This window comes from Rhodovibrio salinarum DSM 9154, from assembly GCF_000515255.1.
In the GTDB taxonomy this organism is placed as follows: Bacteria; Pseudomonadota; Alphaproteobacteria; order Kiloniellales; family Rhodovibrionaceae; genus Rhodovibrio; species Rhodovibrio salinarum.
On record NZ_KI911559.1, the window covers coordinates 113,794 to 157,499 of the forward strand.

A 43,706-nucleotide genomic window follows, 5' to 3' on the forward strand; every position below is an offset into this window, starting at 1 on the left:
TGAAGGCGCAGTTCACGGATGTCGTCATGCTGGCGAAACGTCCGGCGATCGAGCGTCCTGTTGTCGGCCTGAAGACCGCGATTGTCCGCGCTGAAGCGCGATGCATTCCCGGTGACGAAGCGCGCCGAGTTACGCACCTTCCACGAGTCATTGAACTCGTGCTCCAGGAGGTAGCGCAGCCGTGTCTGGTCCGCCTCGTACTTCGAGAACCGTTCGCCGAAATAGCGGCTGTGCGGAACATCGGCAACGCGATCACCAACCGCGGTTAAGCCCCGGTCGAATTGGTTCTCCTGCTCCGCGTACTGCGCGCTCAACGTAAGCCGCGTATCCGGCGAAATGTCCCATGTGCCGATCGGGGCAACGAACACGCGCTCGGAATCAATGAAATAATCCCGGAAGCTGTCACTCCGCTGGTAGGCGCCGTTGACCCTGAATTTCAGGCTCTTGCTTGCATTCAGGGGGGTGGAGACATCCACCGTTGGACGCACGAACTCATAGCTACCGACCGTCACATCCGCAGCGTAACGCGGCTCATCCAGGGGCTTTTTGGTCACCAGGTTGACCAGACCGCCCGGCCCCCCCTGCCCATAAAGCACCGATGCCGGGCCCTTGAGAACCTCCACGCGCTCGACATTGGCAAGATCAAGGAAGATCTCGTCCCCGAAGAAGGGGTTACTGGTCATCCCGTCAGACGTGAAAGCAAACTGCTCGAACCCCCGTATCCGCAGCACCTCCGCGCGGTTGCCAAAGGTGCCGCCCGCTTGAACGTTACTGACGTTCTTGGCGACATCCGCCAGGCTGTTGGCCTTCTGATCCTCGATGACCTCACGTGGCACCACCTGGATGGCCTGAGGCACATCGATCAGTGGCGTGTCCGTCCGCGTCGCCGTTGCCGAGCGGGAGGCCTTGTAGCCGTCGACCGGCCCGTAAGCCGACTCGGTTGCCCCTTCCACCGTGATCGGCCCGAGCTGCAAAGGACCGGCACCGTCCTGCGTTCCTGGCTTTGTCAGCGTCACGGTATTCGCGTCGGAAAAGCGATACTGCAGTCCGGTACCAGCAAGCAGACGGCTCAGCGCCTCTTCAGGCGTGTACGAACCTTGCACGCCCTGGGTCTGGCGTTCGGCCGTCATCTCCGCCGGGTAGAGGAGTTGTAGGTCGACGGCCTGAGAGAAGGCCAGCAGCGCCGTCTGCAGGTCGCCTGCGGGAATGTCGAAGCGCTGGGCCTCAGCCGCCTGGGCGAGCTGGGCAGACCCTTGTGCGGTCTCGCGCACAGGCTGCGCCCCCTCGTCGGCCGAAGCCGGAATAGCGGCCAGCGCCAGCAGCGAGCCCCCTGTGAGCAAAGCCCCCATGCGATACCAAAGCGCTCGGTCCCGCGTGGCGGGCCTGCTGCTGCCCGTGTTCCCCCAGGTGTTCATCTAATCCACTCCCCCTCGTCGGTAACGCCGCTAAAGCGCAGGGCGGCAGACCGCCTGTGCGTCAATGTCACGGGTTAGACCGATCGGGGAGCCGGCCTCCTGACCCTCACCAACGAGAAAAATGCGCGGACATGGAAAAAAGTCGGGCCTCGGCCCGACCTGGGCCTCAGCCGTCGGCGCGCAGCAAGGTGAGCCAGGGGGTGACATGGATGACGTCGACCGGCAGCGTCGCCTCGATGGCGGCAAGCGCCCGGCCGGTATCGTCGAGCCGGAAGACCCCCGTGAAACGCGCCTCAGCGATCGCGGACTCGAGGAACAGGATAGCGCCAGGGCGATAGCGGTCGAGTTCGGCCACCACGTCACGCAGGCGCCGATCGGAAAAGACCAGCCGACCGTGGCGCCAAGCGGTCAGCGCCGCCACATCGGCGTGTCGCGTCTCGATGCCGCCCACAGGGCCGTAGCGCGCCACCTCGCCCGCCCCCAGCGTGACGCCGTCCGGGTCATCGCCTCCGGTTTGTCCACGGGCCACGCGGACCTGCCCCTCGACGACGCCCACGCGCACGGCCGCGTCCGCTTCACGCACGGCGAACGCCGTGCCAAGCGCTTGCGCCGTGCCGTCGCCCGCTGTCACCCGGAACGGTCGGTCCGGTTCGGACGCCACGGTAAAAAAGGCTTCGCCGCGCAGCAGCTCGACGCAGCGGCAGTCGTCGCCCAGGTCGACCGTGAGCGCCGTATCGGTGTTGAGGCGAACCACCGAGCCATCGGCCAAGGCCGCTTCCCGGGTTTCGCCAACAGCCGTGGCGTAGTCGGCCCGCAAGCTGTCCGTGCCGCCCAATGCCCACAGGCCAACGACCCCGGCGACCAAGATAGCTGCTGCCACCGGCCACACATGGCTTCGACGCCGAGGAGAACTCTCTTCTTTGTGCCGAGCACACTGATCGGATGGGGGACTCCCGGTCGCGGCGCCGGGCCGCGGATCGGGCAGGCCGCCAAGCTCGCCCCAGAGCGCCTGCGCATCTTCATACGCCGCGCGATGGGCGGGATCGCGATCGAGCCAGGCTTGGAAGGCACGGCGGTCCGCTTCGCTGACAGCATCGGAGGTCATGCGCACGAACCACGCGGTCGCTTCTTCGGCCAGCGCGTCGTTGTGCGGACCTGTATTCGCCGAGCGGCGCCTCGGTCGTGTCATGCCGTCCCGTTGCCAGCAGTCTCGCAAGCGACCCGCGCCGGCGGCGTCGCCCCAGACGGTCGCGCGCTTGGTTCACGATCTTGGACTGCCCGCGGGCAGCGCCTCCTGACTGGGAAGATGCAATTATTTCCCGGCGGCGTCGAGGCAACGACGGCAGTGCACCAGGGCGCGGATGATGTGCTTCTCCACCATGTTCCGGGAAATCCCCAGGCGGGCCGCGATCTCGCCGTTGGCGAGTCCGTCAAGCCGGCTCATCAGAAAGACCTCGCGGCAGCGCGGGGATAACGCGTCCACGGCTTCGGCCAGCAGCAGAAGGCGCTCCCGCGCGAGGGCGGCGGTTTCCGCATCCGGCTCGGAGCACGCCACCGCCTCGGGTACCGGGCTGCCGTCGACGACGCCCGCGTGCGTGCGCTCCCGCGCCATGCGGTCGCGGGCAGCATTCGCGGCCACCTGGAACAGATAGGCCCGGGGCTCCTCCACGGGCCGTCCTGGCGTGCGGCGAAGCAGACGCAGCCACGCCTCCTGAGACACCTCAGCCGCCGTCTCCTCGCAGCGCAGCATGCGCACGAGAAACCGGCGCAACGCCGTCTGATGCTGGCGGTATAGCGCCTCCACCGCAAGCTCCTGCGCCGAGGATCCCATGCTCCCGTCCCATCCGCGTCCCGGCCTCCCTACGGCGCGTCGCCATCCGCGCGCTCCTGCTTGAGGGCACCCTCGGGAATACCTGACTGTTTGAATCGGGATGGACGTTAGTGAGAATGCGAACCACTCGCAACAATGAATCGCCGCGCCAACAGGCAACGGCCACTCCCCCTCAGCCGTAACCTTCGGGGGTCGTTCGCGGGCGGCGCTCGCGGTAAGCGACGTAGACCGAGCTCACGAAGATCATGCTCCCGCCGACCCACGTGAACAGGTCCGGCACCTCGGCGAAGAACACAATCCCGAACAGGCTGGCCCAGACCAGCTTGAGGAAATCGAACGGCAACACGACGCTGGTGTCCGCCAGCGCAAAGGCCCGCGACAGGGACAGCTGTACCACGCTCCCCAAGGCCCCGATCCCAACCAGCCAGCCCCACTGGATCGGTGTCGGCCATTTCCAGACCAGTAACGCCGGCACCAGGGTGAAGAGCCCCACGAAGAAGGCCGCCCACACGGTGATGGATAGGGAGCTTTCCGTCTCCGTCAAACGCTTGATCACGATCATCGCGCCCGCCCAGACGACGCTGGCGCCCAAAGCCAACAAGGCGCCATCCCCAAGCAGTTCGCCGCCCGGGCGCAGGATCAGCAACGTGCTGGCAAAGCCAACAACGAGGGCTGACCAGCGGCGTGCGCCCACACGCTCGCCAAGGATCAGGATTGCCAGCAGCGTCGCGAAGAGCGGCGCGGTGAAGTTGATGGCGGAAACCGTCGCCAGAGGGGCTAGGCTCACGGCCCAGAAGAACGACAACATCCCGACAGCGTTGAGCGCGCCGCGCAACACGTGCAGCCAGGGGTGCGACGTGCGCACCACGGCTGCGCCCCCGGCGTGCCAGATCACCGGCAGCAGCATGATCAGGCCGATCAGGCAGCGGAAGAAGCTGATTTGCGCCGGATGAAGGTCGCTCGACAGCACCTTCACCGCCGACACCATAACGGTGTTGGTGAAACCGGAGAGCACCATGAAGCCGATACCGAGAAGCGCCGGCGCGCTCACCCCCTGCGGTAAGCGCAGACTCATCGGGCCGTGACGGGCGCCCCACCCCCGTGCAGGGCCACGGCCGAGGCGACGCCAAGCCTGCCCCACTCCAGGGAACGCGCGTCCCCTCCCCAGAGGGGGCTTATCGGGCAGCACCTTGGCGCGCCTGCATCCAAGCCCAGCATCCCGTTCAGATCGCCCGGCAAATGCGATTCGCGTCGAGCATCGCGGCGTGAACATCACGCGAGGACACAGCGTCGCCGATCCGGTAGAGCTCGAAGGTGTCTGCTGCCCCCTGCGCAACAGGTTGGGGGCGCGCCGCGGCCATTGCGGCGGGATCGATCGCGCCTGCGTTGCGCGACCGCGGCGCGAGTTCGAAGAACAGTTCGTCCAGCGGATACGTGCCGCGCTCGATGACCAGACGGTCCGCCTCGATCTCCGTCTCGGCACCCGTGTACTCGTTGACGAAACGCGCCGTGACACGGTTGCCACTGCGCCTGCAGGACACCAGGCGCAGATCGGGATGGATTGCGGTGCCGGCACGGTAGAGCGCCCGCTTAACATGCGGACGTTCAAGATAGCTCATCTCTTTGCCGAAAGAGTCGTCGGGGGTGACGAAGGTCATGTCCTGCCCAGACTCGGCCAGCATCTCGGCGACGCTCGCACCGGCCACGGTGCCGACGGCGTCGTAGAAAAGTAAATCGCCGCTCGGCGTCGGCAGGGTTTCGAGAAGTTCCCAGACCGAGCCGACAGGCGCGTCCTCTCCAAGAGTGTCTTCGAGCGTGTCAGGGAGCCCGCCGGTCGCAAGGATCACGACATCGGGCGCGAGCGCCTCAATGTCCTCGGCTTCGGCATAGGTGTTGTAGCGAATCTCGACCCCCAGGTGCCCCAGCTCGGCAACCCGCCAATCGACGATCCCAATGAGGTCGCGTCGGCGCGGCATCCGGGCCGCGAGCCGAAGCTGGCCGCCCGCCTCGGGTGCCGCTTCAAATACCGTCACATGGTGGCCGCGAACCGCAGCAACGCGCGCGGCTTCAAGCCCACCAGGCCCAGCGCCGACCACGACGACCCGCCGGGCCCGTTCGGCAGGTGCGATCTCGTGCGGCAGGGTCATCTCGTTGCCGACCGAGACGTTGTGGATGCAGCGCCGCTGCCAGGAACAGTAGGTCGCGCCGACGCACGGGCGGATGCGTTCCTCTTCATCTGCCTCGATCTTGGCGACGATCTCTGGGTCGGCGATGTGCGCGCGGGTCATCCCGACCATGTCCACGAGACCTTCGCTGATGGCGTGCCGCGCCGTGGCGAGGTCGTTGATCCGCGCGGCATGAAACACCGGCCGCGACAGGAAGGACTTGAACTTGCCCACCGCCGCGAGCTGCGGCGCGAGCGCGAGATGCATCCCGGGCATGTAGTTGGAGAGCCCGATCTCCGTGTCGATCCGCCCATGCGAAAGGTTGAAGAAATCCACGAGGCCGGAGGTATCGTGGAGCCGCGCGATCTCGGCATACTCCTCGTCCGGCAGAGCGGCCTGCTCGCCATCCCCCACAGCCATTCGAATCCCAACGAGCATGCCGTCGCCGGCCGCCTCGCGGACCGCCTCGAGCGCCATCAGGCCAAAACGGCAGCGCTTCTCCAGCGAACCGCCGAAGTCATCGGTCCGCTGGTTGACCTCGGGCGACCAGAACTGCCCGATCAAGTGACTGGTGACGTGCAGTTCCACCCCGTCGAGTCCAGCTTCGCGGCAGCGTCGCCCGGCCTCGCCAAAGTCCCGCACAACACGGTCGATATCGGCACGATCCATGGCACGCGCGAACCCGCGATGGCGCGGTTCGCGATAGCGTGACGGCGCAATGGTCGGCAACCAATTGTCAGCCCGCCAATGGCTACGCCCGCCCAGATGCGTGAGCTGGCACATGGCCGCCGCCCCGTGGCCATGGATGCGCTCAGCCATTTCGGCCAGATGGGGAACGACGGCATCGCTGTTCAGATCGATCTGGCCGAAGACCGAGCCCGAGTCAGGCGAAACGCTCGCGGAGCCGCCAAACATGGTGAGCGCGATACCCCCACGCGCCTTGGCCTCGTGATAGTCCTTGTAGCGGTCGTCCGGCATGGCCCCATTGACGAAGCCAAGCGCGTGACTCGTCGACATGACGCGGTTGCGCAGGACCAGCGGACCAATGGTCAGCGGCGTCAGCAGGGGATCATTTTTTCGCATCTTGATTAAGGCCATGTGCTGTCGGTTCGGGCGCGGCAGGCGCGCTCCAGACATCCTCGCATGACACGGCGATCCAATACGCAACGACCTAGCGCTTCGATCGCCGATCATGCCGTACGAGCGTAGGCGGGAACCGGAAGCAGGACCGGCTGCATTCGCCCCAAACCGGACAGAAACTGTGGCTGAGTTCCGGCATATCGGCACAATCTGTCGCGCGGTGTCCGCTAGACCCAGGCTAGCCTTTCACCTCGCGGAGACATCAATGGGGCTCACCTTCGACCCAGCCGACGTCACCCTCCCCGAGCTTGGCCACCGTATCGGCGGCCGCCCGCGCACGGGAGCACCCGCAACGACGCTTCGGCGTCCGTCCGACGGCCAAGCCTACGCGGAAATCCCGTGCGCTGACGCGCAGATCGTGGACGAGGCTGTCGCCACCGCCCGTGCAACCTGGCGCACCAGCGGATGGGGCGGCTGCCACCCCCGCGAACGCGTGCGCACGCTGCACGCCTGGGCCGATCTGATCGATGCCGAAGCCGGTGAACTGGCGCGGCTCGAGGCTCTTGGCTCGTCCCGCCCGATCGCAGAGCTGGTCAAAGGCGACGTCGCCACGATCGCCGAGCAGATCCGCTTCTTTGCCGAATTCGCCGACAAGGAAGGAGGCGCTCTGCCGCCGGTCGGGGATGCGCGCTTTGGCATGGTCCAGCCCGAGCCCTATGGCGTCGTCGGCGCGATCACGCCTTGGAACTTCCCGCTTTCGATGGCGGTCTGGAAGCTCGCCCCGGCGCTGGCGGCCGGCAACGCCGTGGTGATCAAGCCCTCGGAGGTCACCCCGCTGTCGACCCTCCGGCTCGTAGAGCTTGGCGAGCGGGCGGGCTTGCCCGCAGGGCTGGTCAACGTCGTCCTCGGGGACGGCCCCGTCACCGGCAACGCGCTCGTGCAACACCCCGGCGTGGCCAAACTGTCCTTCACCGGCTCCACGCGGGCCGGTGGCGCGATCATGGAAGCCATTGGACGCAGCGGCGTTAAGCCGGTCACGCTCGAGCTGGGGGGCAAAAGCCCCCAGATCGTCTTCGCGGACGCCGACCTCGACCTCGCCGCCGCCTGCGTGGCGCGCGGGATCGTGGCGAACGCGGGCCAGGTGTGCGTCGCAGGCTCGCGCCTCCTCGTCGCCCGGGAGGTCGCAGAGGAACTCTCGGAGAAGATCTCCGAGATCATGGGGAGCAAACGCCCCGGTGCGACCTGGTCAGAGGAGAGCAGCTACTCGCCCATCATCTCGGAAACCCAAATCGCCCGTATCGAGAGCATCGTTTCTGCAAGCGTCAGCGCAGGGGCCGAGATCGTCAGCGGCGGGACCCGGCTGGGGCAGGAGGGGTGGTTCTATGCCCCGACGATCCTTGGCGGCATCACACCCGACAATCCAGCGGTGCGTGAGGAGATCTTCGGCCCTGTCCTGACGCTTCAGACCTTCACCGACGAAGCCGACGCACTCCACCACGCCAACCACGAGACATACGGGCTCTGCGCCGGCGTCTTCACCCGCGACCTGAACCGCGCGATGCGGATGACACGGCGGATCGAGGCAGGGACGGTTTGGGTCAACCGCTACGGCCGCTCGCAGGATCATATCATGCCGACGGGCGGGTATGGCGGTTCCGGCATCGGCAAGGACCTCGGGCGTGAGGCCTATATCGCCAACTGCCGGCACAAGACCGTGCTCATGGACATCGGGACAGACTGATATTCGCGAAAGCGGTCGTGTCAGGGTACGGCATTGCCTGATCCCCGATGCCTACGACCGTTTGCTTCTGCCCGCCTAGCGTAGCCGGTCCAGCAAACGGTAATAGAGCCCGACAGCCGGCAGGAACCACGGCTTTCCGAAATGCCCCGGAATTGCGGGCCAGTCGAGCCCCGCGAGCGGATTTTCCGGCGCACGGCCAAGCGCCATGTCGGCCAGCATCGTTCCCATCAGGCTCGAGAACTGCGCGCCGTGCCCAGAATAGCCCATGGCATAGGCGACCCCGTCGGCCTCGCCAGCGCGCGGGTACCGGTCGCGGGTCATGCCAACCAGTCCGCCCCAACAGTAATCAATCTCGATCCCCGCAAGATGCGGGAAAATCTCCCCCAGCCCCGCCTGCAGGATGGCACCGGAACGGGACTCGCTGTCCGCATCCGAAGTCGCGGAAAACCGCGCGCGACCGCCAAAAATCAGCCGGCGATCCGGCGATAGCCGGAAATAGTTGCCGATATTCTTGGTCGTGACGCAGGTCCTATCGCCGGGCAGCGTGCGTGCCGCCTCCGCCTCGCTGAGGGGGCGGGTCGCGACGACGAAGCTGCCGACGGGGACGAGCCGTCGGCGGAAATAGCTGAAGGGCCCGTGGGTATAGGCGTTAGTGGCGAGGATCACGCGCTCCGCGACAAGCTCGCCCCTCGGCGTCGTGAGCCGCCACCCGCCATTCTCGCGCTTGCGGTCGGTGACCGGGGCGTTCTCGTAGATCGATGCACCGTGACGGACCGCCGCCTCGGCGAGGCCGGTGACGTAGCGCCCCATGTGCATCATGCCCGCCTTGCGCGACAGCATGGCGCCATGGAAGCCGCCGCTTCCGACCTCGGTGCGCAAATCCTCGGCCGAAAGCAGATCGGTATCGGGATCAACCTCCTGATGTACGGCCTCGAAATTGCGCTTCAGCGCATCGAAGTGGCCCGCCTTCGAGGCCAGCTTCAACTTGCCCGAACGGCGGAAGGCGCAATCGATTTGCTCTTCGGCGACGATCGATTCGATCAAGTCCACGGAACGATCGAATGCCTGATAGAGCGCCTTCGCGCGCTCTGCCCCGAGCTCGGTCTTCGCCGCAAGGTAGCTGTGGGCAAGCCCGTTGTTCAGATGCCCGCCATTGCGTCCCGACCCGCCATGGCCGACATCATGCGCCTCGAGCAGCACCGTACTGACGCCGGCCTTTGCAAGCGCGCGCGCCGCCGAAAGCCCGGTGAAGCCGCCGCCGACGATCGCGACATCGAACCGCCCTTCGACCGGGCCCGGCACCGCCCCCGTGAAACGAGGGGCGGTGTCGCGCCAGTAGGGAGTCAGCTTCATATCCCTCATGGTCAGAGGCCGACGACGGCCGGCAGCCCCCGGATGTCGGGGATCTCGGTATAGCCATAGAAAGGATTTGCCGGCTCGTGCCCCCGGTTAACCCAGACCTTATTGCGGATCCCGAGATCGTGGGCGGACATCAGATCGTAGCGGAATGAAGAGGAGCAGTGCAGGATATCCTCCGGCCCGCAGCCCAGTTGATCGAACATGTACTCAAACGCCCTAAGGCGCGGCTTATAAGCGCCGGCTTGTTCCGCGGTGAAGACATGCGCGAAAGGGGCGCCCAGCTTTTCGACATTGGACATGATCTGCTCGTCCGCCGCGTTGGACAGGGCCACGAGCGGATACTCCTCTGCTACGCGGGCCAGGCCCTCGGGAACATCGGGATGCGGTCCCCAGGTCGGCACAGCCTGATAGAAGCGCCGGGCCTCGGCCTCATCGAACGCCACGCCGTGGCGCCGGCAGGTCCGCTCCACGGCGTTGACCAGAACCTGCTCATAGGGCTTCCAGTCCCCGAGAATCTCGTCGAAGCGATAGGCGCGGAAATCGTTGATGAATGCCTGCAATGCCTCGGGCGAGAGGCGCGGGCCGTAAATCTCGGTGGCGAGTTCGCCCATCTGAAAGCGCGTTAGCGTGCCGTAGCAGTCAAAGGTAATGAACTTGGGGCGGAAGGTCATGGTCGGTCCTGTCAGTTGCTCGACGGATGAAGGCAAACGCTCCGACGATGAACCTTAGCCCCCTGGGCGTCGCGGCATCTGTGCAAAGGCGCCAGCATTCCGGCAGAAAATGCCAAATCTGATACATGCCAAGACAGCCACTGCCATCCCGATGCAGCCGCGCACGGCCCCTCATTCGACCAAAATCACGATCCGAAGCTGTACGCCGCGCGACCACCCGGTCGGCCGGCGGTCTACAGCACGACGACCGATCTCACCGCCGTCCGTCTAACTAGCGCTGCGCTTGGCTGGGCTCCTTCGAACGAACCGGGTCGCCCCTTCGCTGGCATATGATGCGGCAAGGTGCGGAGTTCTTCAGCCGATTCCTGTGCCGTTCGGAATGAATGCGGTCGCACCTGCCAGCGCGACGCTCGCAAACTCATCGTGATGACACCGATGGAGACGTCATGACGCCAATCACGCTCGCCCCATTCGAGGTGGGTCACCTCGACACCGCGCTGACCTTGTCCCAGCAGGTCGGCTGGCCGCATCGGATAGAGGACTGGGAACTCATACGGATCCTCTCCCGCGGCTGGGTCGCGCTGGAGGGCGCGCAGGTGGTCGGCACGGCCTTCCTCACGCCCTACGGCCCCACACTTGGGGCCGCCAACATGATCATCGTCGACGAACGGATGCGCGGACGCGGGGTCGGCCGGCGCCTGATGGACGCGCTGCTCGAGGCACGCGAGGGCCGCACGCTGCAACTCGTCGCGACCGAGGCCGGGCGACCGCTTTACGAGCGGCTGGGCTTCCGCCCCCTGGTCCGGATCGCGCAGTACCAGGGCACCGTCGGCCAAGTACGCGCCCCTGGCGGCGTCGAACCGGCGGACCAGCACGACCTGTCGGAGCTGGTCGACCTGGATCACGCGGCCAGCGGGGGGATGCGAAGCGCGCTCCTGTCGGCGCTGATCGACCAAGGTCCTGCTGCCGTCATTCGCCGGGCGGGGAGGATCGCGGCCTTTGGCTTTCGCCGCCCCTTCGGCCGCGGCCACGTCGTGGGTCCCATCATCGCAAGTCATATAGAGGACACCCAGGCGCTGACCGCGCATCATCTCGCCGCATGTCCAGGGGCCTTCGCCCGGATCGACGTGCCGGAGCCCACGCAGATGGGGAGCTGGCTGGAGGAAACCGGCCTTCTCCACGCCGGTGGCGGGCTGATGATGCGGCTCCCAGGCCATCCTCTGCCGTCCACCGAAGCGACTGTCCACGCTTTGACCAGCCAGGCTCTTGGATAACAGCGAGCGGTTTACAGCCATGTCCATGAACTCACTTCCGGAACTCGACCGAGACCATCTTATCCACCCCGTGACGTCCTTTCGCGGCCACGAAGCCGCCGGCGTTCGGGTGCTGCGCTCAGCCAACGGCGCCCGCATCACGGATACCGAGGGTCACGAACTCGTCGACGGCTTCGCTGGTCTTTGGTGCGTCAATACCGGCTACGGACAGGAAAGCATCGTCGAGGCGGCTACCGAGCAGCTCCGCCGCCTGCCCTATGCGACCGGCTATTTCGGCCTGGGGTCGGAACCGGCGATCCGCCTCGCCGCCTCGCTGGCCGAGCGTACGCCGGGGGACCTCGACCACATCTATTTCACGCTCGGCGGCTCTGACGCGGTGGACAGCGCCTTGCGCTTCATCCGCTACTTCCAGCAAGCACGCGGCATGCCCGGCAAGGACCAGGTCATCTCGATCGAGAAGGGCTATCACGGCTCCTCGACCGTCGGGGCGGGGCTGACGGGCCTGCCGGCCTTTCACGAAGGCTTCGGCGTACCACTCGACTGGCAGCACAAGATCCCGTCGCCTTATCCCTACCGCAATCCAGTAGGCGAGGACCCACAGGCCATCATCGACGCATCGACGCGCGCGCTGAGCGATAAAATCGCTGAGCTTGGCGCCGAGCGTGTTGCCGCCTTCTTCGTCGAGCCGATCCAGGGGTCGGGCGGCGTCATCGTGCCCCCGAAAGGCTGGCTGAAGGCCATGGCCGAGACCTGCCGCGCGCATGACGTCCTGTTCGTTGCAGATGAGGTGATCACTGCCTTTGGCCGAACCGGACCGCTGTTCGCATCAGCGGACGAGGACGTCATCCCTGACCTGATGACCGTCGCAAAGGGACTAACCTCCGGCTACGTGCCAATGGGCGCCGTGTTCATGCGCGAACATGTCTATGCGACGATCGCCGATGGCGCCGGCAGCCACACGGTCGGCCACGGCCACACCTACTCCGCCCACCCCGTCAGTGCGGCGGTGGGGCTTGAGGTCTTGCGCCTCTATGAGGATGGGCTGCTCGAAAACGGCCGGCGCATGGGCACGCGCCTGCTTGACGGGCTGCAGGGGCTCGCCGCGCATCCGTTGGTCGGCGAGGTCCGCGGGAAGGGTATGCTCGCGGCGATCGAACTCGTCACGGACAAGGCAGCCCGGACACCACTGCCCGCCGCCGCCGAGCCGGGCCAGCGTCTGTTCGACCGCGCCTGGGAAGAGGGCGTGCTCCTGCGCGCCTTCCCCTCGGGCGTGCTGGGCTTTGCCCCGCCGCTCTGCTGCACGGAAGCGGAGATCGACCGGATCGTCGAGATCACGGCCCGCGTCCTCGACCGGACGCTCGAGGATCCGGATATCCGCCAGGCGATGGCCTGAACCGGACATGGCATTGCTCTACCTTTCAGATGCTGAGCGCGGCCAGGTCTGGCGGCGCATCTTTGCCCAGGAGCTACCGCACCTGGCTTTCCTGGAAGGACAGGATGCGGTGCATGATCCCGCGGACGTCCGCTATCTCGCGACATGGACGGCGCCCCCCGACCCAGCTGGGACCTTCCCCAATCTGGAAATGATCCTGTCTGTTGGCGCCGGGGTGGATCAGTTCGACTTCGAAGCCTTGCCCGACCACGTGCGGGTCGTGCGCACCGTGACGCCCGGCCTCAGCGCCATGATGTGCGAATACGTCTGCCTCGGCGTGCTGGCGATGCACCGTGATCTCGCCCGCTTCGTCGTCCAGCAGCGCGCGGAAACCTGGGCGCCCGGCCACCCCGTCCTCGCCCGACACCGGACGGTCGGCGTGATGGGCCTTGGCACGCTTGGCCGCGCGGCTCTGGAAGCGCTCCGGCCGTTCGGCTTCGGGCTCGCCGGGTGGGCGCGCAGCCCCCACGCCATCGCGGGCGTCGAGACCTATTCCGGACACGACGAGCTCTCGCCCTTCCTCGCGCGCTGCGACATCCTCGTCTGCCTTTTGCCGCTTACCGATGAGACGCGCGGCCTATTGAACGCGCGCACCCTCTCGCAGCTACCAGAAGGCGCCCGGCTGGTCATGACGGGGCGGGGAGAACAGCTCGACCACGCCGCGCTCATCGACGCGCTCGACACCGGACACCTCGCCGGCGCGATGCTCGATGTCACCGATCCGGAACCGCTCCCGCAAGGACATCCGGTCTGGCACCATCCCCGCATCCTCCTAACCCCGCATGTCGCCACCGTGACCGATTCCGAGGAAGGCGCATATTCCGCTGTGGCTGCAATCCGTGCGCACGAATCAGGTCAGGCCCCCGAGGGACTCGTGGATCGGGCACGCGGTTATTGAGCCTCCCGCTTGATGCTCTGGCATGCCGGCCTGTCGCCGGACGACGGGACGAATCAGTAGGGGCATGCCGGCGACCGGGGAAGCGGGGTGGCGGCATAAATGTCCACAAAGCGCCTTTTCAGGATCGCTCAAGCCCCTTGCGCAGCACCCATTTGGGCGTTCTGACGCCCCGCGAGGCCCCGGTCAAAATGTTGTGTGTCAATCTATTGCGAACACAATTCAAGATGCGCAACAAGCGAACATCATCCGGTCAATTTCCGGCCAGTCTCTTGCGAGGGTGAAGGAAATTCTGTTCTGCCCGGGCGAATTGGCACGATCTGCTGGTAAGGCCGGGCCGTTCCGCCCAATCGTGGTGCGTAACTGTGTCACACTTCGGAAAGGTCGTGTCCCGCCGAGTGGTGTAGGAGCTGTGGGTAAGTCGGCCGCCGCAGCGACCGCCACGAGTCAGGCGGCGGCGGCCGACTTATCCATAGCGGTGGTCATCGCGTTTCCCCGGTAAGGTTTCGTTGCCAAACGCAAACCAACACCCGGAGATCCACGATGACCGACGATATGATGACCTTGCAGACCCTGCTGGCCAAGCAGCCCGATGCTGACGTGCTGCGCGAGATGATCGGCTTTGCCGCGCAGCGCCTGATGGAGCTGGAGGTCGAGGCCAAGACCGGCGCGGCCCACGGCGAGCGCAGTCCGGATCGGCTGACTCAGCGCAACGGCTACCGAGACCGGATGTGGGAGACCCGCGCCGGCACGGTCGAGCTGCGTATCCCGAAACTGCGCCAAGGCAGCTACTTCCCCGGGTTCCTGGAGCCGCGGCGAATGAGCGAAAAGGCGCTCACGGCGGTAATCCAGGAGGCCTACATCCAGGGCATCTCCACCCGCTCGGTCGACGAGCTGGTCAAGGCGATGGGGATGAGCGGCGTCTCCAAAAGCCAGGTCTCGCGGCTGTGCGAGGAGATCGACGAGCGCGTCACCTCGTTCATGAACCGGCCGCTGGAGGGGGACTGGCCGTATCTCTGGCTGGACGCGACCTACGTCAAAGTACGCCAGCAGGGGCGGGTGGTCTCGGTCGCCGTCGTGCTCGCCATCGGCGTGAACACCGACGGCCGGCGGGAGGTGCTGGGCATGGACATCGGTGTTTCCGAGGCGGAAACCTTCTGGGTCGAGTTCCTGCGCAAGCTGCGCCGGCGCGGCCTGAAGGGCGTCAAGCTGGTGGTCTCGGACGCGCACGAGGGTCTGAAAGCGGCTGTGACCAAGGTCCTGAGCGCCACCTGGCAGCGCTGCCGTGTGCATTTCGCCCGCAACATCCTGGCCCACGCCGGCAAACAGGGCCGGCGCCTGGTGGCCGCATTCATCGGCACCGCGTTCGCCCAGCCCGATGCCGCCTCGGCCAAAGTGCAGTGGCGCCAAGTCGCTGACCAGATGCGCCCCAAGCTGCCCAAGCTCGCGGCGATCATGGACGAGGCCGAGGAGGACGTCCTCGCCTACATGACGTTCCCGCGGAACCACTGGACCAAGCTCAGCTCGACCAACTCGATCGAGCGCACCAACGCGGAGATCAAGCGGCGCACCGACGTCGTCGGGATCTTTCCCAACGAGGCGGCCATCACTCGCCTGGTCGGGGCGATCCTGATGGAGCAGAACGACGAATGGGCGGTCCAGCGATGCCGCTACATGACGCTGGCCACCATCAGCGAGGTCAGCGAAGATAACGTGCCTCTGCTGGCCGCCGTCGCCACCTGAACCCCGACGGAACCAACCCGGGGAACGCATCGACGCCGCGGCTCTTACACCACGCTATGGGGCACGATCTTCGGAAATTAAAGCCGTCTCAATAGCAGGCTGAGGGGATCGAGCGTATTCACAGACCCAAGAGTGGCGCGAACCACACTGGGCAGACCGCTTCTATCGAGGACAGGGAGACGGACGGAACCGTGACCGACACCGCACTGGCCGAATTCAACGTCATGACCTTCGACGTCGTCGGAACGCTGATCGACTTCGAAACCGGGATCGTCGAAGGATTGCGCGCGATCGGCCGCGAACACGGGGTCGAACTCGACGGCGAGACCGCCCTGTCTCTTTACCGCGCCGAACGCTACGCGCCTGATGCCGGGCGTTTCCCGGACGACCTCGCCCGCTGTTACGCCCGCATCGCCCCGCAACTCGGCCTCCCTTCTGACGACACCCTGGGCGCGCGCATGGTTGAAGCCGTCGCCGCCTCCCCCGCTTTCGAGGACAGCGCCCAGGCCCTGGCAAGGCTTGCGCGCAGCTACCGCCTTGTGGCCATGACCAACGCACGCCGATGGGCGCTTGAGCGCTTCACGCAGCGGCTCGGCGACCCCTTCTGGTTCAGTGTCACCGTCGACGAGACCGGGACCGAGAAGCCCGACCCGGCGTTCTTCCACCACGTCCTCGCGAAGATTTCGGAAGCCGGCTTTCAGAAAGAGCAGATTCTGCACGTCGCGCAGAGTCAGCACCACGACATTGGTGTCTCGCGCCGTCTTGGTCTGACCAACTGCTGGATCGAGCGCCGGCAAGGCAAGGGCGGCTATGGCGGCACCATCGCGCCGGAAAGCTTCACCGAGCCCGACTATCACTTCCCCTCGATGCGAGCCTTGGCCGACGCGGCCGACGCCGCCCATCGCGGGGGCTGACACCCCATCGTCCGAAGCCGGCAACAGAACCGGCGGGCAGGGACGACAACGACCTGCAATAGGAGCAAAAAATGACGGACAGGGTACCTTCGAACTGGACCAACAAGCATGACCGGATGGTCGAGGATGCACTGCGCCGCGGCGCGAGCCGTCGCGAACTCCTGCAGATGCTGCTGGCCGGCGGCATCGGTGCAACCGTCGGCGGCACGCTGATTGGCCGAGCCAGCCGAGTTCTGGCCGCGGAACCGAAACACGGCGGCAGCCTCCGCGCCGCCGGCTGGTCGTCTTCGACCGCCGACACGCTCGACCCGGCAAAAGCGCAGCTTTCCACCGACTATGTGCGGATCTGCTCGATCTACAACCGTCTGACCTATCTGAACGGTAATAGCGAGATCGAGATGGAACTCGCCGAATCGGTCGAGAGCGATGACGCCAAGACCTGGGCCGTCAAGCTGCGCTCCGGCGTTACCTTCCATGATGGCAAGCCGCTCACAGCGGCGGACGTGGTCTACTCGTTCAACCGCCACAAGGACGACGCCGTCGGCTCCCAGGTCGCGTCGATGGCAAAGCAGATGAGCGAAATCACCGCCGAGGACAAGCTGAATGTTCGGATCGTGCTTTCCGAGCCGAACGCCGACCTGCCGATCCTCATGTCGCTGCATCACTTCCAGATCATTGCCGACGGCACGACCGACTTCAGCACGGCGAACGGCACCGGCCCCTTCATGGTCGAGGAGTTCGAGCCCGGCGTCCGCTCCATCCTGGTGCGCAATCCGAATTACTGGAAGGAGAACCGGCCGTATCTCGACAGCTTCGAATTCTTCGGGATTGCCGACGATAGCGCGCGGCTCAATGCCCTGATGTCCGGAGATGTGCAGTACGTCGGTTCGCTGAGCCCCCGCGCGACCCGTCTCCTGGACAGCAATCCGCAAGTCGAGACGCTGAGTTCGACGGCCGGCAACTACACGAATCTCAACATGCGGCTCGACATGGCGCCCGGCAACGATCCGGATTTCGTCACGGGCATGAAGTATCTGCTGAACCGGGAGCAAACGGTGAAGTCGGTACGCCGGGGCCTCGGGATCGTCGCCAACGACCAGCCGGTGCCGCCCTCGAACCGCTACTACAACGACGAACTCAAGCCCAAGCCCTTCGATCCCGAGCGTGCCCGTCACCATTTCGATCGGGCCGGGGTGCTTGGCAAGAAGATCACACTCACCGCTTCGGATGCGGCGAACGCCTCGATCGACATGGCGGTGCTCCTGCAGCAAGCCGGCAGCGAGATCGGCATGAACTTCGAGGTCAACCGCGTGCCGGCGGATGGGTATTGGTCGAACTACTGGCTCAAGGACCCGATCCACTTCGGCAACATCAACCCGCGGCCGACGCCGGATATCCTGTTCTCGCTGCTCTACAAGTCTGATGCGCCCTGGAACGAAAGCAGCTACCAGTCTGAGAAGTTCGATCGTATGCTGATCGAGGCGCGCGGCATGCTCGACGAGACCAAGCGCACTGAGATCTATCACGAGATGCAGCGCATGATCGCCGAGGACGCCGGGACCGCCATCCCTGCCTGGCTGTCGGAGCTGGATGGCTATAACACGCGGGTTCGTGGGGTCGAACCGCATCCCTTCGGCAACTTCATGGGCTACGCTTTCGCCGAGCGGGTCTGGCTCGACTCCTAAGCACCAAGCCCCCTGCTTGTGACGCTCCCCGGGCATGCGACCCGTGCCCGGGGAGTCAGCCCAAGTCAGTCGTCCGACCAAATCGGAGGATTAATGCGCAGCCAAATCGGAAACATGGTGCTGCACCGCCTTGGCGTCATGCTCGTGACGGTGCTCATCGTTTCCTTCGTCGTCTTCTTCGCGACCGAGCTTCTGCCAGGCGACGTCGCACAGATTATGCTGGGCCAGGCCGCAACGCCCGAAGCGGTCAAGGGCCTACGCGAAGCGATGAACCTCGACGAGCCGGCGGCCCTTCGCTTCCTCAGTTGGCTCGGTGGCCTGCTAAGCGGCGATCTCGGGGTTTCCTACGTCAACGATCAACCGGTAGCGATGCTCATCTCGGGCCGGCTCGCGAACTCGCTTCAGCTCGCGGCGGTCACGGTCTTGGTCTCTGTCCCGGTTGCGCTGACGCTTGGCATCACAGCGGCGACGTATCGGGGCTCCCTCTACGACCGGATCGTCTCTGTTATATCGGTGAGCGTCGTCTCCGTGCCTGAGTTCCTGGTGGCGACCGCCTCGGTGCTGATCTTCGCGGTCTACCTCGGTTGGCTGCCAGCGCTCTCCTTCTCCCGCGAAGTCGACGGAATCCTCGATATCCTGCGCGTCTACGCGATGCCGGTGATCAGCCTCAGCTTCGTGGTTTCGGCGCAGATGATCCGGATGACCCGGGCCGCTGTGATCGACACGCTCAACACCTCCTATGCTGAAATGGCGCGCCTCAAGGGGGCTTCGCGACGACGCGTCGTGCTACATCACGCGCTCCCCAACGCCCTGGGACCGATCGCCAACGCCATCGCGCTGTCGGTGTCCTATCTGCTCGGCGGCGTGATCATCGTCGAGACGATCTTTAGCTATCCGGGCGTCGCGAAGCTGATGGTCGACGCGGTTTCGACCCGCGACCTGCCCCTCATCCAGGCATGCGCAATGCTCTTCTGCTTGGCGTACCTCACCCTCGTGACGCTCGCCGACATCATTGCCATCGTCTCCAACCCGAGGTTGCGGACATGATCGCGCGACGCCTGCCCATAACCCCCGCGCGCCTCGGCATCCGGTTCAACGCCGTCGGCATCACGGGGGCAACCATCGTCCTATTCTGGGGGCTCGTGGCCCTTCTGGCGCCGCTCCTGGCGCCCTATTCGGTGGGCGCCATCGTCGATCAGGACTTTTTTGGACCGGTTTCCTCACAATTCTGGATGGGCTCGGACTATCTGGGGCGCGACGTCCTTTCCCGCGTGCTCTACGGCGCACGCTTCACCGTCGGCATCTCCCTGGCGGCCACCACGCTGGCCTGCTTCATCGGCGTCACGCTCGGTATGATCGCAGCCGTGGCGGGCGGCTGGTTCGATACCGGGCTGTCACGCTTCCTAGATGCGCTCAACAGCATCCCGCACCTGATGTTCGGCCTTGTGGTCGTGGCCGCCATCGGCTCCTCGCTCCCCGTTCTGATCGGGACGCTGGCAGTGATCTACTCGCCGGGTGCCTACCGCTTCGCAAGGGCGCTCGCGGTGAATATCAACACGATGGATTTTGTAACGGTTGCCCGCGCGCGGGGCGAGAAAACGAGCTACCTGATCTGGTCCGAGATCCTGCCCAACATCGTCGGTCCGGTGCTGGCCGATTTCGGCTTGCGCTTCGTCTTCATCGTGCTGGTGCTCTCGGGGCTGTCCTTTCTCGGCCTGGGCGTCCAACCGCCCTATGCCGACTGGGGCGCGATCGTGAAAGAGAATATCGGTGGGCTCCCGTTCGGGGCCCCTGCGGTTATCTTTCCCTCCCTCGCGATCGCGAGCCTGACGATCTCGGTCAACATGTTGATCGACAACCTGCCGGTGAAGATCAGAGACCGGAGCGCCTAATGAGCAATCTAGTAGAAATCCGCGATCTGCATATCAAAGCCCGCACGGACGCCAATCGCGTCGTGGAGATCATCCAAGGGGTCGACATCGACATCGCCGAGGGCGAGATCGTCGCGTTGATCGGTGAGAGCGGCTCCGGCAAGACCACGATCGCCCTGTCGGTGATGGGCTACCAACGCGACGGTTGCTTCGTCTCCGAGGGCGAGGTGCGGCTCGACGGCCACGACGTCTATGCGATGGGCGAACGGGAACGCCAAGCACTGCGCGGTACCGAGGTCTCGTACGTGCCGCAGTCGGCCGCGGCTGCCTTCAACCCATCCCAGACCATCATGTCGCAGGTGATCGAGGTCTCGAACATCCACGGGCTGATGAGCCCGGACGAGGCCCGTGCCAAGGCGGTGGAGCTGTTCCGCGCCCTCACCCTGCCCGATCCCGACAATATCGGCGCACGCTACCCCCACCAGGTTTCGGGGGGCCAGTTGCAACGCCTGTCGGCGGCGATGGCGCTGATCGGCAACCCGCGCCTGGTGATCTTCGATGAGCCGACCACAGCCCTCGACGTCACGACACAGATCGAGGTGCTGCGGGCCTTCAAGTCGGTCATGACGCAGAGCCGGATGGCCGGCATCTATGTTTCCCACGACCTCGCCGTCGTCGCCCAGATCGCCGATCGTATCGTCGTCTTGAAGGACGGCGAGATACAGGAGACCGGGCGGACGCAACAGATCCTCGAATCGCCCACGCATGACTACACCAAGGCGCTGGTCGCCGCCGTGGCCCCGGTGCCTCACACCGAGGACCGCGCCGCGATGTCCGCCGCCCAACCGGTGCTCGAAGCCGACGGGCTGGTTGCGGGCTACGGCCGCCTACAGGCGCACGGGATGCCGGCGGTGGTCGCGCTTAAGGACGTATCACTCGAGCTCTGGCCTGGGCGCAACCTGGGTGTGATTGGCGAATCAGGCAGCGGTAAATCGACACTTGCGCGCTGTCTTGCCGGGCTTCTGCCGCAGGTATCGGGAAGTGTGCGCTTCGCCGGCGAACAGCTGGCCCCAGAGGTCAAGCAGCGGACGAAAGAGCAGCTGCGGCAGATGCAGATTGTCTTCCAGCTCGCGGATACCGCGCTCAACCCGCGAAGGCCGGTTGAAGCCATCCTCGGTCGACCGCTTACCTTCTATCATGGGCTTCGGGGCAAGGCGCGCCAGAACCGCGTCTACGAGCTTCTGGACATGGTCCACCTTCCCCGGCATTTGCGCTCCCGGCTTCCCGGCGAACTCTCCGGCGGACAGAAGCAGCGCATCAATCTGGCCCGCGCGCTGGCCGCCAACCCCTCCGTCATCTTGTGCGACGAGATCACGTCCGCCCTCGACACGGTGGTCGCCGCGGCCATCCTCGACCTGCTCAAAGAATTGCAGCAAGCGCTCGACCTGTCTTACGTCTTCATCAGCCATGACCTCTCCACGGTCGAGGCGATCTGCGACGATGTCATGGTGATGCTGAACGGCGAGACCGTGGAACGCATGCCAGCGGCGCAGATGCGCCACGGCGCGACCCACGAGTATTCCCGCCTCCTGATTTCCTCGGTGCCTCAGCTCGACACCGGTTGGCTCGACGGACTTGAGGACGATCCCGCGCTGCGCGAACTCGCGCAGCGCTGAGCGCAGTTGCTTACTCGACGATATCGCTAAAGATGCGTGTCAGGGGGACGTGCGTCTTGACGAAGGGGGACTTGATGACAACGAAGCTGAAATACTTATCGATACCGACCTCGCTCTCGATCAAAAGTTCCATCGTCTGTTGATAGTCGATGATACCGGCGGTAACGAATTTTAACAGATAATCGTACCCGCCTGACACAAGATGACATTCGACGCAGGAATCGATCTTCTCGATTGCCTCCTGAAACCGGACGAAATCGATCTGCCGGTGGTTCTTGAGGGTAACCTCGGTGAAGACCGTAAGTGTCTCCCCCAGCTTTGCCAGATCGATCTGCGCGAAATAACCGGTGATATAGCCGGCGGACTGCAGTTTCTTCACCCGCAACAAGCAGGGGCTGGGCGACAGGTTCACGAGGTCGGCAAGCTCGACATTGCTGACCCGCCCGTTGCGTTGCAGTTCATAGAGAATTTTCAGATCGATACGGTCGAGCTTCGGCCGCTCGTTCATCGCCATTTCCTTCCGAGGTAGTACAGCACAATGTTGCAGACGCCTGCTCAACACGTCTCGCAACGTGTGATCCGTTTCCTCCTTTTCCCACGCAACGCAACGGCTTGGGTTTCAAAGCACTATGATATGAAATGCTATAGACCTCGCGACTTCGAAGCAATCTGCCTCACAGGACGGCTAACTTTGTCGGCATCGTCGAACAGGAGTTCCCCTTGCCTGCCCCTCTTTTGACCGTCCAGAGCAGCCCAGACCTTCCAACCCACGCGGATGTCGTCGTGATCGGCGGCGGCATCGTCGGTGTCTCGGCGGCTTGGTTTCTGGCGCGACGCGGCGTCCATGTCGCTCTCGTCGAAAAGGGGCGCATCGGCGCCGAGCAATCGAGCCGGAACTGGGGCTGGTGTCGCCAGCAAAACCGCGATGCGCGCGAGCTCCCGATGGCCACCAAGAGTCTCCAGCTCTGGGAGGAGATGCAGGCCGAGATCGGCGAAAGTCTGGGCTTCAGCCGCTGCGGCCTGCTCTATCTATCCGACGACGACGCCGAGATCGCACGATGGGCGGCATGGCGGGACATGGCCGCAGACTACGGGGTCACGACCCACATCCTCGGGGCGCGCGAAGCCACGGAGCGCGGTCACACCACGGCAAAGCCCTGGAGAGGCGGCGTCTTCTCCCCCAGTGACGGCGTTGCCGACCCCGCGCGTGCCACCCCGGTGATCGCGCGGGACGTGATGCACCGCGGCGGCAGTGTCCACCAGTTTTGCGCCGCACGTGGTCTCGAACTGGAAGCCGGCCGCGTCTCGGCCGTCGTTACGGAAAGCGGGCGCATCCGGACCTCGCAGGTAGTGCTTGCAGGCGGGGCCTGGGCCTCGAGCTTCTGCCGGCAACTTGGCGTTCGGTTTCCGCAGTCTTCGGTGCGCTCCTCCGCCCTGTCGCTCATGCCGGGGGTGGACGGACTGCCGGACGCACTTCACACGTCGCAAGTTTCCATAACGCGCCGTGGCGATGGCGGCTATAACCTGGCTGTGTCGGGCCTGGCCAATGTCGATCCGACCCCGCAACAATTCCGCTTCGCCCATCATTTCCTGCCAATGCTCGCGAAGCGCTGGCGGCTGCTGTCGCCCGGCAACCTGGAGGGCTGGGGCTGGGGCCATGAAAGCCGTCGCCGCTGGCAACTCGATCAGCCGACCCCGATGGAGGCAGCGCGCATTCTCGACCCCTGGCCGTCTCGACAGGCGCTGCGCGAGATTCTTGCGCGCGCCCGGCGATTGCTGCCGGCGCTGGGCTCCGTTGGGGTGCAGGCCGAATGGGCTGGCTATATCGACAGCACGCCGGATGGGGTGCCGGTGATCGACAAGTCTGAAACACTGCCGGGGTTTGTCCTGGCGGCGGGCTTTTCCGGGCATGGGTTCGGCATCGGTCCCGGCGCTGGGCACCTGGTGGCCGACCTCGTTACCGGCGCAACGCCGGCTCTGGAGTATCAGCAATACGCCCTCGCGCGTCTTGGCAGCGGTGCCTGGGGCAAGGTATCGGAATTCTAGGCCGGCTCCGGTATGGCTTGGGCGAAGCGCGCGATCGAGAAGGGTGCGATCGGCGTCTCGGTCCGCTCCTCGGCAATCAGCTCGGCCATCACGTCGCCGACCGCCGGCCCGATCTGGAACCCGTGTCCGGAGAAGCCGAAGGCATAGTACAGGCCAGGAACCCGGACACTGGGTCCCATGACGGGCAGCATGTCCGCAACGTAGCCTTCGGTTCCCGACCACGTGCGAATGACCTGCGCGGCCTGCAGTGCCGGACAAAGCCGTAGCAGGTGGGGAAGCTGCTGCGCGAGCAGCGCGGGATCGGGCCGTGCGAAGCCCGGATCCAGGGGGACAGGCACGCGCTTGCCGCCGCCGAAGACGATGTTGCCGCGCTCGACTTGGCGGAAATAAACGCCGGCTTCCTTGTGTCGGGTCCAGACCCCGACGACCGGCTGGATGCGATGGGGCAACGGCTCGGTCACGCCCATCTGCGGTCCGTGCGCTTCGAGCGGGACTGGCTCGCCGAACCGCGCCGCCATGTCGGCGCCCCATGCGCCCGTGGCGACGACCAGGCGCTCGGCCATGAAGGTCCCGCTGCTTGTCTCGATCCCGAACCGCCTACGGTCATGCCGGATCGCAGTGACCTCCGTGTTTTCCACGATCCGCGCGCCGAGGGCCGAGGCTGCGCGGGCAAAGGCCGGAGCGATGAGCCGGGGATTGCCGGACCCGTCGTGGGGGGAGAAGGACGCCGCCCGCGCGCCGGGCCCCAAGCCGGGAAAGCGGCGTTGAATATCGCGCGGTTCCAGGAGTTCCAGCTCGAGTCCCCACGGCCGGGCCTCCGCGGCATGCGCTTCCATGTCCGCAATGGCCTCCGGCTCGAAGGCGAGCCGGAGATGACCAGTGGCGCGAAACTCGACATCCTGGCCCAACAGCGTATGCAGCTCGCCCCAAAGCATCCGTGAGCGGTGGGCGAGCGGCAGTTGCGGCAGGAATCGTCCCTGCCTGCGGATATTACCGAAGCTCGCGACCGTCGCCCCCTGACCCACGCGCCGGCGCTCGATCAAAGTCACCTGTACGCCGCGCCGCGCGAGGAAGAAGGCTGTCGCCGCGCCCATCAGTCCGCCGCCGATGACGATCGTGTCCATGCGCGCCCTCCTGCAGCCTGACGCCCAATCTGACGGGCGCGTGCGCACTGGTCCAAGACGGCATTGAAGGGATAGCATAAGCCAAGCTTCTGGATCAGGATGTGAGGGATAGCCATGCGTGCACGTCAGTTGGAGGTCTTTTGTGCCGTCATGCGGACAGGCACCGTCACCGCCGCGGCCCGGGAGCTCAACATTTCCCAACCTGCGCTCAGCCAGATCTTACGTCACACCGAAGATGAATTGAGGATCTCCCTGTTCGAGCGGGCGAAGGGGCGACTACACCCGACCGAGGCCGCGACTGAACTCTACCAGGAGGCGGAGCGTGTCTTCTCGGGCCTGGATGCGCTGCGCCGGCGGGTGGCGGACATGCGCGCCGGTCGGGTCGGGCTGGTCCGGCTCGCCGCATCCGCCCCGCCCTCGATGAGCTTCCTGCCGGAGGCGATCTCGGCCTTTCGTGCGCGTCACCCTGAGGTTGTCCTGCGCTCGATGGTGGGCCCCGTTGCGAACCTCACCCAGATGGTCCGCGACGGCGACGCCGGCATCGCCGTCGCCATGAACGACGCCCCGCAACCGGGGCTGGATGTCGAGCTTCTGGGCACGGTTACGATGGTCTGCCTGCTGCCTGCAGGACACCCTCTGTCGGCGCAGACCACGCTGACGCTCAACGACCTTGCGGCGGAGACCTTGATCTCCTACCGCCAGCCGACATTGCCGGGGCGGCGGCTGGCCCGGCTGGCGGCCGAGGCGGGGCTTTCCTTCATGCCAGAGATCGAAATCGACGCCTCGATTTCCGCTCTCCCCTTCGTACAGCAGGGGCTGGGCACGGCAGTGGTGGACGGGCTGATGCCCTGGAGCCGGTTCACCGGCGTGGAGGTGCGTCCCTTGGCGCCGGAGGTGCGCTTGCCAGTGACGCTGCTGACGTCGAAAGACGCGACGCTGTCGACCCCCCACCGCGCGCTGCTGGGGTGTCTGCGGACGGCGTTCGCCAGCCACCAGGAATCATAGGTCATACTTATAAGCCTCTCGCGCATCCGACTTGGCTGACGTGCGGCTCGCCATGAGACCGTCAGTCGAACCAAAGCGAAAGGGTGGGCATGGGCTGGAAAATCGGAGTGGATATCGGCGGCACGTTCATGGACTTCTGCGCGGTGAACACCGCGACCAACGCGCTGCACTCGTTCAAAGTGCTCACCACACCCGATCAACCGGGTCGCGAGCTCGGCGATGGCCTGACGGCGCTTGCCGACGACGAAGGGGTGGAGCTCAGCACCGTCGAAACCTTCGTGCACGGAACCACGGTCGGCATCAACACGGTGATCCAGCGCAAGGGCGCGCGGCTCGCACTCCTGACCAACGCCGGCTTCGAAGACGTAGTTGAGCTGGGACGCCTGCGGCTGCCGGATATGTACTCGCTGTTCTGCGCGCAACCCGAACCGCTGGTGACGCGCGACATGATCTTCGGCGTCGGCGGGCGGATGCTGTCGGATGGGACGGAAGAGTCACCGCTCGACCCCGCCGAGGTGGAGGCCGCGGTCATGGCGGCCAAGACGGCAGGGGCCGAAGGGCTCGTGGTGTCGTTCCTGCATTCCTACCGGAACGCCGCGCACGAGCACGAAGTCGTGCGCATCGCGCGCGAAACCGTCCCCGATATCTTCATCTTCTCGAGTGCCGACGTCTGGCCCATCGTCCGTGAGTACGAACGCACCACCACCGCGATCCTGAATGGCTATATTCACCCGCGGATCGCCGGATATCTGTCCGGCCTGGAGCAGACGCTCGAGGCGTTGGACGTGCCGGCCCGCCCGTATGTGACCAAGTCGAACGGCGGGCTGATGACGGCGGCCGAGGGCAAGACCTCCTGCGTCAACATGCTGCTGTCCGGGACGGCATCCGGCGTCATGGGGGCGGCATGGCTCGCCCGGCAGGCGGGCGTGTCGAATGTCCTGACCCTCGACATCGGAGGCACCAGCGCCGACCTCGCGCTGATCACCGACAGCACGCCCGCCTTCGGCCAAGGCGAGCAAATCGGCGATTTCCCCATGCACATGCCTTCCGTTTCGGTTAGCTCCATCGGCATCGGCGGCGGCTCCGTCGCCGTTGTCGACGAGATGGGCGTGCTGCGCGTCGGCCCGGAAAGCGCCGGGTCGGTTCCCGGGCCAGCCTGCTACGGGCGCGGCGGCACGCGACCCACGCTGACCGACGCGATGGTCGTGTGCGGATACCTCGGCCACGCACCAATGGCCTATGGACAGCTCGAAATCGATGCCGCCCGCGCCCACGAGGCGATGGCCCAGATCGCAGAGGCGCTCGACCTCACCCCCGAAGCCGCCGCGCAGGCGATCATCGAGGTCGCGATCTCCGAAATGTTCGTCGAGGTCGAGAAGCTCGTCTCGCGCGAAGGGGTCGACGTACGCGACTACGCCCTGCTGCCGTTCGGCGGTGGCGGACCGATGTTCGGCTGCTTCCTGGCGTCCGAGCTCGGCATCACGGAGGTCCTGGCGCCGCCGCGCCCGGGCGTGGTCAGCGCGCTCGGGGGCCTGGTGGCGGACTTAAAGGGCGACTTCGTACGCACCCTGTTCCTTCCGTGCGCAAGCGACGCCGCGCCCGCCCTGCGCGACTCGCTCGGCGCGCTCGAGGCTGAAGGGGAAGCTTGGTTGCGCGAGCGCCAGGGCTTCACCGGCGAGACGGAAAGCCAGATATCCGCCGACATGCGCTACCACGGTCAGTCCTTCGAGATCGACGTCCCGCTCGATCAGGACTGGATCGCTGAGGGCAACATCGAGGCGATGCGGGACGCTTTCCACCGCCGCCATGAGGAAATCTACGATTTCGCCGATGTCGACAGCGCCGTGGAGCTGGTCAACCTGCGCCTGGTGAAGGCGGGGCGGGTTCCACCGCTCGTCATGGAGTCCGCCTCCCCGGTGGACGGGCCGGCCCCGCAGGAAAAACACATCACGCTGCGTCGCGGAGGCGCCCCCGAGAGCGTGCCGTTGCACCTGCGCGGCGCGCTGCGCGCCGGCCAGTGGTTCGACGGGCCGGCCGTCGTTGCGCAGGAAGACACCACGCTGGTCGTCCCAAGAGACTTTCACGGCCGTATCGACAGTCATCTCAACATTCACCTGACCCGGAGGACGCGCGCATGAACATGGACAAGGTCGTGCTGCGGATCCTCGCCAACCACAGCCGGGCGGCCGCCGAGAACATGGCGCAAACGCTTTTCCGGACCGCGCATTCCGCCTTCGTGAAGGAAACGCAGGACTTCACCGTCATGCTGCTCGACCCCGAGGGGCGGACATTCGCCGTGCCGTTGGAGCTCGGCGCGACGTGGTATCCCGGCCTGACATATGGCCGGGCGATCTCGATGATCGACGACTACCGCCCCGGCGACGTTGCGTTCACGAACGACCCCTATTCGGGTTTTCTCTCGACCCATGCGCCGGACACGCATCTCTGGAAGCCGGTTTTCCACGAAGGCGAAATCGTCGCCTGGACGGCGGGGCATATCCACAACACCGATATGGGCGGCGCCGTGCCGGCCTCGCTCTCACGTTCCTTGACCGAGATACATCAGGAAGGCCTGCGTTTCCCACCGATGAAGCTGGTCAACGAAGGGGTCTTCGACGAGAGCATTCTGCGGATCATGTCCACCAATGTCCGCAAGCCGGAACTCAACCTCGGCGACATCAAGGCCCTTGTGGGCGCTCTGAACACAGGCGAACGCAAGATCCGCGCGATGATCGAGAAGTTCGGCATCGAGACGTTCCGCACCGGCGTCTCCAACCTGCTCGACTACGCGGAGACACAGGCCCGAACGCTGCTCTCCGAGATGCCGGACGGGACCTGGGACTTCGCGGACTACACGGACGAGGACAGCGACGCGGGCAATCCCTGCCGGTTGAAGGTCCGCCTGACCATCCAGGGCGACGAAGCGGAACTCGACTTCACCGGCAGTGACCCGCAGCTCGGTTCCTCTCTCAACGTGCCAACGGGCAGCGATCCGCACCACACCCTGTTTCTGGTTGGCGTCTACTACGTGCTGTCGACGCTCAACCCGCACATCCTTCTCAACCAGGGACTGACGCGGCCATTCAAATGCATTGCGCCGGTCGGCACCGTGCTGAACCCGCGCCATCCCGCTGCCGTCGGCATGCGCAGCCTGACCTGCGCACGGCTACGTTCCGTCCTGTTCGGGGCCTTCGCCCAGGTGCTGCCTGAGCGGATGCCCGCGGCGCCAGCCGGTAACAACTGCATCGTCAATGTCATGACGACCGACGAACGCAGCCGACGCACGGTTATCGCGGCGGTCAACCCGGTCGTCGGGGGCGGCGGGGCGATGCCCCATCGCGACGGCTCCAACGGCTCCGGCGCGGACGCCGCCTATCTCAAGAACACACCGCTCGAGATCACCGAGTTGGAAACGCCGATCCGCTTCACCCGCTATGGCTTGCTGCGCGACAGCAGTGGGGCCGGACGCTGGCGCGGGGGACTTGCGACCGAAATGGCGTTCCGCGTCTTCGCCCCCGACACCCGGATCACCGCCCGCAACCGCGACCGCCACCGCTTCCGTCCCTGGGGCACGCTCGGCGGGGGTGCCGCGGGCGTCTCCGACATGCGGGTGAACCGTGGCACCGAGGGTGAAAGGGCCTTCGGCGCGCGCGACGTCGCCGTGCTGCACCCCGGAGACGAGCTGCACATTCAATCGGCCGGCGGCGGCGGGCGCGGCGACCCGCTGGCGCGCGAGCCATGGCGTGTCGCCCTCGATGTGCGGCGCGGCTATGTCAGCGCCGAGGCGGCCCAGCGCGACTACGCCGTGGTCCTGCAGGAGGGCAAGGTCGACGAGACTGCGACCGAAGCGCTGCGCGCGGAACGCCAGACAGGAGCGGTGCCGCCCTTCTTCGATTTCGGCCCGGAGCGTCGGGAATTCGAATCGATCTGGACCGAAGACCACTATGCGGCGCTGACGCACCTCTTGCTGTGCCTGCCGATCCATTGGCGCTTCTTCGTCAAAACGGAACTATTTCGCCAAATCAGCGAGCACCCGGAGACAGACCTCGACGAAGCCTTGGCCGCGATACGTCTCCGCTATCCCCAGATTCCAGACCCCAGCGCCCAGGACACCTCTGACCCGGGCCCAGAGGCGGCGACATGAGAGGCGGCTTTCGGCGACTGTGCGAAACGGAACGCCCCGTCGTGCCGTTCCGGCTTGACGGGTGCGACAGCGAGGCCCTTGCCGGAGACACGGTCCTGACCGCGGTCCGGGTCAATCAATCGGCCCTGCGCACGAGCGAGTTCGGCGACGGCATGCGCGCAGGCTTCTGCTTGATGGGCGCGTGCCAAGACTGCTGGGTTTGGACCCGCGCGGGCGCGCGTCTCCGCGCCTGCGAAACGCCGATCGCAGCAGGGATGGACCTGCTCACATACCCTCCGGAGGCGGCGACATGGCCGGGCGGCGGGTAGTCGTGGTGGGCGCGGGTCCGGCAGGTCTCCGCGCCGCAGAGACGCTAGCGAAAGCGGGCGAGCGCCCGGTGCTCCTGGATGCGGCCCCGGCCTCCGGCGGGCAAATCTACCGCCGGCAGCCGGGCACCTTCGTCCGCGAGCCGGTCGACATCTATGGCTCGGAAGCCCCCAAGGCCGCTGCGATCCACCGCATCCTCGACACGCTCGGCGAGCGCGTCGACTACCGCCCCAATACCGAAGTCTGGGCCATCTCGGGACACCGTCTGCACATCGCCGAGGATTCGGGGATGGGCGAGATGGAATTCGACAACCTGATCCTCGCAACGGGGGCAACAGACCGTGTGCTGCCCCTCCCAGGCTGGACCTTGCCGGGTGTGCACACTCTCGGCGGTGCGCAGATCGCCCTCAAGAGTCAGGCCTGTGCGATCGGCGAACGGGTCGTGCTGCTCGGCAGCGGGCCACTGCTGCTGCTGGTGGCGTGGCAATACGCCAAGGCCGGGGCCAAGGTGGCGGCCGTCCTCGACACCGCGCGGCTTCGCGACCAGGCGGCCGCGCTCCCAAAGCTGGCCGCCCGGCCCACCTTCCTTTGGCGCGGTCTCACACTTCGGGCCAAACTGATCCGTCTCGGCGTACGGGTTCACCAGGGCGTGGCGGATTTGGCGATCGAAGGCGATGCCACCGCTGGCATCGAGGCCGTGCGGTGGCGCGATGCTGCGGGCCGCCCGCATCGAATCGCATGCGACGCGGTTGGTATGGGATGGCACCTGCGATCGGAAACGCAGATTGCAGAGCTCGCAGGATGCCGGTTCACCTGGGATCCCATCGCACGCCAACATCTGCCGGAACTCGACCCAATGGGACGGTCGAGCATCTCGGGCCTCTACATCGCCGGCGACGGCGGACGCCAACTGGGAGCGGACGGAGCGGAACTTGCTGGCCGGCTCGCGGCCCTGGCGTGTCTTGAAGACAATGGCCACGCCCCGGCCCCTGAGACCGGCGCGCTGCTCGGCAGGATGTCCCGCTTCGAGCGGTTCCGCCGTGGTCTCGCCCGCGCCTTTCCCTGGCCGCAGCAACTTTGCCGCAACATGGCGGATGAGACCCTCGTTTGCCGCTGCGAAGCCGTCACGGTCGGAACGTTTCGCGAGGTCATTCGCCGCGCGGATGCGGACGAGCCGAACCGGGCGAAGTCCCTATCGCGCGTCGGCATGGGCCGCTGCCAGGGTCGCTTCTGTGCCGCGGCCGCGAGCGAGATTCTCGCCGCCGAGTGTCAAGTTGAGCCCGCAGCGTTGCCCGGCCTCCGAGCGCAGCCACCGGTTCGCCCCCTGGCCATGCGATGCGCGCCAAGGGACGGGAGCAACACCATTGCCGAAGAGAGCGAAACGCAGACCGGGGAAATGACCCACCACCGTGAACGCTCAACGGCATGAGACCCTAGCGGCCTGCTAGTGATCGGCCGCTTCAGAGTCCATCAGCCTTGCGCGCTTTACGTCCTCGCGGTTGCGGGCGGCGAGTTCCTGTATCAGACGCCGCGCCGCGTCGGCATCCCGGCGCTGCACCGCTTCGGCAAGCCGGCGGTGATGAGCGAGATTTTCGGCGAACGCGGAACCGGCCAGCATGCCGGTGGCGAAGTTCACCCGGAGCAGGAGTTCGATGGCGTGGAACATGCCGAGCAATAGCCGGCTATCAGCCGCCTCGAAGATCACGCGGTGAAACTCGATATCCGCGTCGAGCGCCGCTTCGGACACTTCCGGTCGCGTCTCCATCGCTTCAAGCGCTTCCCAGAGCCGCAGCACTTGGCTCATCTTCGCGCGCTTGGCCGCGAGCGCCGCAGCCTCGGGTTCGATGATGGCTCGCATTTCCGCAAGTTCGTCGAGCAGGCGTTCGCGATCACCCGGGTTCTCCAGCAGCCAGGCGATCACACTGTTGTCGAGGATGCTCCATTGGGAAAGCGGCTGCACGATGGTCCCGGCGCGGCGGCTCGTGCGCAGCAACCCCTTGCCCGCCAGCATCTTCACGGCCTCGCGCACGGCGTTACGGCCCACGCCAAGGGCGCTTGCGAGTTCTGGTTCGGTGGGCAGGGCCTCACCGGGGGAATAGACGCCGCCGGTAATACGTCGACCTAAGGTGTCGGCGACCTCATGAACCCGGCCTTCACGCGGGCCCGATTCACCGGCCGCCGCATGCTTGTGCACGTCGGTCCTCTCCTGTCGTGCCACCGCAACATCCTTATCAGCATCGTCTTCATGAGGCGCGAATACTGTCGTCAAACTATCATGGGATGTTTGGCGATTGTCATCCCTTGATGCAGCGTGGGAGTTGCTAGACACTTCGCCGTGGTGCGCGACCACGTTTCACGGCACCGAAGGGCCGATGCCCGGCCCCTGCAAGCAAAGCAAAGCGACAAGCTCCCCGGGAGGGAACAACGCATGATCAGGAAGCTTCTCACCACGACGGTCGCGCTCTGCGCGCTCGCCGCGACGGCGCACGCGCAGGACACTTACGACCTGAAGTTCCAAAGCAGCGACAACTCCGGCACCGCCGCGTTCAAGATTCAGCAAGAATGGGCCAACAAGGTCGAGGAGATGTCGGACGGGCGCATCAAGATCGAGATGCTCCCCGTTGGTGCGATCGTCGAATACAATGAGACTCTTGATGCCGTCGGCGCTGGCATTCTTGATGGCCACGTCACCGACAGCTCCTACTTCACCGGCAAGGATCCGGCGTTCGCCCTGATCGGCAACCCGGTTGGCGCCTATTCGAGCCCAGAAGAGCTGCGCGCCTTCTTCAACGAAGGCGGCGGCACCGAGCTCTACAACGAAATCCTCAACCCCTACGGCGTTCAGTTCATCGGCCCCGCCGCACAGACCGCCGAAGCGGTCCCCTCGAAGAAGCCGATCGAAAACGTTGAGGACCTGAAAGGCGTCAAGATGCGCGCGCCCGAGGGCATGGTGCAATCGGCATTCGCCGCGGCGGGCGCGTCGCCGGTAAACCTGCCGCAGTCGGAGGTGTTCACCGCGCTCGACAAGGGCGTGATCAGCGCCGCCGACGCCACGACGCTGGCCACCAACCATTCGATGGGTCTGCACGACGTGGCCAAGCACCCGATCTGGCCGGGCTTCCACTCGCTGCCGCTCAACGAGGTGTCGATTACCAAGAGCACCTGGGATTCGATGTCCGAGGAGGACCGGGAAATCCTCGATGAGTCGGTGGAATGGTATGCCAACACCCTCGCCGAGAAGATCCGTGCACGGGACCAGGAGGTCGCGGACGAACTCCGCAAGCGTGACGACGTCACCATTCACACTTGGTCGGAAGATGCGAAGAAGGAGTTCCGCCAGATCGCTCAGAAGCAGTGGAAGGACTATGCCGAGCGCTCGGAGAACGCGCAGAAGGTCTATGACGCCCTGACCTCCTATCTGAAGTCGCAGGATCTGCTCTAAGCTCTGTCCAGTAAGACGACAGAATCAGCCGGGCGGCGCTAGCCGCCCGGCCCGCGACGGGGAAGGGATTTCATGGAGACGTTTGAAAGCGGGCGCGACCAGTTCGGCGTGCCACAAGACCGCTTGTCAGCCGTCCTGGCACCGCTAGGGCGGCCTATCAGTATCATCTTCGTGCTCATCACCGTCTTCACCTTCTACGAAGTGGTGATGCGCTACGTGTTCAACTCGCCCACCTTCTGGGTGCACGAGACGACCACGGCGCTCGCCGCGTTCTGTTTCGCCTTCGGCGGCGCGTACTGCGTGGCGATCGACAAGCACATCCGCGTGGTCCTGATCTATGACGCGGTAAGCCCACACATCCGCCGCTGGCTTGACGTCGGGATCTCGTTCATCGGCTGCGCCGCCTGCGCGCTGATGTCCTGGGCCTGTTGGACCCTCGTGGCCAAGGCGTTCTGGATGCCCTCGGGCCAGTTCCGCATGGAGACGAGCGGCAGCGCCTGGAACCCGCCGACACCAGCGATTATCAAGGCGGTGCTGTTCGTCATGCTCTGCGCCATGACTGTGCAGTTCCTGCTGCAGGCGATCCGCCATATCCGCCGGGACCCGAACCAGGAAACCCACCACGGCGAGCCGAACGAGGGGGTTTTCGAGGATGCTTGAATTCCAGGCCCTCGGCATCGAGGCGGGCAGCCTCGTCATGTTCGCCATGCTGCTGGGGTTGCTCATCACCGGCATGCCGCTCGCCTTCGTGACCATCCTCGTGGCGCTGATCTTCGCGCTGGGCTGGTTCGGGCCGATGGCGGTGCCGATCGTCACGACGCGGATCTATTCTTTCATCACACAGTACGTCTTCGTCTCGGTGCCGATGTTCGTACTGATGGCATCGATACTCGACCGATCAGGAATCGCACGCGACCTGTTCGACGCCATGCGCCTGGCGGCCGGACGGCTGCGCGGCGGCGTCGGCGTGCAGACATTGCTGGTGGCGGTCGTGCTCGCCGCGATGTCGGGCATCATCGGCGGCGAGATCGTGCTGCTCGGCCTGCTCGCGCTGCCGCAAATGCTGCGCCTCGGCTACGACCGGCGGCTGGCGATCGGCATCGTCTGTTCGGGCGGCGCGCTCGGCACCATGATCCCGCCCTCGATCGTGCTGATCATCTATGGGTTGTCGGCCAACGTCTCAATCAGCGAACTCTTTACCGCTTCGTTCGTCCCGGGGCTGATGCTGGCCTCGCTCTATACCGCCTACGTGCTGATCACCGGTTACCGTAACCCGGAGATGGCGCCCGTCCCCACCGACGAGGGCGAAGAAGATGTATCGCTCGCGCGCAAGCTTGCGCTGCTGAAGGGACTGATCCTGCCGCTGCTCGTGGTGGTGTTCGTGCTCGGGTCGATCTACGGCGGCATCGCCTCCGTGACCGAAGCTTCGGCGATCGGCGTGATCGGCGTGGTGCTGTCGACGATCATCCGGGGCGAGTTCAATTGGAAGATGATGTCCGACGCGGCGATGCAGACCCTGCGCACCTGCGGGATGATCGTCTGGATCGGTGTTGGCGCGACCGCCTTGATCGGCGTCTACAACCTGATGGGCGGGATCGACTTCGTCGAACGCACGCTCACGGGCGTCTCCGACGAGCCGCTGGTGGTCCTGATCGTGATGATGCTCATCCTCGCGGTGCTGGGGATGTTCCTCGACTGGGTGGGCATCGCGCTTCTCACCATCCCGATCTTCGCGCCGATCGTGTCCTCGCTCGGCTACGACCTGATCTGGTTCGGCGTTCTGTTCGCGCTCAACATGCAGATCTCGTTCCTGTCGCCGCCCTTCGGGCCCGCGGCGTTCTACCTGAAGAGCGTGGCTCCATCGGATATCTCGCTTGGACTGATCTTCCGATCGCTCTTGCCCTTCATCGCGCTCCAGCTGCTCGCGCTGGTGCTGGTGATGAGCTTCCCGGAGCTGGCGCTCTGGTATAAATAAAAATAGGCCGGCGGCCCTCAGGGCCGCCGGCCTATCGCTTCCGCACATCAGGGGCACGCCCTCAGGCGGCGACGACCCGCTGACGCTGGTTCCCCAGCTTCTCGACGCCAAGCTCCATGACGTCGCCCACGTTCAGGAACTGCTGGGGCCGCATGCCCTGGCCGACACCCGGCGGCGTGCCGGTCGAGATCACATCGCCCGGCTCCAGCGTCATGAACTGAGAAATGTAGGAAATCAGGTGCGGCACGTTAAAGATCAGCGTGCTGGTCGCGCCTGTCTGCTTGCGCTCGCCGTTCACGTCGAGCCACATATCAAGCTCGTGGGGATCGCCCACCTCGTCGCGCGTGACCAGCCACGGGCCGAGCGGGCCGAACGTGTCGTGGCTCTTACCCTTGGTCCATTGGCCCTGGCGTTCCTGCTGGAAGCCGCGCTCCGAGACGTCGTTCATGACGGCGAAGCCGGCGACGTGGTTCATCGCGTCCGCCTCGGAGACGTATTTCGCCCGGGTGCCGATGACGATGGCGAGCTCGACCTCCCAGTCCATCTTCTCCGAGCCGCGCGGCTTCTCGACGTCGTCATTCGGCCCGCAGAGCGCCGAGACGGCCTTCATGAAGATGATCGGCTCGCTCGGTTCCGCCATATTGCTCTCGGCAGCGTGATCCGAGTAGTTGAGGCCGATGCAGGCGATCTTGCGAACCCCGCCGACGCAGGGGCCGAAGCGGGGCGCCCCCTCGACAGCCGTCAGCGACGCCGGGTCGATACCGCGCAAGCGATCGAGTCCGGCATCCGAAAGCGTGTCGCCGGCAATGTCGTCGACATGGCCGCTGAGGTCGCGGAGCGTGCCCTGGTTATCAACCAGACCCGGCTTCTCCGCGCCCTTCGGGCCGTAGCGCACGAGTTTCATATGTCTTTCCCCATTTGCAATCAGTAGACGGCGCGGCCGCCCGAGATGTCAAACACGCCGCCGGTGGTGAACGAGCAGTCCTCAGAAGCGAGCCATGCGATCATGGCGGCCACCTCGGCCGGCTCAACGAAGCGGCCCATCGGGATCTTCGAGAGCATGAAGTCGATATGCTCCTGGCTCATCTGATCGAAGATCGGCGTGCGCGCCGCCGCAGGCGTCAGGCAGTTCACCAGCACGCCGCTCTGCGCCAACTCCTTGCCGAGCGACTTGGTGAGCCCGATCAACCCAGCCTTCGAGGCCGAATAGTGCGAGGCGTTCGGGTTGCCCTCCTTGCCGGCGATCGAGGCGACGTTGACGATGCGGCCATAGCCGTTCGCCATCATGTGCGGCACGACCGCCCGACAGGTGAGATAGGGCGCGATCAGATTGACCTCGACGGTTTTGCGCCAGATCTCGGGCTCAAGTTCCCAGGTCTTGGCGTTACCGCCGGTGATGCCGGCGTTGTTGACCAGGATGTCGACGCGCCCGCCGGTGGTTGCCGCCTCAGTGGCCTCGGCAACGGCGGTCTCGTCGGTCAGGTCGAGTGCACGGCCCGACGCCTGCGGCCCAAGCCGCTCGGCGGCGTCGGCCACGGCATCCCCGTCGATGTCCCACAGGATGACGCGGCCGCCGCCGGCGATGACGCGCTCGGCTGCGGCGTAGCCGATGCCGCGCGCGCCCCCGGTGATCACGGCGACGCGGTTGTCCATGTCGATTTTATTCATCGGCGTTTTCCTCCGACGTGCTGGCCGCGCTCAGAACCGGCGCGGTATGCGCCGGTTCTCGCATATCCCGGGCGCAGAAACAATGTATACATTACGGGGTCCTCGGCCCAAGAACCGGCCTCTTCTCAGGCTGTGCCCCCATGCGCCTCGGACGGCCGACTCCTCAGGAGTTCCAGGGTCTGGGCGTCGGCGCGCTCGCGGTGCCCCCGCATCAGCCGCTCCGCTTCGGCTTCGTCACCCGCACAAATCGCCTCGAAGATGGCGCGGTGCTCAGCATCGGAGCGGGTGGGGCGGGACCTCAGAGGCACGATCGCGAGCCGGGCACGATACTGTTGATCCCAATAGAGGCGCAGGGTCGATTGCAGACGCGGATTGCCGGAGGCCGCAGCGATGGCCGAGTGAAACGCGTCGTCGAGACGGGACCAATACTCGATCTGATCACGCCGGGTCGCCTGCTCCATGGCATCGAGCAGGCCGCGCATGCGCGTCACCGTCTCCGGCGCGAGTCCCCGCAACGCCGCCAACCCGGCAGCGCGCACCTCGAGCGCGGAGAATACCTCGTAGATCTCGGCAAGGTCGTCGAGCGAGAGCGCGCGCACGGTGATGCCATGGCGCGGCCGGATGGTAACCAGCCCCTCCTTCTCGAGCCGGATCGCCGCCTCGCGGATCGGGGTTCGGCTCATCGAGAGCAGCGCGGCGAGTTCGGTCTCCAGCAACGTGGTGCCAGGGGCCAGCCCGCCTTCGAGGATACGGTAGCGCATGTCCCGGTAGGCGCGCTCGCGCGCCGGCAAGGCCGGGTCGGTATCGCGGCTCGGCCGGGCGCGCGCGCTCTCGGGAACGGGATCGCCGGCCAGGCTGTCGTCGCTGCCGTCCGACGCCTTATCGCTCATCGCGTCCGATGCCGTTCATCTGCTGGACGAAATCGTAGAGCGTCGGCAGGTAGTCCGCGCCGCGCCCCTGCGCATCGGCGGCCGCAAAGCCGTTCTTGACCGCCGACGAGACATGGCTGGCGATCCCGCTTTCATTGGCGAGCGACACCAGGTAGCGCATGTCCTTGTGGGCGTTGGTCAGGGCGAAGCGATGCGCCTCCGGGTCGCCGCCGACCACATAGGCCATGAACGTCTGGTAGAAACCGCAGTCCATCCGCCCGCCCGAGATCACCTCGTGGAAGGTCGCGGCATCGACGCCGTTCTTCGCGCCAATCGCCAGCGCCTCGGAATACAGCGTGGCGTAACCGAGCGAGAGGAAATTGTTGAGCAGCTTCATCGTATGCCCGGCGCCGACCTCCCCGACATGGAGGATGCGGCCGGCCCAGCAGTCGATCACCGGGCGCACGCGGGCGAAATCGGCCTCGCTCCCGCCGACCATGCAGTCGAGCGTGCCCGCCCAGGCCTCCTTCGGCGTCCGGCTGAGCGGCGCGTCGAGGAAGGCGACGCCAACCTCCTGGCAGCGCGCGGCGAGCTGACGGGTGGAAACCGGGTTCGAGGTCGAGCAATCCACCACGGTCCCCTGGAACCCGCTTCCCAACAGCGTTTCGATCGTGGCTTCCACCTGCGGGCTGCCGGGCAGGCAGAGGAACACGAGGTCGGCGGCTGTTGCCAGGGCGGCCACGTCCGCAGCTTCTTCGGCGCCCCGGCTCGTCAGGTCCTCGACCGGCGTCCGGTTGCGATGGCCGAGCACGCTCAGGGAATAGCCCGCCTCAACGATGTTCTTCGCCATACCGTGGCCCATCAGGCCAACGCCGACGAAGCCGACCCTCAAATCTGCCATTACTAAAGTCTCCCCATCATACAGGACGCGGGCATCGAAAGCTTGAAGAGCGATACCCCGTCCTGCGCCTTGGCACCCGACAACGCGCCCAAAGTCAAATCAGGCCCGCGGGCCGAGCCCGGCTCTTTTTGATCAACGGCTCGGGACAATGTATACATTATGACTGCGCCACAACAAAGGCAATGACGCATGCCTGCGCCCCGCGCCACAGCGGGGTATGCTCTTTGTGCGCACGCCGCCCCCGGGTGCCGCCGGCTGGACGACTCGTTTCGCAACCGATCCGAATCACACTACGCCGCTACGGGCCAGCCCGGCAGCCCCCAGCAAGAAAGCCTATTGGGTCTCTTCCGCCCCGCTATGCTCCGGCGGCGCAGCCCCATCGGCATCCCGGTAGCGCGCGCCCGGGAAGGCCTGACCCGTCAGACGGCTGAGCGGGCTCGTCTTCACAGCCATCTCTTCGTATTCCTCTTCGGGGTCCGAAAGAGCGACGATCGCCCCGCCGACACCGTACTGCACGCCGTCCGGACGCATGACCAGGGTGCGAATGACGATGCTCAGATCGACCGCGCCGTTGAGCGAGAAGTAGCCGAGCGCACCTGAGTAGATTCCGCGCGGCCCGTCCTCCAGCGCGTCGATGATGGCCATCGTGCGGATCTTCGGCGCACCGGTCATCGACCCGCCCGGGAAGGCCGCCCGCACGCAATCCACCGGGCTGACGTCACGTCGCAAGCGCGCGGCAACGGTGCTGACTAACTGGTGCACCGTGGCATAGGTCTCGACATCGAAGATCTTGTCGACCCGGACGCTGCCCACCTCGGCGCAAACGCCCAGGTCGTTGCGCAGGAGATCCACGATCATCAGGTTCTCCGACCGGTCTTTCTCGCAAGTCGCGAGCTCCTCCCGGATGCGCCGATCCTCTGCTTCGTCGCAGCCCCGCCGCCGGGTCCCCTTGATCGGCTTCGCCTCGATCTGGCCTGCAGACGTAATGCTCAGGAAGCGTTCGGGAGAGCTGCTGAGTACCGCAAGGTCGCCGAACCGCAGATAAGCCGCGAACGGCGCCGGGCTGATCCGCCGTAGCTCGCGGTAGGTGGCGAGCGGCGGCATGCGGCCCGACGCGGACAGCATGTTGGTCAGGCAGACCTCGTAGCTCTCCCCCGCGGCGATCGCGTCGAGACTTTTCCGGATCCGCCGCAGATAGGCGTCGCGGTCGTGGCGGAGCTGCAAGGGACCCAGGGACTGACCGGCCTCGGTCCCTGATGACGGCGTCGGAGCGACCTCGCGCAGCGCCTCGGCGACGGCTTCCATCCAGGTCTCGGCCGCGCCGTCGTCCCCCTCTCCCGGTTCCAGGGCCATGACCCAGACCTCCCCTCGGGCATGGTCGAAGGCCAGCCCCCGGTCGGCGAACAGCAGGCCCGCGTCGGGGTCCGGCGCGGCGTGCGCGTCCGCGCCGCCACACTCGGCTTTCAATTCGTACCCCAGATACCCCACCCACCCGAGCGCGAAGCCGAACGGCAGATCGGGTGCCGCCACGGAGTTCCGCGCCATCTCGGCCTTGAGCCAGTCGAAGAGTCCCTCCTTGAGCACCGTTCGCCCGGCATGGGTCTCGACAACGACGGTGCCGGCACGCACGTCGGCAAAAGCCCGGCGGGCATAAGGTCCACGGCCATTGCCCATAAACGAAAACCGGCTGAGCGCAGGAGCTCCCCCACTGCTGTCGAGCCAAAATGCCGTGTCCGATTGAGCGAACAACGCCTCGAACAGCTGTTCGGCCGGAGCGCGCTGCGCCACCACCCGGGTGCGCAGACGCCAAATCGGCGCCCTGCTACTCTGGCCCTCAGCATCACCCTCCGGCCCGGGGTCGGTGAAGCCGGGGCAAGCCCCCGCGGAATCTGGGTAAGGTGCCCCGACAGCCACCGTCCGGCCCCGACGCGCGTGCCTCTCGGTGCTGATACGCTGGAAGTTCTGGATCAGTCTCCGGCCGTACTGGGTGCAAATTGATTCGGGGTGGAACTGAACGCCCCATTGAGGACGCTCCCGGTGCGCCACCGCCATCAGAACGTCGTCCGATGTGCGCGCCAGCACCTCGATCGACCCGGGCAACGCCTCGGCGATCAGCGAGTGATAGCGCACCACCTCGAAGGGGCTGGGAATCCCGGCGAACAGCGGCGAGCGCACGGCCGACAGCCGCCCATGCATCAGCGTCGGCGCCGACACCACCTTGGCCCCGGCCACGGAGCAGATGCCCTGGTGGCCCAGACACACCCCCAGGACCGGCCGCTCACCGGCGTCCAGGATCGGGCCGGAGAGGCCGAAATCCGACGGCACGTCGGGCCGCCCGGGCCCCGGAGAGATCACAACAGCGTCGAATTGCGGCACGTCTTCGACCCGGAAGATCGGATCGTCGTTACGCACCACGACTGGGGGCCGACCAACCGTTTGGGCGATCAACTGGTAGAGGTTGTAGGTGAAGGAATCGTAGTTATCGACGAGCAGGACACGCATAACGAGTTCCTCTGGACCAGCAGCAGCCGCCGACCACGGCGGTTGCACCCGCCCGGGATGTGAGGCGCGCCGCCGTGAGCCTGGCCGGATATCCGTCCGAAGTGGATGGGGAGACCGCACGGATCGACGGTGGTGCACCACCCGTCAAGGCACCATCCCCCGTAGAGCAAACAGCTCCCAGGTCTGTTCGAAATAGCTGTCCTGCACGTCGGCAGACGCGTCAATCGCGCGGCCCAGCATGGCGTCTTCGAGGGGCCGAAGACGAGGGCGTTTACCAGAAGAGCTAGCTGCGGATCATGGCCATGACCGCTGCAGACACCTCCTTGAGCGCCGCGTTGCGTGTTGCGAAATCCGCTTTCGCGTCCGAAATGAAGATCGTGACGATCCAAGGGGCCGCGTTCGGCGGCGAGATCAGCGCGATGATATTGCGCGTCTGGCTGCCGCTGCCGGATTTATCGGCAATCACCCAGCCGTCAGGGGCATGGCTGCGCAGCAACTCCTGGGTCACGGCGCCATGACTCATCCATTCTGCCAGCTGTTCGCGGGAGGCTGGAGTGAGCACATCCCCCAGCAGAAGCGCACGCATCGTCTCTGCCATAGCGATCGGCGTCGTGGTGTCACGCGGATCGCCTTTCGCGAAGCTGTTCATCTCCGGCTCACGCCGGTCGAGCCGACTGACCGGATCATCCGCATTCCGGAAAAGTTCCGTGACGACTTCGGGACCCCCCAAGCGGTCGAGCAATAGGTTGCTCGCGGTGTTATCGCTCATGTCGAGAGCGGCAAGGCAAAGCTGGGTGAGGCTCATGCGATCCCCGACATGCTCCGAGGTTACGGGAGCATAGGAGAGCAGATCGCTCTCGTGGACAGGCAACGTCTCAGACAAGGCAAGCTCGCCATCATCGGCCTGCGCGAGGATCGCCCCACAGATCGGCACTTTCGCCGTGCTGTTCATGAGAAAGCGCTCATCTGGACGATGGGTCCATGCTTCGCCCGAGCCGGTGTCCACGACAGCAACACCGACCCGCGCGTCGAGGCTTTGCTCGATCTGCGCAACGGTATCGGCCAGCTTCGCTCGCGGGGTCGCGGCCGAAGCGATCATGTTCATGGACAAGCCAAGGGTGACCCCTGCCGCGACGCGCAACAGGATGGAGGCGGTAAACCGCATATGTAGGTCCTTTTCGAAAAGGCGTTGTAGAAGCGCCGATGGCAGGCGCTTACAACATGGGCGTCGACTACGCCTACACCCTGGTTCATGAGGCGCCGGAGCGGACGTCACATGGCCCGCGGCTCGATCTGGTGCCGGCCTCGCCGCCTTGGAGTGCCGCAAGGCCGAGCTGACGGCACAGCTGGAACAGTCCCCGCACCAGACCTAACGTCACGCTGCACCCGAACCTGGCGCAGGTCTAACGTGCCTCTCCAGGCTTGGGGGCGCGGATCTGGAGCAAAAACGCGGAAATGCGGACACACAAAAGACCCGCAGGAATTTGTTCTTCCTGCGGGCTTGATAAGCTTGGTTGCGGGGGCAGGATTTGAACCTGCGACCTTCAGGTTATGAGCCTGACGAGCTACCTGGCTGCTCCACCCCGCGGCAGTGTTGCGTGTGCCCTTGAGAGGGGTGTTGGGGACCGGGTGACGAGGTGGGGGTTATGCGCTTGAAAGACCTGGCGGCGACCTACTCTCCCGCATCCATTGATGCAGTACCATCGGCGCTGGCGGGTTTCACGGCCGAGTTCGGAATGGGGTCGGGTGTATCACCGCCGCCATAGCCACCAGGTCGTTCAAGCGCCCGTCCCTTGGGTCCCGCGGGCGCGGGGTGGGGACGGACCCTGGGATGACGTGAGATCGCGTATTTGGGTGCGCTTCTTGAGCGTTGAGGTTCCGGCTTGTCGCGTCGCGTTGTTGCGGGGTTTGCCGCTGTGCGCGAGGCGAGGTCCGGGATCAAGCCGATCGAGCGATTAGTACCGGTCAGCTT

At 65.6% G+C, this 43,706-nt stretch carries 35 protein-coding genes, 1 tRNA gene and 1 rRNA gene (1 of these 37 running past the window's edge); 19 read left to right on the forward strand and 18 right to left on the reverse strand.

All coding sequences use genetic code 11. The features are described from left to right. The 5 genes from RHOSA_RS19485 to RHOSA_RS0100525 all read right to left on the reverse strand — a co-directional run. On the reverse strand, positions 1-1,415 hold the 5' portion of the coding sequence (locus RHOSA_RS19485; protein ID WP_081728337.1) for a TonB-dependent siderophore receptor. 1,039 nt of this gene lie to the left of the window's left edge; 1,415 of the gene's 2,454 nt are visible here — the first part of the coding sequence; it begins with the start codon at positions 1,413-1,415; the stop codon falls past the left edge of the window. A gap of 166 nt (positions 1,416-1,581) precedes the next feature. Beyond that, positions 1,582-2,604, reverse strand: a complete 1,023-nt coding sequence (locus RHOSA_RS0100510; protein WP_027287145.1) for a FecR family protein — start codon at positions 2,602-2,604, stop codon at positions 1,582-1,584. Between the two features lie 123 nt (positions 2,605-2,727). After that, positions 2,728-3,246, reverse strand: coding sequence for an RNA polymerase sigma factor (locus RHOSA_RS0100515; protein WP_027287146.1), 519 nt, complete (start codon positions 3,244-3,246; stop codon positions 2,728-2,730). 172 nt (positions 3,247-3,418) lie between these two features. Then, on the reverse strand, positions 3,419-4,297 hold the full coding sequence (locus tag RHOSA_RS19490; protein WP_169816577.1) for a DMT family transporter: 879 nt from the start codon (positions 4,295-4,297) through the stop codon (positions 3,419-3,421). Positions 4,298-4,469: 172 nt separating this feature from the next. Continuing rightward, positions 4,470-6,509, reverse strand: a complete 2,040-nt coding sequence (locus tag RHOSA_RS0100525) for an oxidoreductase (protein ID WP_051431659.1) — start codon at positions 6,507-6,509, stop codon at positions 4,470-4,472. 247 nt (positions 6,510-6,756) lie between these two features. Between RHOSA_RS0100525 and RHOSA_RS0100530 the strand changes: the two genes are divergently transcribed. Continuing rightward, the gene (locus RHOSA_RS0100530) at positions 6,757-8,232 is read left to right on the forward strand and encodes an aldehyde dehydrogenase family protein (protein WP_027287148.1); all 1,476 of its coding nucleotides are present in this window, start codon (positions 6,757-6,759) and stop codon (positions 8,230-8,232) included. Positions 8,233-8,307: 75 nt separating this feature from the next. Here RHOSA_RS0100530 and RHOSA_RS0100535 read toward each other — a convergent pair whose 3' ends face one another. Both RHOSA_RS0100535 and RHOSA_RS0100540 read right to left on the reverse strand, forming a co-directional pair. Beyond that, positions 8,308-9,585: an NAD(P)/FAD-dependent oxidoreductase gene (locus tag RHOSA_RS0100535; RefSeq protein WP_027287149.1), complete on the reverse strand. Its 1,278-nt coding sequence runs from the start codon at positions 9,583-9,585 to the stop codon at positions 8,308-8,310. A gap of 11 nt (positions 9,586-9,596) precedes the next feature. Continuing rightward, positions 9,597-10,262, reverse strand: a complete 666-nt coding sequence (locus tag RHOSA_RS0100540; RefSeq protein ID WP_037255417.1) for a haloacid dehalogenase type II — start codon at positions 10,260-10,262, stop codon at positions 9,597-9,599. Between the two features lie 446 nt (positions 10,263-10,708). Between RHOSA_RS0100540 and RHOSA_RS0100545 the strand changes: the two genes are divergently transcribed. From RHOSA_RS0100545 to RHOSA_RS0100585, 9 genes are all read left to right on the forward strand, one after another. Further along, positions 10,709-11,536: a GNAT family N-acetyltransferase gene (locus tag RHOSA_RS0100545; RefSeq protein ID WP_037255420.1), complete on the forward strand. Its 828-nt coding sequence runs from the start codon at positions 10,709-10,711 to the stop codon at positions 11,534-11,536. A gap of 25 nt (positions 11,537-11,561) precedes the next feature. Further along, entirely contained in the window at positions 11,562-12,929 is a 1,368-nt protein-coding gene (locus RHOSA_RS0100550; RefSeq protein WP_437123682.1) for an aspartate aminotransferase family protein, read from the forward strand. A 7-nt stretch (positions 12,930-12,936) separates the two neighbouring features. Beyond that, a complete protein-coding gene (locus RHOSA_RS0100555; RefSeq protein ID WP_027287153.1) occupies positions 12,937-13,866 on the forward strand; it encodes a 2-hydroxyacid dehydrogenase in 930 nt (309 codons plus the stop codon). Between the two features lie 540 nt (positions 13,867-14,406). Then, on the forward strand, positions 14,407-15,606 hold the full coding sequence (locus RHOSA_RS0100560; protein WP_027287154.1) for an IS256 family transposase: 1,200 nt from the start codon (positions 14,407-14,409) through the stop codon (positions 15,604-15,606). A gap of 191 nt (positions 15,607-15,797) precedes the next feature. Beyond that, positions 15,798-16,520: an HAD-IA family hydrolase gene (locus RHOSA_RS0100565; RefSeq protein ID WP_027287155.1), complete on the forward strand. Its 723-nt coding sequence runs from the start codon at positions 15,798-15,800 to the stop codon at positions 16,518-16,520. Between the two features lie 71 nt (positions 16,521-16,591). Next, on the forward strand, positions 16,592-18,205 hold the full coding sequence (locus RHOSA_RS0100570) for an ABC transporter substrate-binding protein (protein WP_027287156.1): 1,614 nt from the start codon (positions 16,592-16,594) through the stop codon (positions 18,203-18,205). 93 nt (positions 18,206-18,298) lie between these two features. After that, the gene (locus RHOSA_RS0100575; RefSeq protein ID WP_027287157.1) at positions 18,299-19,252 is read left to right on the forward strand and encodes an ABC transporter permease; all 954 of its coding nucleotides are present in this window, start codon (positions 18,299-18,301) and stop codon (positions 19,250-19,252) included. Continuing rightward, complete coding sequence (locus tag RHOSA_RS0100580) at positions 19,249-20,097, forward strand: ABC transporter permease (RefSeq protein ID WP_027287158.1); 849 nt, start codon at positions 19,249-19,251, stop codon at positions 20,095-20,097. Before RHOSA_RS0100575 ends, RHOSA_RS0100580 begins: the two co-directional genes overlap by 4 nt. Further along, the gene (locus RHOSA_RS0100585) at positions 20,097-21,752 is read left to right on the forward strand and encodes an ABC transporter ATP-binding protein (protein ID WP_027287159.1); all 1,656 of its coding nucleotides are present in this window, start codon (positions 20,097-20,099) and stop codon (positions 21,750-21,752) included. The genes RHOSA_RS0100580 and RHOSA_RS0100585 overlap by 1 nt, the downstream gene beginning before the upstream one ends. A gap of 10 nt (positions 21,753-21,762) precedes the next feature. Here RHOSA_RS0100585 and RHOSA_RS0100590 read toward each other — a convergent pair whose 3' ends face one another. Beyond that, entirely contained in the window at positions 21,763-22,260 is a 498-nt protein-coding gene (locus RHOSA_RS0100590) for an Lrp/AsnC family transcriptional regulator (protein ID WP_027287160.1), read from the reverse strand. A gap of 212 nt (positions 22,261-22,472) precedes the next feature. Between RHOSA_RS0100590 and RHOSA_RS0100595 the strand changes: the two genes are divergently transcribed. Beyond that, on the forward strand, positions 22,473-23,798 hold the full coding sequence (locus RHOSA_RS0100595; RefSeq protein ID WP_027287161.1) for an NAD(P)/FAD-dependent oxidoreductase: 1,326 nt from the start codon (positions 22,473-22,475) through the stop codon (positions 23,796-23,798). Here the strand turns inward: RHOSA_RS0100595 and RHOSA_RS0100600 are convergent. Beyond that, positions 23,795-24,922, reverse strand: coding sequence for an NAD(P)/FAD-dependent oxidoreductase (locus RHOSA_RS0100600; RefSeq protein ID WP_027287162.1), 1,128 nt, complete (start codon positions 24,920-24,922; stop codon positions 23,795-23,797). The two genes, RHOSA_RS0100595 and RHOSA_RS0100600, sit on opposite strands and share 4 nt — an antisense overlap. A gap of 114 nt (positions 24,923-25,036) precedes the next feature. Here RHOSA_RS0100600 and RHOSA_RS0100605 point away from each other — a divergent pair, with 114 nt between their 5' ends. The 5 genes from RHOSA_RS0100605 to RHOSA_RS0100625 all read left to right on the forward strand — a co-directional run bounded on the left by RHOSA_RS0100605 (position 25,037) and on the right by RHOSA_RS0100625 (position 31,806). After that, positions 25,037-25,927, forward strand: coding sequence for a LysR family transcriptional regulator (locus RHOSA_RS0100605; protein WP_027287163.1), 891 nt, complete (start codon positions 25,037-25,039; stop codon positions 25,925-25,927). Positions 25,928-26,016: 89 nt separating this feature from the next. Then, positions 26,017-28,065, forward strand: coding sequence for a hydantoinase/oxoprolinase family protein (locus tag RHOSA_RS0100610; RefSeq protein WP_051431660.1), 2,049 nt, complete (start codon positions 26,017-26,019; stop codon positions 28,063-28,065). Then, on the forward strand, positions 28,062-30,071 hold the full coding sequence (locus tag RHOSA_RS0100615; RefSeq protein WP_027287165.1) for a hydantoinase B/oxoprolinase family protein: 2,010 nt from the start codon (positions 28,062-28,064) through the stop codon (positions 30,069-30,071). Before RHOSA_RS0100610 ends, RHOSA_RS0100615 begins: the two co-directional genes overlap by 4 nt. Beyond that, positions 30,068-30,379: a (2Fe-2S)-binding protein gene (locus tag RHOSA_RS0100620; protein WP_027287166.1), complete on the forward strand. Its 312-nt coding sequence runs from the start codon at positions 30,068-30,070 to the stop codon at positions 30,377-30,379. Before RHOSA_RS0100615 ends, RHOSA_RS0100620 begins: the two co-directional genes overlap by 4 nt. Further along, a complete protein-coding gene (locus RHOSA_RS0100625) occupies positions 30,361-31,806 on the forward strand; it encodes an FAD/NAD(P)-dependent oxidoreductase (RefSeq protein ID WP_027287167.1) in 1,446 nt (481 codons plus the stop codon). The genes RHOSA_RS0100620 and RHOSA_RS0100625 overlap by 19 nt, the downstream gene beginning before the upstream one ends. Before the next feature lie 15 nt (positions 31,807-31,821). Here RHOSA_RS0100625 and RHOSA_RS19495 read toward each other — a convergent pair whose 3' ends face one another. Continuing rightward, positions 31,822-32,571 (reverse strand): FadR/GntR family transcriptional regulator, encoded by a 750-nt coding sequence (locus tag RHOSA_RS19495; protein ID WP_051431661.1) that lies wholly within the window; start codon positions 32,569-32,571, stop codon positions 31,822-31,824. Positions 32,572-32,805: 234 nt separating this feature from the next. On the opposite strand from RHOSA_RS19495, the gene RHOSA_RS0100635 reads away from it, so the two are divergent. The 3 genes from RHOSA_RS0100635 to RHOSA_RS0100645 all read left to right on the forward strand — a co-directional run bounded on the left by RHOSA_RS0100635 (position 32,806) and on the right by RHOSA_RS0100645 (position 35,794). Continuing rightward, positions 32,806-33,819 (forward strand): TRAP transporter substrate-binding protein, encoded by a 1,014-nt coding sequence (locus RHOSA_RS0100635; RefSeq protein ID WP_027287168.1) that lies wholly within the window; start codon positions 32,806-32,808, stop codon positions 33,817-33,819. A gap of 72 nt (positions 33,820-33,891) precedes the next feature. Next, complete coding sequence (locus RHOSA_RS19500) at positions 33,892-34,479, forward strand: TRAP transporter small permease subunit (protein ID WP_051431662.1); 588 nt, start codon at positions 33,892-33,894, stop codon at positions 34,477-34,479. Beyond that, a complete protein-coding gene (locus RHOSA_RS0100645; protein ID WP_027287169.1) occupies positions 34,472-35,794 on the forward strand; it encodes a TRAP transporter large permease in 1,323 nt (440 codons plus the stop codon). The genes RHOSA_RS19500 and RHOSA_RS0100645 overlap by 8 nt, the downstream gene beginning before the upstream one ends. A gap of 61 nt (positions 35,795-35,855) precedes the next feature. On the opposite strand, the gene RHOSA_RS0100650 is transcribed toward RHOSA_RS0100645, so the two are convergent. The 8 genes from RHOSA_RS0100650 to rrf all read right to left on the reverse strand — a co-directional run bounded on the left by RHOSA_RS0100650 (position 35,856) and on the right by rrf (position 43,508). Then, positions 35,856-36,698 (reverse strand): fumarylacetoacetate hydrolase family protein, encoded by an 843-nt coding sequence (locus RHOSA_RS0100650; protein WP_027287170.1) that lies wholly within the window; start codon positions 36,696-36,698, stop codon positions 35,856-35,858. A gap of 20 nt (positions 36,699-36,718) precedes the next feature. Further along, the gene (locus tag RHOSA_RS0100655) at positions 36,719-37,462 is read right to left on the reverse strand and encodes an SDR family NAD(P)-dependent oxidoreductase (RefSeq protein WP_027287171.1); all 744 of its coding nucleotides are present in this window, start codon (positions 37,460-37,462) and stop codon (positions 36,719-36,721) included. Between the two features lie 125 nt (positions 37,463-37,587). Next, positions 37,588-38,352 (reverse strand): GntR family transcriptional regulator, encoded by a 765-nt coding sequence (locus RHOSA_RS0100660; protein ID WP_081728342.1) that lies wholly within the window; start codon positions 38,350-38,352, stop codon positions 37,588-37,590. Then, complete coding sequence (locus tag RHOSA_RS0100665; RefSeq protein WP_027287173.1) at positions 38,342-39,232, reverse strand: NAD(P)-dependent oxidoreductase; 891 nt, start codon at positions 39,230-39,232, stop codon at positions 38,342-38,344. Before RHOSA_RS0100665 ends, RHOSA_RS0100660 begins: the two co-directional genes overlap by 11 nt. Before the next feature lie 333 nt (positions 39,233-39,565). After that, positions 39,566-41,734, reverse strand: a complete 2,169-nt coding sequence (pabB, locus tag RHOSA_RS0100670; protein WP_027287174.1) for an aminodeoxychorismate synthase component I — start codon at positions 41,732-41,734, stop codon at positions 39,566-39,568. 283 nt (positions 41,735-42,017) lie between these two features. Beyond that, entirely contained in the window at positions 42,018-42,899 is an 882-nt protein-coding gene (gene bla, locus RHOSA_RS0100680) for a class A beta-lactamase (protein WP_037255425.1), read from the reverse strand. Positions 42,900-43,245: 346 nt separating this feature from the next. After that, a tRNA-Met gene (locus RHOSA_RS0100685) sits at positions 43,246-43,322 on the reverse strand. 71 nt (positions 43,323-43,393) lie between these two features. Next, positions 43,394-43,508: ribosomal RNA gene (rrf, locus tag RHOSA_RS0100690) — 5S ribosomal RNA — on the reverse strand. Between the last annotated feature and the right edge of the window lie 198 nt (positions 43,509-43,706).

Coding starts and splice junctions, on each gene's coding strand:
- RHOSA_RS0100650 (WP_027287170.1), bottom strand. CDS start 36,698: ATGAAACTCGTGCGCTACGGCCCGAAGGGCGCGGAGAAGCCGGGTCTG.
- RHOSA_RS0100510 (WP_027287145.1), bottom strand. CDS start 2,604: ATGACACGACCGAGGCGCCGCTCGGCGAATACAGGTCCGCACAACGAC.
- RHOSA_RS0100535 (WP_027287149.1), bottom strand. CDS start 9,585: ATGAAGCTGACTCCCTACTGGCGCGACACCGCCCCTCGTTTCACGGGG.
- RHOSA_RS0100655 (WP_027287171.1), bottom strand. CDS start 37,462: ATGAATAAAATCGACATGGACAACCGCGTCGCCGTGATCACCGGGGGC.
- pabB (WP_027287174.1), bottom strand. CDS start 41,734: ATGCGTGTCCTGCTCGTCGATAACTACGATTCCTTCACCTACAACCTC.
- RHOSA_RS0100530 (WP_027287148.1), top strand. CDS start 6,757: ATGGGGCTCACCTTCGACCCAGCCGACGTCACCCTCCCCGAGCTTGGC.
- RHOSA_RS0100575 (WP_027287157.1), top strand. CDS start 18,299: ATGCGCAGCCAAATCGGAAACATGGTGCTGCACCGCCTTGGCGTCATG.
- RHOSA_RS0100545 (WP_037255420.1), top strand. CDS start 10,709: ATGACGCCAATCACGCTCGCCCCATTCGAGGTGGGTCACCTCGACACC.
- RHOSA_RS0100555 (WP_027287153.1), top strand. CDS start 12,937: ATGGCATTGCTCTACCTTTCAGATGCTGAGCGCGGCCAGGTCTGGCGG.
- RHOSA_RS19500 (WP_051431662.1), top strand. CDS start 33,892: ATGGAGACGTTTGAAAGCGGGCGCGACCAGTTCGGCGTGCCACAAGAC.
- RHOSA_RS0100660 (WP_081728342.1), bottom strand. CDS start 38,352: ATGAGCGATAAGGCGTCGGACGGCAGCGACGACAGCCTGGCCGGCGAT.
- RHOSA_RS0100625 (WP_027287167.1), top strand. CDS start 30,361: ATGGCCGGGCGGCGGGTAGTCGTGGTGGGCGCGGGTCCGGCAGGTCTC.
- RHOSA_RS0100665 (WP_027287173.1), bottom strand. CDS start 39,232: ATGGCAGATTTGAGGGTCGGCTTCGTCGGCGTTGGCCTGATGGGCCAC.
- RHOSA_RS0100560 (WP_027287154.1), top strand. CDS start 14,407: ATGACCGACGATATGATGACCTTGCAGACCCTGCTGGCCAAGCAGCCC.
- RHOSA_RS0100605 (WP_027287163.1), top strand. CDS start 25,037: ATGCGTGCACGTCAGTTGGAGGTCTTTTGTGCCGTCATGCGGACAGGC.
- RHOSA_RS0100600 (WP_027287162.1), bottom strand. CDS start 24,922: ATGGACACGATCGTCATCGGCGGCGGACTGATGGGCGCGGCGACAGCC.
- RHOSA_RS0100615 (WP_027287165.1), top strand. CDS start 28,062: ATGAACATGGACAAGGTCGTGCTGCGGATCCTCGCCAACCACAGCCGG.
- RHOSA_RS0100580 (WP_027287158.1), top strand. CDS start 19,249: ATGATCGCGCGACGCCTGCCCATAACCCCCGCGCGCCTCGGCATCCGG.
- RHOSA_RS0100550 (WP_437123682.1), top strand. CDS start 11,562: ATGAACTCACTTCCGGAACTCGACCGAGACCATCTTATCCACCCCGTG.
- RHOSA_RS0100645 (WP_027287169.1), top strand. CDS start 34,472: ATGCTTGAATTCCAGGCCCTCGGCATCGAGGCGGGCAGCCTCGTCATG.
- RHOSA_RS0100585 (WP_027287159.1), top strand. CDS start 20,097: ATGAGCAATCTAGTAGAAATCCGCGATCTGCATATCAAAGCCCGCACG.
- RHOSA_RS0100525 (WP_051431659.1), bottom strand. CDS start 6,509: ATGGCCTTAATCAAGATGCGAAAAAATGATCCCCTGCTGACGCCGCTG.
- RHOSA_RS0100610 (WP_051431660.1), top strand. CDS start 26,017: ATGGGCTGGAAAATCGGAGTGGATATCGGCGGCACGTTCATGGACTTC.
- RHOSA_RS0100515 (WP_027287146.1), bottom strand. CDS start 3,246: ATGGGATCCTCGGCGCAGGAGCTTGCGGTGGAGGCGCTATACCGCCAG.
- RHOSA_RS0100620 (WP_027287166.1), top strand. CDS start 30,068: ATGAGAGGCGGCTTTCGGCGACTGTGCGAAACGGAACGCCCCGTCGTG.
- RHOSA_RS0100590 (WP_027287160.1), bottom strand. CDS start 22,260: ATGAACGAGCGGCCGAAGCTCGACCGTATCGATCTGAAAATTCTCTAT.
- bla (WP_037255425.1), bottom strand. CDS start 42,899: ATGCGGTTTACCGCCTCCATCCTGTTGCGCGTCGCGGCAGGGGTCACC.
- RHOSA_RS0100540 (WP_037255417.1), bottom strand. CDS start 10,262: ATGACCTTCCGCCCCAAGTTCATTACCTTTGACTGCTACGGCACGCTA.
- RHOSA_RS0100635 (WP_027287168.1), top strand. CDS start 32,806: ATGATCAGGAAGCTTCTCACCACGACGGTCGCGCTCTGCGCGCTCGCC.
- RHOSA_RS0100570 (WP_027287156.1), top strand. CDS start 16,592: ATGACGGACAGGGTACCTTCGAACTGGACCAACAAGCATGACCGGATG.